General features: G+C 72.5%; 48 protein-coding genes and 1 pseudogene (2 of these 49 only partly in view). 22 read left to right on the forward strand and 27 right to left on the reverse strand.

Annotated elements, in window-relative coordinates:
* On the forward strand, window positions 1-394 hold the 3' portion of the coding sequence (locus ACWEEU_RS07150) for a hypothetical protein (protein ID WP_385748487.1). Its footprint begins 74 nt before the window's first position; 394 of the gene's 468 nt are visible here — the last part of the coding sequence; its start codon lies beyond the left edge, outside the window; its stop codon occupies window positions 392-394.
* Here ACWEEU_RS07150 and ACWEEU_RS07155 read toward each other — a convergent pair.
* Both ACWEEU_RS07155 and ACWEEU_RS07160 read right to left on the reverse strand, forming a co-directional pair.
* Complete coding sequence (locus tag ACWEEU_RS07155; protein ID WP_385748485.1) at window positions 389-1729, reverse strand: MFS transporter; 1341 nt, start codon at window positions 1727-1729, stop codon at window positions 389-391. The genes ACWEEU_RS07150 and ACWEEU_RS07155 overlap by 6 nt on opposite strands.
* Window positions 1730-1867: 138 nt before the next feature.
* Complete coding sequence (locus tag ACWEEU_RS07160) at window positions 1868-2140, reverse strand: DUF3761 domain-containing protein (RefSeq protein ID WP_385748482.1); 273 nt, start codon at window positions 2138-2140, stop codon at window positions 1868-1870.
* Between the two features lie 246 nt (window positions 2141-2386).
* Between ACWEEU_RS07160 and ACWEEU_RS07165 the strand changes: the two genes are divergently transcribed.
* Window positions 2387-3034: a helix-turn-helix transcriptional regulator gene (locus tag ACWEEU_RS07165; protein WP_385748479.1), complete on the forward strand. Its 648-nt coding sequence runs from the start codon at window positions 2387-2389 to the stop codon at window positions 3032-3034.
* A 50-nt stretch (window positions 3035-3084) separates the two neighbouring features.
* Window positions 3085-4050, forward strand: coding sequence for a threo-3-hydroxy-L-aspartate ammonia-lyase (locus tag ACWEEU_RS07170; RefSeq protein ID WP_451729435.1), 966 nt, complete (start codon window positions 3085-3087; stop codon window positions 4048-4050).
* Between the two features lie 52 nt (window positions 4051-4102).
* Here the strand turns inward: ACWEEU_RS07170 and ACWEEU_RS07175 are convergent, their stop codons facing one another.
* Window positions 4103-6013, reverse strand: coding sequence for an acyl-CoA dehydrogenase family protein (locus ACWEEU_RS07175; protein ID WP_451729438.1), 1911 nt, complete (start codon window positions 6011-6013; stop codon window positions 4103-4105).
* Between the two features lie 385 nt (window positions 6014-6398).
* Between ACWEEU_RS07175 and ACWEEU_RS07180 the strand changes: the two genes are divergently transcribed.
* The 4 genes from ACWEEU_RS07180 (at window position 6399) to ACWEEU_RS07195 (ending at window position 10246) form a co-directional block, all read left to right on the forward strand.
* A complete protein-coding gene (locus ACWEEU_RS07180; protein ID WP_385748472.1) occupies window positions 6399-7082 on the forward strand; it encodes a ScbR family autoregulator-binding transcription factor in 684 nt (227 codons plus the stop codon).
* A gap of 266 nt (window positions 7083-7348) precedes the next feature.
* A complete protein-coding gene (locus ACWEEU_RS07185; RefSeq protein ID WP_451729442.1) occupies window positions 7349-8584 on the forward strand; it encodes a cytochrome P450 family protein in 1236 nt (411 codons plus the stop codon).
* Window positions 8585-8637: 53 nt separating this feature from the next.
* Complete coding sequence (locus tag ACWEEU_RS07190; RefSeq protein ID WP_451729445.1) at window positions 8638-9240, forward strand: ScbR family autoregulator-binding transcription factor; 603 nt, start codon at window positions 8638-8640, stop codon at window positions 9238-9240.
* 172 nt (window positions 9241-9412) lie between these two features.
* The gene (locus ACWEEU_RS07195; protein WP_451729448.1) at window positions 9413-10246 is read left to right on the forward strand and encodes a class I SAM-dependent methyltransferase; all 834 of its coding nucleotides are present in this window, start codon (window positions 9413-9415) and stop codon (window positions 10244-10246) included.
* 59 nt (window positions 10247-10305) lie between these two features.
* Here the strand turns inward: ACWEEU_RS07195 and ACWEEU_RS07200 are convergent, their stop codons facing one another.
* From ACWEEU_RS07200 to ACWEEU_RS07230, 7 genes and pseudogenes are all read right to left on the reverse strand, one after another.
* The gene (locus tag ACWEEU_RS07200) at window positions 10306-10797 is read right to left on the reverse strand and encodes a peptidylprolyl isomerase (protein WP_385748462.1); all 492 of its coding nucleotides are present in this window, start codon (window positions 10795-10797) and stop codon (window positions 10306-10308) included.
* A 245-nt stretch (window positions 10798-11042) separates the two neighbouring features.
* Complete coding sequence (locus ACWEEU_RS07205; protein WP_451729452.1) at window positions 11043-12293, reverse strand: cytochrome P450; 1251 nt, start codon at window positions 12291-12293, stop codon at window positions 11043-11045.
* 107 nt (window positions 12294-12400) lie between these two features.
* Complete coding sequence (locus ACWEEU_RS07210) at window positions 12401-12556, reverse strand: DUF6131 family protein (protein ID WP_385748457.1); 156 nt, start codon at window positions 12554-12556, stop codon at window positions 12401-12403.
* Between the two features lie 106 nt (window positions 12557-12662).
* Complete coding sequence (locus ACWEEU_RS07215; RefSeq protein WP_451729455.1) at window positions 12663-13739, reverse strand: NAD(+)/NADH kinase; 1077 nt, start codon at window positions 13737-13739, stop codon at window positions 12663-12665.
* 99 nt (window positions 13740-13838) lie between these two features.
* Window positions 13839-14669 (reverse strand): serine hydrolase, encoded by an 831-nt coding sequence (locus ACWEEU_RS07220; RefSeq protein WP_451729458.1) that lies wholly within the window; start codon window positions 14667-14669, stop codon window positions 13839-13841.
* Between the two features lie 124 nt (window positions 14670-14793).
* Window positions 14794-15675, reverse strand: a complete 882-nt coding sequence (locus tag ACWEEU_RS07225) for a CAP domain-containing protein (RefSeq protein WP_451729461.1) — start codon at window positions 15673-15675, stop codon at window positions 14794-14796.
* Window positions 15676-16101: 426 nt separating this feature from the next.
* Window positions 16102-16943 (reverse strand): annotated as a pseudogene (locus ACWEEU_RS07230) (helix-turn-helix transcriptional regulator).
* 110 nt (window positions 16944-17053) lie between these two features.
* Here ACWEEU_RS07230 and ACWEEU_RS07235 point away from each other — a divergent pair.
* Together ACWEEU_RS07235 and ACWEEU_RS07240 are read left to right on the forward strand one after the other, a co-directional pair.
* The gene (locus ACWEEU_RS07235; RefSeq protein WP_451729464.1) at window positions 17054-17833 is read left to right on the forward strand and encodes an SDR family NAD(P)-dependent oxidoreductase; all 780 of its coding nucleotides are present in this window, start codon (window positions 17054-17056) and stop codon (window positions 17831-17833) included.
* 98 nt (window positions 17834-17931) lie between these two features.
* On the forward strand, window positions 17932-19137 hold the full coding sequence (locus ACWEEU_RS07240; protein ID WP_451729467.1) for an MFS transporter: 1206 nt from the start codon (window positions 17932-17934) through the stop codon (window positions 19135-19137).
* 7 nt (window positions 19138-19144) lie between these two features.
* On the opposite strand, the gene ACWEEU_RS07245 is transcribed toward ACWEEU_RS07240, so the two are convergent.
* The gene (locus ACWEEU_RS07245; protein WP_451729470.1) at window positions 19145-19588 is read right to left on the reverse strand and encodes a DUF1398 family protein; all 444 of its coding nucleotides are present in this window, start codon (window positions 19586-19588) and stop codon (window positions 19145-19147) included.
* Between the two features lie 108 nt (window positions 19589-19696).
* Between ACWEEU_RS07245 and ACWEEU_RS07250 the strand changes: the two genes are divergently transcribed.
* Window positions 19697-20173, forward strand: a complete 477-nt coding sequence (locus ACWEEU_RS07250) for a MarR family winged helix-turn-helix transcriptional regulator (RefSeq protein WP_451729473.1) — start codon at window positions 19697-19699, stop codon at window positions 20171-20173.
* Here the strand turns inward: ACWEEU_RS07250 and ACWEEU_RS07255 are convergent.
* Genes ACWEEU_RS07255 through ACWEEU_RS07265 form a run of 3 tightly spaced genes read right to left on the reverse strand, consistent with a single transcriptional unit; the run spans window position 20161 to window position 23046 of the window.
* On the reverse strand, window positions 20161-20841 hold the full coding sequence (locus ACWEEU_RS07255; RefSeq protein ID WP_385749142.1) for a hypothetical protein: 681 nt from the start codon (window positions 20839-20841) through the stop codon (window positions 20161-20163). The two genes, ACWEEU_RS07250 and ACWEEU_RS07255, sit on opposite strands and share 13 nt — an antisense overlap.
* Before the next feature lie 37 nt (window positions 20842-20878).
* The gene (locus tag ACWEEU_RS07260) at window positions 20879-22450 is read right to left on the reverse strand and encodes an FAD-dependent oxidoreductase (RefSeq protein WP_451729476.1); all 1572 of its coding nucleotides are present in this window, start codon (window positions 22448-22450) and stop codon (window positions 20879-20881) included.
* A complete protein-coding gene (locus ACWEEU_RS07265) occupies window positions 22447-23046 on the reverse strand; it encodes a TetR/AcrR family transcriptional regulator (RefSeq protein WP_451729479.1) in 600 nt (199 codons plus the stop codon). Before ACWEEU_RS07265 ends, ACWEEU_RS07260 begins: the two co-directional genes overlap by 4 nt.
* A gap of 104 nt (window positions 23047-23150) precedes the next feature.
* Here ACWEEU_RS07265 and ACWEEU_RS07270 point away from each other — a divergent pair, with 104 nt between their 5' ends.
* From ACWEEU_RS07270 to ACWEEU_RS07285, 4 genes are all read left to right on the forward strand, one after another.
* Window positions 23151-24734 (forward strand): FAD-binding oxidoreductase, encoded by a 1584-nt coding sequence (locus tag ACWEEU_RS07270; protein ID WP_451729482.1) that lies wholly within the window; start codon window positions 23151-23153, stop codon window positions 24732-24734.
* Window positions 24735-24774: 40 nt separating this feature from the next.
* Window positions 24775-25656 carry a diacylglycerol/lipid kinase family protein gene (locus ACWEEU_RS07275; protein ID WP_451729485.1) on the forward strand — a complete coding sequence of 294 codons (882 nt, stop codon included), beginning with the start codon at window positions 24775-24777 and terminating at the stop codon, window positions 25654-25656.
* Between the two features lie 131 nt (window positions 25657-25787).
* Window positions 25788-27059 carry a glycosyltransferase family 4 protein gene (locus tag ACWEEU_RS07280; protein WP_451729488.1) on the forward strand — a complete coding sequence of 424 codons (1272 nt, stop codon included), beginning with the start codon at window positions 25788-25790 and terminating at the stop codon, window positions 27057-27059.
* Window positions 27056-27883 (forward strand): transferase, encoded by an 828-nt coding sequence (locus ACWEEU_RS07285; protein ID WP_451729491.1) that lies wholly within the window; start codon window positions 27056-27058, stop codon window positions 27881-27883. The genes ACWEEU_RS07280 and ACWEEU_RS07285 overlap by 4 nt, the downstream gene beginning before the upstream one ends.
* Before the next feature lie 79 nt (window positions 27884-27962).
* Here the strand turns inward: ACWEEU_RS07285 and ACWEEU_RS07290 are convergent, their stop codons facing one another.
* Both ACWEEU_RS07290 and ACWEEU_RS07295 read right to left on the reverse strand, forming a co-directional pair.
* A complete protein-coding gene (locus tag ACWEEU_RS07290; protein WP_451729494.1) occupies window positions 27963-29897 on the reverse strand; it encodes a glycoside hydrolase family 5 protein in 1935 nt (644 codons plus the stop codon).
* A 218-nt stretch (window positions 29898-30115) separates the two neighbouring features.
* Complete coding sequence (locus ACWEEU_RS07295) at window positions 30116-32230, reverse strand: SpoIIE family protein phosphatase (protein ID WP_451729497.1); 2115 nt, start codon at window positions 32228-32230, stop codon at window positions 30116-30118.
* Between the two features lie 235 nt (window positions 32231-32465).
* Between ACWEEU_RS07295 and ACWEEU_RS07300 the strand changes: the two genes are divergently transcribed.
* A complete protein-coding gene (locus tag ACWEEU_RS07300; protein ID WP_451729500.1) occupies window positions 32466-33056 on the forward strand; it encodes a thioredoxin domain-containing protein in 591 nt (196 codons plus the stop codon).
* 99 nt (window positions 33057-33155) lie between these two features.
* Entirely contained in the window at window positions 33156-33518 is a 363-nt protein-coding gene (locus ACWEEU_RS07305) for an NUDIX domain-containing protein (protein WP_385749166.1), read from the forward strand.
* Between the two features lie 16 nt (window positions 33519-33534).
* On the opposite strand, the gene ACWEEU_RS07310 is transcribed toward ACWEEU_RS07305, so the two are convergent.
* From ACWEEU_RS07310 to ACWEEU_RS07320, 3 genes are all read right to left on the reverse strand, one after another.
* Window positions 33535-33891 (reverse strand): thioesterase family protein, encoded by a 357-nt coding sequence (locus tag ACWEEU_RS07310; RefSeq protein WP_451729504.1) that lies wholly within the window; start codon window positions 33889-33891, stop codon window positions 33535-33537.
* A 73-nt stretch (window positions 33892-33964) separates the two neighbouring features.
* Entirely contained in the window at window positions 33965-36511 is a 2547-nt protein-coding gene (locus ACWEEU_RS07315; protein WP_451729507.1) for an ATP-dependent Clp protease ATP-binding subunit, read from the reverse strand.
* A gap of 140 nt (window positions 36512-36651) precedes the next feature.
* Window positions 36652-38400: an FUSC family protein gene (locus ACWEEU_RS07320; RefSeq protein ID WP_451729510.1), complete on the reverse strand. Its 1749-nt coding sequence runs from the start codon at window positions 38398-38400 to the stop codon at window positions 36652-36654.
* Between the two features lie 188 nt (window positions 38401-38588).
* Between ACWEEU_RS07320 and ACWEEU_RS07325 the strand changes: the two genes are divergently transcribed.
* Window positions 38589-39227: a DUF1345 domain-containing protein gene (locus ACWEEU_RS07325; protein WP_385751511.1), complete on the forward strand. Its 639-nt coding sequence runs from the start codon at window positions 38589-38591 to the stop codon at window positions 39225-39227.
* Window positions 39228-39266: 39 nt separating this feature from the next.
* Here the strand turns inward: ACWEEU_RS07325 and ACWEEU_RS07330 are convergent, their stop codons facing one another.
* From ACWEEU_RS07330 to ACWEEU_RS07360, 7 genes are all read right to left on the reverse strand, one after another.
* Window positions 39267-39722, reverse strand: coding sequence for a molybdenum cofactor biosynthesis protein MoaE (locus ACWEEU_RS07330; protein WP_385751514.1), 456 nt, complete (start codon window positions 39720-39722; stop codon window positions 39267-39269).
* A 58-nt stretch (window positions 39723-39780) separates the two neighbouring features.
* Window positions 39781-40056 (reverse strand): MoaD/ThiS family protein, encoded by a 276-nt coding sequence (locus ACWEEU_RS07335; protein WP_451729515.1) that lies wholly within the window; start codon window positions 40054-40056, stop codon window positions 39781-39783.
* A gap of 71 nt (window positions 40057-40127) precedes the next feature.
* The gene (locus ACWEEU_RS07340; RefSeq protein ID WP_451729518.1) at window positions 40128-41375 is read right to left on the reverse strand and encodes a molybdopterin molybdotransferase MoeA; all 1248 of its coding nucleotides are present in this window, start codon (window positions 41373-41375) and stop codon (window positions 40128-40130) included.
* The gene (locus tag ACWEEU_RS07345) at window positions 41372-41641 is read right to left on the reverse strand and encodes a DUF6457 domain-containing protein (protein WP_451729782.1); all 270 of its coding nucleotides are present in this window, start codon (window positions 41639-41641) and stop codon (window positions 41372-41374) included. Before ACWEEU_RS07345 ends, ACWEEU_RS07340 begins: the two co-directional genes overlap by 4 nt.
* A gap of 134 nt (window positions 41642-41775) precedes the next feature.
* A complete protein-coding gene (gene moaA / locus ACWEEU_RS07350) occupies window positions 41776-42813 on the reverse strand; it encodes a GTP 3',8-cyclase MoaA (RefSeq protein WP_451729521.1) in 1038 nt (345 codons plus the stop codon).
* 410 nt (window positions 42814-43223) lie between these two features.
* Window positions 43224-44270, reverse strand: coding sequence for a cytochrome d ubiquinol oxidase subunit II (gene cydB / locus ACWEEU_RS07355; RefSeq protein ID WP_385747531.1), 1047 nt, complete (start codon window positions 44268-44270; stop codon window positions 43224-43226).
* Window positions 44271-44286: 16 nt separating this feature from the next.
* A complete protein-coding gene (locus ACWEEU_RS07360; protein WP_451729525.1) occupies window positions 44287-45852 on the reverse strand; it encodes a cytochrome ubiquinol oxidase subunit I in 1566 nt (521 codons plus the stop codon).
* A gap of 717 nt (window positions 45853-46569) precedes the next feature.
* Between ACWEEU_RS07360 and ACWEEU_RS07365 the strand changes: the two genes are divergently transcribed.
* Entirely contained in the window at window positions 46570-48876 is a 2307-nt protein-coding gene (locus ACWEEU_RS07365; RefSeq protein ID WP_385747527.1) for an FdhF/YdeP family oxidoreductase, read from the forward strand.
* A gap of 561 nt (window positions 48877-49437) precedes the next feature.
* On the forward strand, window positions 49438-50274 hold the full coding sequence (fdhD, locus tag ACWEEU_RS07370; protein WP_451729529.1) for a formate dehydrogenase accessory sulfurtransferase FdhD: 837 nt from the start codon (window positions 49438-49440) through the stop codon (window positions 50272-50274).
* 76 nt (window positions 50275-50350) lie between these two features.
* On the opposite strand, the gene ACWEEU_RS07375 is transcribed toward fdhD, so the two are convergent.
* Entirely contained in the window at window positions 50351-51274 is a 924-nt protein-coding gene (locus tag ACWEEU_RS07375; protein ID WP_385747523.1) for a LysR family transcriptional regulator, read from the reverse strand.
* Window positions 51275-51535: 261 nt separating this feature from the next.
* Here ACWEEU_RS07375 and ACWEEU_RS07380 point away from each other — a divergent pair, with 261 nt between their 5' ends.
* From ACWEEU_RS07380 to ACWEEU_RS07390, 3 genes are all read left to right on the forward strand, one after another.
* Window positions 51536-53353 (forward strand): FUSC family protein, encoded by a 1818-nt coding sequence (locus ACWEEU_RS07380; protein WP_451729533.1) that lies wholly within the window; start codon window positions 51536-51538, stop codon window positions 53351-53353.
* A 284-nt stretch (window positions 53354-53637) separates the two neighbouring features.
* Window positions 53638-54600: a Dyp-type peroxidase gene (locus ACWEEU_RS07385; protein ID WP_385747519.1), complete on the forward strand. Its 963-nt coding sequence runs from the start codon at window positions 53638-53640 to the stop codon at window positions 54598-54600.
* Between the two features lie 220 nt (window positions 54601-54820).
* On the forward strand, window positions 54821-56869 hold the 5' portion of the coding sequence (locus ACWEEU_RS07390; protein ID WP_451729537.1) for an FdhF/YdeP family oxidoreductase. The gene runs 258 nt beyond the window's last position; the window shows 2049 of its 2307 coding nt (coding positions 1-2049); it begins with the start codon at window positions 54821-54823; the stop codon falls past the right edge of the window.

The following is a 56869-nucleotide window of genomic DNA, read 5'->3' on the forward strand; positions in this document are numbered from 1 at the left end:
CACCACCGTGCTGACGGGCCCTGGCCACCAGCGCTTACGCCGACTGCTGCACGCCGGGTCGGGCATCGCGCTCGGCGCCGTCTCGCTCGTCCTGGTCGGCACGGAAGTGCTGGTCATCGCGCGCGGCGCGCTGTACGGGCTGGTCGACCAGGGACCGTACGACCACTCGTGGGGCGGGCCGACGCGCGCCGGGGCCTGGCTGGCGCACTTCCTGATCAGCCTGCCCGTCGTGGCCGGGGGCCTGGGCCTGCTGTGGTTCGTCGCGTATCTGCACGACCGCCTGGGCGCCCGGTTCGTCCGGGGTGAGCGGACCGGCGCCTGGGCGCTGCCCGTCGCCCTGCTGCTGTCGGCCGGGGCGGTCGTGTTCGTGGTCGCCTGGACGCATCAGCTATAGCGCGGGGACCTTCCCGCCGGGCTGCGCCTCCGCCTTGCTCAGCGCCGCGTCCCGGGTGTCCGGCATGAGGACGTACGTCACCAGCGAGATCAGCGCGCAGCCGGAGACGTACCAGAAGAAGAGGCGCTCGTGGCCCGCGTCCTTGAACCACAGGGCTACGTATTCCGCCGTGCCGCCGAAGAGGGCGTTGGCGACGGCGTAGGGGAGGGCGACGCCGAGGGCGCGGACGCGGGTGGGGAACAGCTCGGCCTTCACCGCCGCGTTGATCGAGGTGTAGCCGGTGACGATCACCAGGGCCAGCAGGGACAGACCCAGCGCGGGCCAGAAGGAGGACGCCGAGCCGAGCGCCGTCATGATGGGATAGGTGCCCACCGTGCAGCCCACCGCGAAGGTGATCAGCAGCGGCCTGCGGCCGATCCGGTCGGAGAGCGCCCCGGCCAGCGGCTGGAGCAGCGCGAAGACGGTGAGCGCGGTGAAACTCACCAATGTGGCGGTCGACTTGGCCATGCCCGCGCTGCCGATCAGATACTTCGTGAGATACGTGGTGTACGTGTAGTACGCCACCGTGCCGCCCAGGGTGAGCGCCATGACCAGGCCCGCCTCGCGGCGGTGCTCCCACAGCGCGGTGAGCGTGCCGCGCGCGGTCTGCGCGCTCTCGCCGGCCGCCTCCTCGGTGAACGCCGCCGTCTCCGTCAGCCGTCGCCGCAGCCAGAACACCACCAGCGCGAACACCGCGCCGAGCAGGAACGGAAGACGCCAGCCCCAGCTCTTCAACTGGTCCTCGGTCAGGGTGTGCTGCAACGTGATCAGGATGGCGAGGCCAAGGAGCTGGCCGCAGGTCATCGACACGTACTGGAAGGAGGAGCCGAGCCCGCGCCGGTTCCGGGCGGACGCCTCGGTGAGATAGGTGGCGCTGGCCGCGTACTCGCCGCCGATGCTGAGCCCCTGGAGCAGCCGGGCGAGCAGGAGGACGAGAGCCCCGAAGTAGCCGACCTGGCCGTAGGTGGGGGCCACGGCGATGAGCAGCGCGGCCACCGACATCATCGTGACGGTCAGGGTGAGCGCGCTCTTGCGGCCGTGCCGGTCGGCGGCCCGCCCGAGAATCCATCCGCCCACCGGGCGCATCAGGAAGCCGACGGCGAAGATGCCCGCGGTGTTGAGCAGTTGGGTCGTCGGGTTGTCGCCCGGGAAGAAGGAGTCGGCGAAGTAGATCGCGAAACTGGCGTAGACGAACCAGTCGTACCACTCGACGAGATTGCCGAGCGATCCGCCGACGAGGGCGAGACGGCGGCTGCCGGGGGAGTCCGTGGACGGTACGGCCGTGGGGGGTGTCATGGCGGCTCCAGGAGACGGCGAAGTCCCGGAGGCACGGCACAACTGCCGTTCCGCCGGGACACGGGTCCGCCCGATCATGAGTCACCGGACCCACCCGCACAAGGGGCCGTCACCCCCGTGACGGCCGCCGGGGCCGGCCTACTTGAACCAGTACTTCACACCACGGTGGTGCGAGCAGGTGCCCTGCGAGTGCTTCGAGTACGACACCGAGGCGTCCTTGCACTTCGCCGTCTCGTACTTGTCCTTCGGCTTCTGGTGGTGCGTCCAGCCGCAGACCCCGGTGGTGTGGTGCACACAGTGGTGGGCCGTGTTCGTGGACGGCAGCGACGTCGCCGCGGACGCGGACGGAGCGCTGAAGAAGGCACCGGCGAGAGCGACGGCGACGGCCGTGGCGGCCAGGCGTGCGCGCAAAGGAATCCCCCCTAGAGATCAATTGTGTTGCTCGCGTGAAGATCGTATACCACGTTCTTCACATGTTTTGCGGGTTGGGCGAAGAGCGAGGGGGTGGGAGGCGCGGGCGCGCGTGGAGCGGCAGAGGGGGTGCGCGCAAAGCCGTGGTGCGGATCGGTGCTTGGATGTATTGTCCAGAACTGGACATCCGGTCCAGACGCGCTGTTCATGCGGGTCGTCAACTCCCCTGCGAGCGGAGGACCGTTCATGGAGCACCCCGATGCCGACGGGCGCGACGCGGACGAGCATCTGATCCGGGAGACCGAGAAGATCGCCGTCGCGCTCGGGCGGATGTTTCCCGGGCTGTGCGAAGTGGTGCTGCACGACCTGCGCGACCCCGAGCACGCGATCCGCGCGATAGAGAACAACCTCTCCGGACGCCACGTGGGCGACCCCGCAACCGAGTTGGGGCTCGCCCGCATCGCCGACCCGCGCTACCCGGGCGTCGTCCAGAACTACCCCAACCGCTTCCCCGACGGCCGCCCCGCCAAGAGCACCTCCATCGGCATCAGGAACTCCGCCGGCGACTACGTCGCCGCCCTCTGCCTCAACCTCGACGTCTCCGTGCTCTCGCCGGTCGCCCTCACCCTCGGCCGTCTCGTCGCCACCGGCACCGAACACCCCGACGAGCCACCGGAGTCGCTCGGCGACCGCACCGCCCGCGAACTGCGCACCGCCGTCGAGTCGTACGCCGCCCGCAGCGGGGGCACTCCGAGGTCCCTGAGCCGCGATGCCAAGCGGGAACTGGTGCGCCGCCTCCACCGTGACGGCTACTTCGCCTCCCGGGACGCCGCCCGGACCATCGCGGACCTGCTCGGGATCTCCCGGGCGACCGTCTACAACTACGCCGGATGACCTGGCCGTTCACGTCCACTTGTACCGCCGATCACCCCAGGGAGCCCACCATGGCCGCCGTACCCTCCCTCACCCTCGACGACGTCCGGGCCGCCGCCGCGCGTCTGGAAGGCATCGCCCACCGCACCCCCGTCATCACCTCGCGCACCCTCGACGCCCGGGTCGGCGCCGAGGTGTTCGTCAAGTGCGAGAACTTCCAGCGGGTCGGCGCCTTCAAGTTCCGGGGCGCCTACAACGCCGCCGCCCGGTTCACCCCGGACCAACTGGCCAAGGGCATCGCCGCGTTCTCCTCCGGCAACCACGCGCAGGCCGTCGCGCTGGCCGCCCGCGAACTGGGCACCACCGCCGTCATCCTGATGCCCGAGGACGCGCCCCGCTCCAAGATGGAGGCGACCCTGGGCTACGGCGCCGAGGTCGTCACCTACGACCGCTACACCCAGGAACGCAACGCGCTCGGCACCGAACTCGCCGAGGAGCGCGGTCTCGCCCTGATCCCGCCCTACGACCACCCCGACGTCATCGCCGGACAGGGCACCGCCGCACTCGAACTCCTGGAGGAGACCGGGGAACTCGACGCGCTCGTGGTCCCCGTGGGCGGCGGCGGACTCATCGCGGGCAGTGCCACCGCGGCCAAGTCCCTCCACCCGGCCGTCCGGATCATCGGCGTCGAGCCGGAGGAGGGCGACGACACCAAGCGCTCCCTCGACAGCGGCGAACGCGTCACCATCCCGGTGCCCCGCTCCATCGCCGACGGCCAGGTCGTGCCCTCCCCCGGCGAGATCACCTTCGCGCTCAACCAGCGGCTGGTGGACGCCATCGCGCTGGTCAGCGACGAGGAGATCGTGGAGGCGATGCGGTTCGCCTTCGAGCGGCTGAAGATCGTCCTGGAGCCGAGCGGCGCCACCGGCCTGGCCGCCCTGCTCTCCGGACGCGTCGACGACCTCCCGCGCCGCGTCGGCGTCATCGCCTCGGGCGGCAACATCGACACCCGCCGGTTCACCGAACTCGTCGGCTGACGACGGCGTCTCCGGGCGCGGTCACCAGGGGCCGCGCCCGAAGACGCCGCCGCTACTCGGGCGGCAGAGCGTAGTCCGCGAGCGACACCGCGCCCGAGTTGGCCAGCGGCACCCCGTCCAGGAAGGCGTCCGGCAGATCGAACGCCTCCACCAGGGCGCTCATGTGCGGGGCCAGCTCGCGCAGCACGTCGTCCACCAGCTCGGGCAGACCGCAGACCTGTTCCGCGGACAGGTGCCCGTGCGCCAGCAGGTCGCCGCTGTGGGCGCTCGTCTCCTGGAGCAGGAACAGCAGGCACAGCCGCCCGAGCAGCGCCCGCGCCCCCGGCTCCGCCGCCCGGTCCACCGCGTCCAGGAAGGCGTCGGCCGCGCGCAGCCGGGCGTGCGCCGAGACCATCTCCAGGGCCGCCGAGGAGGCGCCGTTCCAGCGAGCCACCGGATCACCGGACGGCCCCCGCCGCAGCCGGGTCCGCGCCCGGTCCCGCCAGATCGACTCGGCCCGCGCCAGCAGTTCGCGCAGGTGCCCGGGATCGGTCAACTGGGCCGTGCCGGCGGGGGAGTGGAGCGCACCCGCGGGCGGCTGCTCGGCGAACAGCATCTCGGCGGCCGCCTTCACCCAGATCACCGTGTTGTCGCCCTCGGCGGTGACGGTGCCCTCGATGTACTGCGGGAACTCGGAGAGCCCGTTGGCCGCGAACAGCGCCTGGGCGCCACAGCGTTCACGGCACTCGACGGTGACCTCCCGCGCCTTCCAGGTGATCCAGCTCTTGGCCACGGCCACCAACCGCTCGGCCTCCGCCTGCCGTTCGGTGTCCGGGTCCGTGCGGTGCGCGGTCCAGCCCTGAAGTGCCCGGCGGTGCAGGAAGGTCATGGCATAGGAGGTCGCCAGGCCCTTCAACAGCGGACCGTGGTGGGAGCGGTGAGCGTTCACGGGGATGCGCTCTCCCGCGCGCGGCCCGCTGACCTGCCGGAGACCGCCGTAGCGCACGGCTATGGCGAGCGCGGCCCGGGTGGCGCCGATCGCCGCGCCGCTCATGCAGAGCTTGCCCATGGTGACCCGGCCGATGGAGCGCAGGAACCGCTTGCGCCGGTTGCCGAGTTCGCTGTGCAGCCGGCCCTCGGCGTCCAGACGGCCGTGCGCGGACTCCAGCAGGGCCGAGCGGGGCAGCGGTACGCGGTCGAAGGAGGTCATGCAGTGGTCCACGGGCGCGCCGGTGCGCATCGGCAGCCTGCGCACCTGGACGCCGGGGAGCAGACCGTTCTCGTCGCTCAGCGGGGTCAGGAAGAGGAAGACCCCCTCGTCCCGGCCGGCCACCAGCAGCCGGGCGGCGACCACCGCGCACTTGGGTCCGCCCGTCAGGCTCGTGTTGGGCATGAACTTCTGGGCACCCGGATGCGGGGTGTGCAGAACGAACCCGCCGGTCTCCGGATCGAGTTCGGCGATGGTCTCCAGGGCCGAGGCGTCGTTGCCGTGCTCCAGCTCGGTGCACAGGAACGTGCCGACGCGGCGGAGCGAGGTGAAGTCGGACAGATCGCGGCCACCGTCGTGGTCGAGCAGGCTGCCGAGGAAGAGGTTGTAGTGGATGCTCGCCACCGTGCACAGGCCGCCGCCACCGTCCACGATGGCCGCCCACTCGTGCAGGGCCGCGAGTTCCACCGGGTCGTCGGCGAGCCGCTCCGGCGCTCCGGCAGTGTCGTTCACCAGGCGCAGCCAGGCGTAGGAGAGTGCGGCGCGCTCGGCGGCCTCGAGGCCCGGGCGGTGCCGGAAGGTGTCCTGGGCGATCAGCTCGCGCCAGCGTCCGTGCCCGCGCTCGCGGGCTCCGCCGTCGAAGAGGAGCCGGGTCAGCTCCGCCACCGCGGTCGCCGAGGACGGACTCGAACGGGGCGAAGGGAGAGGGACTTTGTGGTGCTCGTCGTCGCTCCCGGGTGCCGAGGGGAGTTCTGCCTGAGGTGTCAGAAGAGTCATGAGCCCGCTCCCGTGGTCGCAGATCCGGCAGGAAGGGATGCGCAGTGTCAGAAGATACGGACCTTCCGGTTTGCTTATCAAGCAAAGACTCTGTCAATCGGTCACCGCACGGTTGCGTAATGTGGGCGCTTCAGAGTGGACAACTGACCGAAACTGAACGGGTTTTACGGGGATGCGACACCCCCCGCACGGCACGCCGGGTCGCCCCGAAGGCGTTGTGATACCGGGCGGCACGTCTTATCGTGACCGGCGGTGAGGGTCCCCGGCGCTCGTACGTGAGGGCGAGCGCACGCTTGAAAGGGCGAGTTGCCGGGTGGCAGGATGCGTACCCGCCGGTCTCTTTCCGTCACCGACCGGGCCGTGAAGCCAGTGCGGAGGGTGTGCCGTGGCGCTGCAGGAACGTGCGATCAGGACAAGGCGCAACATCCTGGTGGCAGCCGCCGACGTGTTCGCCGACGTGGGGTACGAGGCCGCGACGATCTCCGAGATCCTCCAGCGCGCCAAGGTCACCAAGGGCGCCCTCTACTTCCACTTCGCCTCCAAGGAACAGCTCGCCCAGGCCGTCCTCACCGACCAGCTCACCTCCGTACCGGAGACTCCGCCGCGTGAACTGGTCCTCCAGGAAGGGCTGGACGCGGGTTTCCTCCTCGCCCATCTGCTCGGCCAGGGCGATCCGCTGGTGCGCGGCAGCGTCCGGCTCACCGTGGACCAGGGCTCGCCCCAGGACGGTTTGGACCGGCGGGTGCCCATGGCCTCCTGGATCGACCACAACGCCAAGCTCCTGGCCCGGGCGAAGGCGAGCGGCGAACTCCTGCCGCACGTCGACGTCGAGGCCGCCGCCAAGGCGTTCGTCGCCGCCTTCACCGGCGCCCAGGTGCTCTCCAAGATCATGAACGACCACTCGGACCTCATGGAACGCGTGGTCGACCTCTACCGGCATCTGATGACCAGCATCGCCGTCCCCGCCGTGCTCGTCCGCCTCGACATGGGCATGGACCGTGGCGAGCGCGTCCACGCCGAGGCCCTGGCCCTGCGCCGGGACGCCGAGGAGCCCGGCGTCACCGGCTGAGCGCCGGGGGCGGTGGGGAGGGCGGGGACCGGACCGCCACCCTGCCGATGCCCGGACCGCCCCGACCGGTAACGGGCCCCGGTCGACGGTCGCCGCCCGCCCGCCGCCACCGACCGGTGACCGGACGGCGGCCCGGCCGGGTCCGCACACCCCGGACGGCCCGCACACCCCTCGACCCACGGACCCGCCCGGAAGCCGGGAGCCTCCCGCCGACCGGCACCGCAGCACGACCACGTGAGCGCAGGACCGAACCAGGGAGGACACCGATGGAGACGACCGCCTGCCCCTACGTCTTGGACATCACCGGCCGCGACCACCAGGGCGAGGCCGCCCACCTGCGCGGACAGGGCCCCGCCGTCCCCGTCGAACTGCCCGGCGGCGTGATCGCCTGGGCGGTCGTGCGGCAGACGTACGTGGAACGGCTGCTGGCCGACCCGCGCGTCTCCCGCAGCGCCCGGCTGCACTGGCCCGCCTTCGTCGAGGGGAAGATCACCGAGGACTGGCCGCTGTACCCCTGGGTGGCCAACGAGAACATGCTCTTCGCCTACGGGGAGCACCACTCCCGGCTGCGCAGGCTCGTCGCGGGCGCCTTCACCCTGCGCCGCTCCGAGGCGCTGCGCCCCCGCGTCGAGGAACTCTCCGCCGAACTCCTCGGCTCCCTCGCCGCCGTGGCCCCCGGCACCCCGGTCGACCTGCGCACCGACTACGCCGAGGTGCTGCCGCTGCGCGTCATCTGCGAGCTGTTCGGTGTGCCGCGCGGCGCCGAGACCGACGCGCTCTCGGACGCGCTCAGCACCGTGTTCAGCTCCACGACCCCGGCCGCCGAGATGGAGGCCGCCCGGCTCCAGGCGTTCGGGCTCCTCGCCAGGCTCGTGGCGGTCAAGCGGGAGCAGCCCGGGGACGACCTCACCAGCTCGCTGATCGCCGCCCGTGACAACGGCGACCGGCTCACCGAGGAGGAACTGCTCGGCTCCCTCTTCATGTTCATCGCCGCGGGCCAGGACACCACCGCCACCCTCATCACCAACGCGGCCGGCGCGCTGCTCACCCACCCCGAGCAGCTGGAGCACGTCCGGGAGGGGCGGGCGACCTGGGCCGACGTCGTCTCCGAGGCGATGCGGGTGCACACGCCCGGCGCGTACTCGCCGCTGAGGTTCGCCGTCGAGGACATCGACCTGGACGGCGTGACCATCCGCAAGGGCGACTGCATCCTCGTCGACTTCGCGGCGGGCGGGCACGAGACCGACCGGCACGGGCCGGACGCGAGCCGCTTCGACGTGCTGCGCACCCGGCGCGACATCCTCGGCTTCGGGCACGGGCCGCACCGCTGCCTCGGTGCCCCGCTCGGCGAGATCGAGGCGGCCTCCGCGCTCGGCAGGCTCTTCGGGCTCTTCCCGGACGTACGACTGGCCTGCGCGCCCGAGGAGTTGCAGCCGCTGCCGACCTTCATGCTCAACGGATACCGTTCGCTGCCCGTGCTGCTGCGGCCCTCGGACGCCTGACCGGCGTGGGGCGCGGGCTCGTTCCCGCAGCGGGGCTCTGAAGGGGGAGCGCCATGGTCAAGCAGGAGCGGGCCGTCCGTACCCGGCAGGCCCTCGTCCGCGCGGCGGCGGAGCTCTTCGCCGCCGACGGATACGCCCGTGCCTCGTTACCCGCGATCAGCGCGCGGGCCGGGGTGAGCACGGGCGCCCTGCACTTCCACTTCCCGGACAAGGACGCGCTGGCCGGCGAGGTCGAGCGGGTCGCGGCCCGCACGGTGCGGGAACTGGCCGGGCGCTGCGGGCGCGCCGAGGGCAGCGCGCTCGGGGCGCTCGTCAGCGCCACGCGGCAGCTCGCGGTCACGCTCGCCGCCGACCCCGTGACCTCGGCGGGCTTCCGGCTCAGCGGCGACCCCGCCCGGCGGCACCGGGCCGGTCTGCTCGACTGGTGGCAGGCGTGGGTGCGCGAGACGGTCGGCCGGGCCGAGGCGGCGGGCGAACTGGCGGACGGGGTCTCGTCCGAGGGCGCCGTGGTCGCGGTCGTCGCGGCGACCGCCGGGTTCGAGGTGCTGGGCAGCCGGGACCGGGACTGGCTCTCCCGCGAGCGGATGGACCGCTTCTGGACCCTGCTCCTGCCCTGTCTGACCTCCCGCCCGCCCACGAAAGAACCCCGCCCCTGACTTCCGGGGACGGGGTTCTCGATGGAGCGCCGGGCAGGCCTTGCACCTGCATCTCCCCGCAGGAAGCGGGACGTCTTTCCTTGGACCACCAACGCACGGCGTGTCACCCGCACTTGCGTTTGGGTGCCTCGCTCAGGATCAAGCTTAGCCTACGATCACGGTGAGGTGAGCCATGGCCGACGACTGGACGTGGGACGAGACGCTGTTCGAGGGAACGGCCGCGCACTACAAGCGCGGACGGCTGCCCTACGCCCCCGATCTGGCACCCGTCCTGGCCCGCGCGCTGCGCCTGGACGGCACCGGCCGCCTGCTGGACGTGGGATGCGGCCCCGGCACGCTGACCCTGCGCTTTGCGCACCTGTTCGCGGAGGCGGTCGGTGTGGACCCCGACCCGGGGATGATCGCGGAGGCGCGGCGTCTGTCCCTCGCGGCGGGCACGGCCGACAGGACGGTGTGGGTGCGGGCGCGGGCCGAGGAACTCCCGGGCGGGCTCGGCGCCTTCGACGTGGCGGCCTTCGGGCAGTCGTTCCACTGGTTGGACCGGCCCCGGGTCGCGGCGACGGTCAGGGACCTGCTCCGGGCCGGCGGCGCGCTGGTGCACGTCGCGGAGGTCAAGGGCGGCGGTGGCGGCGGGGAGACGGGGTGGCCGCGTGTCCCGTACGAGGGCATCGCCCGGCTGGTGAAGGAGTACCTCGGGCCTGTACGGCGCGCGGGGCGTGGGGTGTTGCCGCGTGGAACGCCCGGCGGGGAGAGCGCGGTCCTCCGGTGGGCCGGGTTTCAGGGGCCCGAGCGGTATGTCGTCCAAGGCGCCGGGGAGTTGACGCGGGGCGAGGACGACGTCGTCGCCTGGGTGTTCTCGTTGTCCTCGTCGGCGCCGCGTCTGTTCGGGCGCCGAGTGGCCGCGTTCGAGGCGGAGTTGCGGGGCGTCCTGCGGGGGCGGTCGCCGCAGGGCTGGTTCTCGGACTGGGGGCCGGACACCGACGTGATGGTGTGGCGTGCTCCGTGAACCCGGCGTCGCCGTGCCCCCGGAGCGGGGGCACGGCGCGGGTGGGTCGGCGGGTGCCGTCAGACCGTGCCGCTCTCGGCGACGGTGATCTTGCCCCGGGTGGCACCGCTGTCGCTGCCGAAGGACTCGATCTTGTCCACGATGTCCTGGCCCTCGACGACCTCGCCGAAGACGACGTGCTTGCCGTCGAGCCACGGGGTGACGACCGTGGTGATGAAGAACTGCGAGCCGTTGGTGTTCGGGCCGGCGTTCGCCATGCTCAGCAGGTACGGGCGGTCGTGCTTGCGGGAGAAGTTCTCGTCCGCGAACTTCTCGCCGTAGATGCTCTTGCCGCCGGTGCCGTTGCCGTTGGTGAAGTCGCCGCCCTGCAGCATGAACTGCGGGATGACGCGGTGGAACGGCGAACCGGCGTAACCGAAGCCGTGCTCCCCGGTGGCCAGCTCGCGGAAGTTCTTGGCGGTCTTGGGGACCACGTCGTCGTAGAGACGGAAGACGATCCGGCCGGCCGGCTTGTCGTCGATGTTGATGTCGAAGTAAACGTTGTCGCTCATGGAGATCAACCTACCGTCGTGCGGCGTCCGGCGTTCACCGACGCCCGGTTCGGGGTGCTCGCGGGAGTGTGATCCTCGGCGCACAATTCCCTGACAATTCTCGACTGCAATCACTTGTGTGGGCGGTCGTGAGCCTGAATGGCCTTACAGCAGAGCATCGTTGCCCGGCTCGGATGCCTGGTATGTGCGCATCTGCGAACTCAGTCACCCATTGCGCCCCGTTCGCGGTCCGGCGAACAACTGACCTACCAAGCGACCGGCAGCGTCCTCGGCCCACGGATCAGACCGTCGCGCTGGAACTCGACCTCCCCGGGCGGGACCGCCAGTCGCAGCCGGGGAAAGCGTTCCATCACGGAGGCGATCAGCACCTCCGCCTCCATGCGGGCCATCAGCGCGGCCAGACAGAAGTGCGGCCCGTGGCCGAAGGCGACGTGCGCGGGGCCGGTGCGGTCGAAGTCGAGCGCGTCCGGGTCGGGAAACACCTCGGGGTCCCGGTTGGCCGCGACATAGGCGTTGTAGACGGCCTCGCCCTTGCGGATCACATGGCCGCCGATCTCCACGTCCTCGGTCGCGACGCGGGGGATGCCCACGCCGTTGCGGTGCGGGACGAAGCGGAAGAGTTCCTCGACCGCCCTCGGCAGCAGCTCCGGCTCGCGCCGCAGCCGCGCGAACTGCTCCGGATGGGTGAGCAGCGCGTACATCATCGAGCCGCTGTTGTTGCGCACCGCGTGACCGCCGCTGACGTACACCGCCATGGCGAGCGAGATCGCCTCGTCGTCGGTGATCTCACCGGACGCGGCGGCGGCCGCCAGCACCCCGGCGAGGTCCTCGCGCGGCTCCTCGCGGCGGCGGCTCAGCAGGTCCGCCACTCGGCCGCGGGTCGTCGCCCGGGCCTGCTTGTTGCGGTCCTCTCCGGCGGCCGCCGTGGACAGCAGCGCCTCCGAGTGGCCCGCCCAGGCGCGCCAGTCGTCCTCGTCGGCGCCCAGGAACGCGCAGACCACGGCGATGGGGAAGGGCGTGTACAGATGCTCCATGAGGTCGCCGGGCGGACCGGCCTGCTCCATGCCGTCCAGCGCGCGGTGGGCGATGCGCTCCGCCACGGGGCGCAGCCGCACCATGCTCCGCGCGGTGAACGCACGCGCGACGACCCGCCGCAGCACCGTGTGCCGCGGCGGGTCGACGTACTGGAGCCCGGCCGTCTGGGAGGCGACCGCCTGGGGCGTCATGCTGGTCACCCTGCGTCCCACCAGCTCCGCTCGGGAGAAGCGGGGGTCGGAGGTGACCGCGCGGACGTCCTCGTACCGGGTCACCAGCCAGGCGTACCCGTCGCCGTACGGCAGGCTGATGCGGGTGATCGGTTCGTCCCGCAGCAGCTGGTCGAAGAACGGGTCGGGGTCCAGTGCGGGGAGATCCTCGACGGTCCACGGCCGTACCGGCGGCGGGGGCGGGGGAGAGGCGGGCGCGGCATCCGGCGCGGACGTGGAGTCGAAGGGCATGGCGCGTCACTCCCGAAGTTTCCGGTCGGTCCGGGCGGTGCGAACTCTGACCCGTAGCCTGCCTCAGCCCCTCGGATCGCGCACGCCGGATGCGCCCGGCCCGGGAGTCACCAGTAGTGACGGCGGCCGGCGATCGCGTGACCGGTGGCACCCAGGATCCACAGCACGGCACCGATCACCGCCAGGATGATGCCGATGGTCCACAGGATCGAGATCCCGGTGAGAAAGCCGATGATGAGCAAGATGACGCCGATGAGGATCATGGCCCGCCTCCTGCGGTGAGGGAGTTCCTGTCTTTGCGGGTGCCCCCGAACCGCGCACATTCTCCCGCCCGGCAGGAAATTCTCCCGCCGGGCACGCGACCGGCTGTCAGGACTCCCGCGACATGCGGTCCTCGGGACCGGAGGGCAGGGCGAGGTGGGCGAGATCGCCCGGCGGCGGCGTGCGCACGGGCCACAGCGGAGCGGCGGCGCCGTCGGCCACCGCGGCGGGCGCGTCGGTGAGGTTCATGCGCTCACGCAGCCGCCCGTAGAAGTCCATCGGCCCGAGCCGCACCACCCGCAGTCTGCGGGAAGCGGCGTACACCCCGATCCAGTCGCCGGGGTTGAGCACCCCGCGCACCTGGCCGTCGATGCTCACGGCCGCCGGACCCGAGCGGTCCAGGATCCGCAGCGCGATCGGCTCGTCGGGGGCGGCCAGCACCGAGCGGTTGAACGCCATGTGCGGTGCGACCGGTGTGAACAGCAGCCCCTCCGCGCGCGGCGAGACGACCGGACCCCCGGCCGCGAAGCTGTACGCCGTCGAGCCCGTGGGCGTGGCCACCATGAGCGCGTCGGCGGAGTACGACGCGAGGAGCTGTCCGGCGATGTACACGCCCACCGACACCTGGCGGTCCCTGGTCAGCCGCTCCACGACCACGTCGTTCAGCGCGGTGACGTTCAGCGCGACACCCCAGTCGTCGCCTCGCTCGCACTCACCGCGCACCCTCGGCGGCGGGAGCAGCGGACCGCGCCCGTGGCCCACCAGCTCCTCCATGTGCTTGGGGACCTCCAGGCGGCAGGAGGCGCGCAGGGTGAGCAGCATCCTGCTCTCCAGGTCGAACCGGTCCTCCCGGACGGCGTCCAGGGCGGCGCGTACCGCCGGTGCGGGCACCTCGGTCAGGAACCCGACGCGCCCGAGGTCGACCCCGAGGATCAGCGCGTCGTCCTCCGCCGCCAGACGGGCACCGCGCAGGAAAGTGCCGTCGCCACCCAGGGTGACGATCAGGTCCGGGTCGTGCGCGGCGGCGACCTCCTCGCGGGCGCTGTGCCGCGCGCCCTCGTTCCACACGTCGATGTCGGCGCATCCCACCGCGTGCTCGGCGCACCACTCGCGCACGGCATCCGCCGCGGCCAGCGCCGCCGGGCGTCCGGCATGGACGACCAGCCCGATCCGGTTCACCGTCATGTCCGTCGCCTCCCGGCCGCTCGCCCAGAGGGCCATCCTCGCCGGGAATCGCCACGGCTGCGCGGCGCGCCACGCCGCGTCCGGCGGTCGCGGGGAAGCTCAGCCCGCGACCGCGGCGCGGGCCGCGCGCTCCACCAGGGCGACGCCGTCCTTCATGGACGTGTTGCCGTCCGAGAGGACCGCGACGAGGTAGCGGTGTCCGCCGCTGTCGATCCGCCCGACGCTGTTGACGTCCCACAGGCCGGTGGTGCTCCGCTGGAGCCAGCCGTTCTTCAGCGCCTCGTGCGCGCCTGCCGCCGACACGCCCCAGGACTGCTCGTCGGCGACGTTCCCCATCAGCGAGCGGATGTAGGCGCGGGACGGCGGGTCGAGCGGGGTGGCGCGACCGAGCTCGAACACCGCGCGCAGCAGCCTGATCTGGTCCGTCGGCGTGGTGCGGGTCAGTCCCCAGCGGGGTCCGGAACCGCCGTTCGTCTCGGTCAGCCCGAGCCGCCTGTTGGCCGCCTCCAGACCGGGGGCGAGCCCGATGCTCCGCCACAGGGCGTTCGCGGCCGCGTTGTCGCTGTGCTCGATCATCGCCTTCGCCTGGTCACGCTCCGCCGCGCTCAGCCCGTGACCGGCGTCCCTGGCGCGCAGGAGGGCGGCCGCGAGGATGTCCACCTTGACGATGCTGGCCGTGTCGAACGGGCCGGCGTCGCCGTGGACCTCGGGCTCGTGACCGGGGTTGTCGAGATCGAGGACGGCGGCGGCGACCCGGGCCCTGCCCTCGGCGTGCACCGCCTTGGCGAAGTCCGAGCCGTGTCCTGGCGCGGCGGCGGCCGGGAGCGTGCCGGCCGTCACCAGCGCGGCCGTCAGCGCGGCGAGCGCGCCCGCGGCCGTGGTACGCCGCGCCCTTCCGGCGCGGTACAGGTGCGTGAGCGGGTGGAGCATGGGCAGCGGCCTTCGTGGTGGGGGGCACGGTGCTGCGAACCCAATCAGAAACGCCCGGGCCCCGACGTGACGGCTGCCACCCCGGGGCCCGGTTCGCGTGAAATGTGACCAGGGCGACACCGCCCTACCGGGCGGTGCCGAAGTCCTGGGTCCAGTAGCTGCCGGGCTGCGCGAGGCCGACGCCGATCTCCTTGTAGGAGCAGTTGAGGATGTTCTCGCGGTGCCCGGGGCTGGCCATCCAGCCCGCCATGACCTCGGCCGGGGTGGAGTAGCCGTACGCGACGTTCTCGCCGTACGCGCTCCACTGGTATCCGGCGGCGGTGATCCGGGAGCCCGGGTCGGAGCCGTCGGAGCCGGTGTGCGACATGTTCTGGTGGGCCGCCATGTCGTCGCTGTGCGCCTGCGCGGCCTTGTTCAGCTCGGCGTTTACGGTCAGGGCGCTGCAACCGACCTTCGCGCGCTCGGCGTTGACCAACTGCACGATCTGGGCGACGGCACCGGAGGCGGTGGCGGCCGGGGCGGGGGTGGCGGCGGCGGTCGTCTTCGCCGGCTTCGGGGCGGGCCTGGGCGCGCTCGGGGACGCGGTACCGGCGGCCGACTCCACGGCGGTCGGAGTGGCCTTCGGGGCGGCGGACTTCACCGGCGCCGAGGTGGTCGCCTTCGGGCGGGGCGTCGTGGCGTGGGTGCGGGCGGGAGCGGTGCGACGGTGCTCGCGGTGCTCCCGGGCGGAGGGCGTCGCGGCCGGGGTCCCGGGCGTCGTCGAGGAGGGGGCCGAACCGCTCTCGTGGCCCTGCGGGCGGGCGTGGTCCCAGCTCCGGGTGACGTGGTCCGCGGCGTCCTGCTGACGGTCCCAAGCCGTGCGGTACGGCGCCGAGCCGGCCCGCGACCCGCTGTCGTCGCCCCACTTGACGCAGGCCATGGCAGCGGAGGGCACACCCACCGCGCCGACGGCGACGGCGGCTATCGCCATCCGCCGGTACTGCTGCTGCTTGCGGTGCTTTGCCATGTACGACCTCACTGCCATTGCGCGGACTTCGCCTTCTCAACTGCGAAGACGCTCTGCGAGACGCCATTCTTAGGAGGCGTTCACAGGGTGCGCAAAGAGCGGCTCGTACTACCCCGCCTCGTAGGACGGAAGGGGTCGGCGCGTACGGACAGGGGTGGGTCGACCCGTCGTCAGCGGGTCGACCCACCCCTGCCGTGTCGTCAGAAACCCTGTGCGTTCGCGAAAACGGAGAGTGGCACCGAGTGAAGATCACCCCATGCGGTCAGGAATGATCCACATCTACACCAAGACGGACAAATCCCATTTGTCGTCGAGGTGTCGTCTACTAAGCGACCCGCGTAGGTCAGCAGAAGGCTGTGACCGACGTCACGGAACCATGTCCGATTTCACCCGGGTCCTGACGACCGCCGCTCCGTGCGGCGCGCCTCACCCGGACACCTCCAGGCGCCCTGCCGCCAGCAGCCGCAGCGCCTCCTCGGACGGTGAGCCCGGCTCGGCGGTGTAGATGACGACGTTCTGGTCCCGGTCGGGCAGGTGCAGGGTGTCGCAGTTGACGGTCACCGGGCCGATCGCCGGGTGGTGGAAGGTCTTGCGCAGGGTCTGCCCGGCCGCCACGTCGTGCGCGGCCCACAGACGGGCGAAATCCGGGCTCGCGCCGAGGAGTTCCTCGACCAGCGCGGTCACCTCGGGGGAATCGGGGTAGCGCGCGGCGGCGGAGCGCAGGCCCGGACGGCGGACCGCGCGAACTCGTTCACGTCGGACACGCCGTACAACCGCCCGTCCCGCGGGGCCGGCCCGAGGAAGGCGCGCCGTAGGAGATTGCGCTCGCGCGGAGGCACGGCGGAGAAGTCCTCCATCAGAGCCGCCGTCAACGCGTTCCAGGCGAGGACCTCGTACGTCGCCGAGGTCACGAACGCGGCCGAGCCGGGCAGCCGGTGGATCAGGTCGAGGACGCCCCGCGGCACCTCGCGCGACGGTCCGGGCGGCGGGCCCGGGGGCGTGCCCGCGAGGTGGTGGAGGTGGTCGCGCTCGGCGTCGGACAGGCGCAGCGCCCGCGCGAGCCCCGCCAGCACCTCCCGCGAGGGTCGCGGGGCCCGGGCCTGCTCCAGTCGCGTGTAGTACTCCGTCGAGATGAACGCCAGCTCGGCGACCTCCTCGCGCCGCAGCCCCGGCGTCCGCCGCCGCGCCCCGGCGGGCAGCCCCACCTCGGCGGGCCCGATCCGCTCCCGCCTGCCGCGCAGGAACCCGGCCAGTTCTCCTCTGTCCACGCCGTCCAGTATTCCGCCGTCCCGCCGCGCGCGGTGGGGCACCGGCCGAGATCCAGCCAGGTACCGGTGATACCTGGCTGGGTTCCGCGAGACGGCGCAGGCTCGGAGACATGACCGACACCACCACTTCCCTCGGCCTGCTGGCCGGCAAGGTCGCCTTCGTCACCGGGGCCGGACGCGGCATCGGCGCCGCCGCGGCGCGGCTGTTCGCCCGTGAGGGCGCCCGGGTGCTGCTCGCCGCGCGTACCGAGGACCAGTTGAAGGCGGTGACCGAGGAGATCACGGCCGACGGCGGCACCGCCGCCTACACCGTGTGCGACCTCGCCGACGCCGACTCGGTGCGCGCCGCCGTCCAGCACGCCGTCGACACCTACGGCCGCCTGGACGTCGCCTTCAACAACGGCGCGTCCGGCCAGCAGCCCGGCCCGCTGGACCGGGCACCCGAGGACGACTTCGACCGCCTCTACGCCGTCAACCTCAAGGGCCAGTGGCTCGCCATGGCCGCCGAGGTGGCGGCGATCCGGGCCACCGCCGGGAGCGGCGCCATCGTCAACACCTCCTCCGTCGGCAGCCACGGCGCCAACCCCGAACTGCCGGTCTACGGCGCGATGAAGCGCGCCCTGAACAGCCTCACCGAGTCGGCCGCCGTCACCTACGGACCCGAGGGCATCCGCGTCAACGCCATCGCCCCGGGCGGCACCCTCACCGAGATGATCCGGGAGTGGGAGGCGGAGTCGCCGGGTCTGCTGGAGCGGCTCGCGGCGCACACCCCGCTGGGCCGCATGGCCGCACCCGAGGAGATCGCCGAGGCCGCGGCCTGGCTGCTCAGCGACCGGGCGTCGTACGTCAGCGGCACGATCCTGCGGGTCGACGGGGGCGCGCGGCTCTGAGCCCGGCGCGTCCGGAGCACTGAGCACGCCCCGCGCATGCCGCACGTCCGGCGTATTCGCGCCGGTCCCGCGCGGGGCGCCCGTGCCTATGGTGGAGCGTGATCGACTCCGACACCGAGCCCGCCCGCCGGCGCCGGCGGCCGGGCTACGCGGCCGCCGCGGGCGTCTTCGCCGTGGGCATGATGGGCACCACGCTCCCCACGCCGCTGTACGGGCTCTACCGGCAGCAGATCGGGTTCTCCGAGCTGATCGTCACGGTGGTGTTCGCCGTCTACGCCGTCGGCGTCATCGCCGCGCTGCTCGTCGCGGGCGGCGCCTCCGACGTCCTGGGCCGCCGCCCGGTGCTGGGCGGCGCCCTGGGGCTCTCGGCGCTCAGCGCGGTCTGTTTCCTCCTCGAACAGGGGCTGCCGTTGCTCTACGTCGGCCGGGTGCTGTCCGGCTTCTCGGCGGGGCTGCTCAGCGGCACGGGCACGGCGGCCGTCCTCGACCTGGCACCGGCCGGGCGGCGGGGGCGCGCCGCACTCGCGGCCACCGCCGCCAACATGGGCGGACTGGGCCTCGGCCCGCTGCTCTCCGGCTTCCTCGCGCAGTACGCGCCCCGCCCGCTGAGCCTGCCCTTCCTCGTGCACCTCGGACTGCTGACCGTCGCGGCCGCCGTCACCGCCCTGCTGCCCGAGACGGTCCACCACGAGGGGCGGCGCCGTCCGCCGCGCCCCCAGGGCATGACGATCCCGCCGCAGGTGCGCGGGGTGTTCGGGCCGAGCGCGCTGGCCGCGTTCGCCGGGTTCTCCCTGCTCGGCCTCTTCACGGCGGTCGCCCCCGCCTTCCTCGCCGAAACCCTGGGCGAGCACAATCTCGCCGTGACCGGCGCCGTCGTGTTCTGCGTGTTCTGCGCCTCGACCCTCGGCCAGGTCCTCATGGGACGCCTCGGCCCGCGCGCCGCGCTCCCGACCGGCTGCGCGGTGCTCGCCGCGGGCCTCGTGCTGGTCGGCGTCTCGCTGCTGACCGAGTCGCTGCCGGTCCTGCTCGCCGGGGCGGTGGCGGGCGGGATCGGACAGGGGATGGCGTTCCGCGCGGGCCTCGCGGCGGTCGGCGCGGCGGCACCCCCGGACCACCGGGGCGCCACCATCTCGGCCTTCTTCGTGATCGCCTACCTGGGCATCTCCCTGCCCGTCGTCGGCGTGGGCGCCCTCGCCGTGGCACTCGGCGTGCGCGAGGCGGGCATCGTGTTCACCGCGTGCGCGATCGTGCTGGTCGCGGCGGTGGGCATCCGGGTGGGGCGCCGGCCGCGAGAGGCGCTGTGACGGTCCCTCAAGGGACGTGGGCGTCAGGCTCCTGGAGGGCGACCGCCGGGTACGTCTCGGTGTACGTCTCGCCCCCGGCCCCCTGGTAGACGCAGGTGCGTGCCGTGAGGTCCACGTCGTACCGGACGACCCCCGCCTCCCAGCAGCCGCGCACGAACTCGGGGAACGACGTCTCGCCCGCCTGGTCGGCGCGGAGCGCGCCGAGCAGGGCCGCCCGGTCGAACGGCGGCACGTCGGTCATGCCGGTGATCAGCGGCTCGCCCTGGAGGGCGACGGGTCCGGCGTCCGTGAGGTAGAGCATCGACCCGGACGGGACGGTCATCGTGCAGCGGGTGGTCCCCGCCCGGCGCAGGGCCTCGGCGAGGTACGGGAATCCCCCTGCCCGGGGACGGACGGAGGCGCCGTGTTCGAGGGCTGCCTCGAGGGTCGGGACCGCGGTGTGTGGGGTCATGGGTGTCACGTTGCCACCATGGCAACATGTTGTCAAAATGGCCCGGTGCTGCGGATGTGGCAGTCTGTTGCGGTACGGAGAGCGGACGGGCGGGCCGGGAGGCTGGGCATGAGTGACGAGGCGGCGCTGCTGGTCGCGGACCTGTACGAGGCGGCGGGGGCGCTGCGGCGGCTGGGGGAGCGGACCGCGGCAGCCGAGGGGCTCACCCAGGCCAGGTGGCAGGTGATGAGCGTGGTGGCGGAGAGCCCGCTGACCGTTCCGCAGGCGGCGCGACGGCTCGGGGTGAGCCGCCAGAACGTCCAGCGGGTCGCGGGCGACCTGGTGGAGCGGGACCTCGCGGCCTTCGAGCCCAACCCGGACCACCGGGGTTCGCCGCTCCTGGTCCTCACCGGCGCGGGCGCCGAGGCGCTGGGCCGGGTCACCGTGCGCGCCGCCACCGCGCACCGTGCGGTGTTCGGCGAGATCCCGGGCGAGGACGTGCACGCGGCCAGGGAGTTCCTGCGGGGGCTGCTGACCGGGCTGGACCGGTACGAGGCGGAGGCCGGCGGAGCGGCCGGGAGCACCGCGGAGGCTCAGAACCGCTGACCCGCCGGCACCCGTACCGTCGTCGTCACCCGCGCCTGGCTCGGCCCGCGCGGCGTCGAGCCGAAGCCGAACAGCACCGGCGGCACGACCGGGCCCACGGCACCGAGGTCACGCCCCTCGTACACGGCCGTCCCCGCGGTGACCCGGCGCAGATCCCGGGCGCCGTACCACTCGTAGCGGCCGTGGCCCGCCGAACCGCGGGTGCGCAGGCCCAGCAGCCGGGCGAACGGGTCGAACACCGTGGCGCACGCCGTACTGGCCGCCACCCGTCCCGGCACGGCCCGCAGCAGCAGCCCCAGCGGACCGCGTCGGCCCACCGTGAAACGCAGGGCGAGCAGCGGACCGGCGTCCACGCTCCAGTGGGCGCCGTCGGTCCGCACCCCCACGGGGACGACCCTGACCTCGTCGAAGCCGTACGTCCCGGCGATGAAGTCCGCCGTCCGGCGGGTCGGGGCCAGCAGTACCCGGTGGCCCTCGGCGGTCTCCACCATCACGTCGCTGAACGGCCCGAACGGCGAGCGCGGCCAGTGGCCGAGGACCAGCCGGGTGCCCAAGGCCGTGCCGATGCCGGTGATCCAGCCGTCGAAGCGCAGCAGAGCGGGCCGCCCGGGGGTGCCGGGGGCCTCGTGCGGGGCGGGACGTGCCTGTTTCGGTCCGGGAGACACCATCCGCCCCGACTCCCCCCGGACCGCTGCGGCGAAACCCCTACCCCCGCGCCAGCATCTCCCGCGCCGCCTCCAGCGCCTCGGCCCGGTCGTGCGGGACGACACCGATCCGGGTGCGCCGGTCGAGGAGGTCGGAGGGCACGAGGGCGGCCTCGTGGCGCACCGCCCACAGGAGTTCGGCGCGGGTGACCGGGTGGCCGGGTATCACCGGCTCGGCCAGGCCAGGGTCCCGCTCGGCCAGCGCGTGCACCGCCACCGCCTCGGTGCCGTAGCGGCGGACCAGGCGGCCGGGGGCGGGCAGACGGCGCAGCGCGGCCGGTCCGGCGGCGCCGACCAGGGGGAGCGCGGCGGTGGGGGAGGGCCCGGCCGGGAGCCGGTGGGCGGCGACGGCGGCGTCCACGGCGTCCTCGGCCATGCGCCGGTACGTCGTCAGCTTGCCGCCCACCACGGTGACCACACCCTCGCCCGAGGTGAGCACGGCGTGCCTGCGCGAGATGTCGGAGGTCCGCTCCCCGGCCGACCCGGGCGCCGAGGTGTCGAGGAGCGGGCGCAGTCCGGCGAAGGCGCCGTCCACCTCGTCCCGGCGCACCGGTGTGTCGAGGACCGAGCCAAGCACGTCGAGGAGGAAGCCGATGTCGGTCTCCGGCACCTCGGGCTCGTCGGGGATCTCGCCCTCCACCGGCTCGTCGGTCAGCCCGACGTAGGTACGGCCGTCGCCCTGCGGGAGGACCAGGACGAACCGGTTGGTCTCGCCGGGGACCGGAATGTGCAGCCCGGCCGGGAGGGCGCCCAGCCGCCGTGAGCGCAGGACCAGATGGGTGCCCCGGGACGGCCGTACGCGCAGGCCCTCGACCAGCCCGCCCGCCCACACGCCGGTCGCGTTGACGACGGCCCGCGCCCTGATCTCCCCTTCCTCACCGGTGAGTTCGTCGCGGAACCGGGCACCCCCGGACTCCAGGCGCAGCGCGCGGACGCGGGTGAGGATCCGGGCGCCGTGCGCCGCTGCGGTGCGGGCGAGCGCGGTGACCAGACGGGCGTCGTCGGTCACCTTGCCGTCCCAGGAGAGCAGCCCGCCGCGCAGCCCCTCGGTGCGCACCGCCGGGGCCAGCAGCCGGGCCTCGGCGGCGGCGAGCCGGCGCGGCACGGGCAGTACCTGACGCGGGGTGCGGGCGGCGAGGCGCAGCATGTCACCGGCGCGGAACCCGGCCCACGCCAGCGACGCCTGGCCGCGCGAGACCAGCGGGGTCAGCGGCAGCACGAAGGGCTGGGCCGCCACCAGATGCGGTGCCGTGCGGGTCATCAGCACCCCGCGCTCCACCGCGCTCTCGTGCGCCACGTCGAACTGCCCGGCGGCCAGATAGCGCAGCCCGCCGTGGATCAGCTTGGAGCTCCAGCGGGAGGTGCCGAAGGCCAGGTCGTGCGCGTCGATCGCGACCACGCTCAGACCGCGCGCGGCGGCGTCCAGGGCGACCCCGGCGCCCGTGGCGCCGAGCCCGACCACCAGCACGTCGGCCGTCGATCCGTCGGTGGCCGAGGCGAGTTCACGGGTGCGCCGGGCGGCGTCGAGGGACGATCCGGGCGTGGCCCCGGCGGAGGCGTCCGTACGGCTCATGGCGTGAGGGTCCTCTCCAGAAGGATGCGCAGTTCGCCGAGCAGGGCCGCGGAGTCCAGCTCGGGGTCGTCCTCGTCGGTCATGGTGCGCAACGACAGGGCGAAGGACTGCACGGTCAACAGCAGTGCGCGCGCCTGCCGTTCGGGATGGCCCACGCGCACCGAGCCGTCCATGTGGCCCGCGCGCAGCGCCTCCGCGAGCAGGGCGAGCAGCGCCTGCTGGCTCGCGCCGCGCCGGTCCAGCACATAGGGGAGCAGCAGCTCGGGATCGACGTCGACGATCTTGCGGAAGAGGGGATGGGCACGGAACTCGGCCACCCCGGTGACCAGTCCGTCCACGATCCGCTCCCGCGCGGCGGTGCCCGCCCGCTCCTCGGGGAGAACGCGAGTGGCGACCGCGAGCCATTCGCGGGTCATCAAGTCGCCCACCAGGGAACGCAGATCGGGCCAGCGCCGGTAGAGCGTCATCCGGGAGACCCCGGCGCGGCGGGCCACGTCGGCGAGGGTGGTGCGGCGCACGCCGACGGCCAGGACGCAGTCGCGCACCGCGTCGAGCACGGGGTCGGCGTCCGTATGGTTGTGACGGATGGACGTCATGTGTCACAGTGTAACGCCCCGAGGGGCCCGGCGGACCCGGAGCCGGCCGAACCACCGGGTGAACCGCCTTCCGTGTGAACCGAGTTGGTGAGGACGACCGTTCGATGGACATGCTGTGGAACGGCTGGGGCGACCCGGCCAAGGCGGCACCGCTGCCCGAGAACGTGACCGGTCTGCTGCGCGACCTGCTCGGCGTCCGGCCGCGCACCACCGCCCCGCTCACCCTCACCGACCTCGACCTGCCAGGCACCCCGGCCGACCCGGCCGCGCTGCGCGCCCTCGCCGACGTCGTCGGCGGCTCCGAACACGTGCGCACCGACGCCGAGTCCCGCATCCGGCACACCCGCGGCAAGTCCACCCCCGACCTGCTGCGCCTGCGCGCGGGCGACCTCGCGGACGTACCGCACGCCGTCGTCCTGCCCGGCTCCCACGAGCAGGTCCTCGCCGTGCTGCGGGTCTGCGCCGCGCACCGGCTCGCCGTCGTGCCGTTCGGCGGCGGCACCAGCGTCGTCGGCGGACTCGCCCCGCGGCAGAGGGAGTTCGTCGCCCTCGACCTGCGCCGCATGGCCGGTCTGCTCGACCTCGACCCCGTCTCCCGTACCGCCGTCCTCCAGCCGGGACTGCGCGGTCCCGAGGCCGAAGCCCTGCTCGCCGAGCGCGGTTTCACCCTCGGCCACTTCCCGCAGTCCTACGAGTGGGCCACCGTCGGCGGGTTCGCCGCCGCCCGCTCCAGCGGCCAGGCGTCCGCCGGATACGGGCGCTTCGACGAGATGGTCCTCGGCCTCACCCTCGCCACCCCCGAGGGTACGATCGAGACGGGCCGCGCGCCGCGCTCGGCCGCCGGACCCGACCTGCGCCAGCTCGTCCTCGGCTCCGAGGGCGCCTTCGGCGTCATCACCTCCGTGACGGTGCGGATCCGCCCGCTGCCCGAGCGACGCGTGTACGAGGCATGGCGGTTCGCGTCCTTTGAGGAGGGCACCGTCGCACTGCGCCGCCTCGCCCAGGACGGACCCCGGCCCACCGTGCTGCGCCTGTCCGACGAGACCGAGACCCTGATCGGTCTCGCCCAGCCCGACCGCATCGGCGCCGCCTCGGACCAGGGGTGTCTCGCCGTCACCGGGTACGAGGGCACCGAGGAGGACGTCGCGTTCCGCCGCGAGCGCGCCGCCGCCGTCCTGCGCGACTCCGGCGGCACCTTCGCGGGCGCCGAACCCGGCGAACGCTGGGCCCACGGCCGCTACTCGGCGCCCTATCTGCGCGATGCCCTCCTCGACGCCGGAGCCTTCGCCGAGACCCTGGAGACCGCCGCGTTCTGGTCCCGCGTCCCCGAGCTGTACGCCGCCGTGCGCACCGCGCTCACCGACACCCTCACCGGCGCGGGCACCCCGCCCCTGGTCATGTGCCACGTCTCGCACGTCTACGAGAACGGCGCCTCCCTCTACTTCACCGTCGTCAGCGCCCAGGGCGAGGACCCGGTGGCCCACTGGACCCCCGCCAAGCACGCCGCCAACGAGGCGATCCTCGCCGCCGGGGGCACCATCTCCCACCACCACGGGGTCGGCACCGACCACCGCGACTGGTACGTGCGCGAGGCAGGCCCGCTCGCCGTCGACGCCCTGCGCGCCGTCAAGCACCGCCTCGACCCGGACGGCCTGCTCAACCCCGGCGTCCTGCTCCCCGCCGACTGACCGGCCCCGCCGACACCCACCCCGCCCCGGAGGCACACCGATGCGCCAGTTCACCGCCGTGGTCAACCCGACCGCGGGCGGCTCCACCGGGGCCGCCACCCTCCTCGCGGTCGGCCGCCTGCTCCGCGACGCGGGCGCCGCACTGGAGACCGAGTACAGCCACGACCTCGACCATGCCCGCGAACTCGCCCGCGAGGCGGGGGAGTCGGGCCGTGTCGTCCTCGCCGTCGGCGGCGACGGCATGGCGGGCGCGATAGGCGGCGCCCTCAGCGGCACCGGCGCCCTCCTCGGCCTCATCCCCTCCGGACGCGGCAACGACTTCGTCCGCGCCCTCGGCCAGCCCGCCGACCCCGCCGCCCTCGCGGAGGTCCTGCTGCACGCCGAGCCCCGGAACGTCGACACCATCGAGGTCGAGTCGGCCGTCCACCCCCGCACCGTCGTCCTCGGCAGCGTGTACGCCGGAGTGGACGCCCTCGCCAACCGGTACGCCAACCACGCCCGGCTGCTGCGGGGTCCGGCCTCGTACTACGCGGGCGGCCTGCGTGCCGTGGCCGGATGGCGTCCGGCCGACTTCCGCGTCACCGTCGACGAAGTGCCCCACGAATACCGGGGCTTCACCGTCGTCGCCGCCAACTCCCGCTACTACGGCTCCGGCCGGGTCATCGCGCCCGGCGCCGAGATCGACGACGGCCTCCTCGACGTCGTGTTCGTCCGCGAGGCACCCCGCACCCTCTTCTTCGCCCTCATGAACGACCTCAAGACCGGCACCCATGTGCGCCGCCCCGAGGTGAGCGTCGTACGCGGCCGGGAAGTGCGCATCGAGGCCGGCCGGCCCCTGCCCTACGGCGCCGACGGCGAGGTGGAGGCCACCCTGCCCGTCACCGTGCGCGTCCGCCCCCGCGACCTCGCCGTGCTCTGCTGACCGCACCGAAACGCGCCGCCGTTTCGCGCCCGCCGCCCGGCGCGGCACCCGCCCCGGCAGCGCCGACGCCCGCAAGCGGCGAACTGGTAACGTCGCGCAACCAACGGCGCGTCACCGAGGTCTGAACCAATATGAAGATCTCTTTCCTTCTGCACAACGCGTACGGAATCGGAGGGACGATCACCACGACCTTCAATCTGGCCGGGGCCCTCGCCGAGCGGCACGACGTGGAGATCGTCTCCGTGCTGCGCAACCGTGACAACCCACCCCTCACCCTGGACCCCCGGGTCCGGGTGCGGCCCCTGGTGGACCTGCGCACCGAACGCGACGACCCGCTGCACAAGGAACCGGCCCGGGTCTTCCCCGCCGCCGAGCAGCGCCACGGCCAGTACAGCCGGCTCACCGACGAACGCATCGCCAGGTGCCTCGCGTACACCGACGCCGACGTGGTGATCGGCACCCGCCCCGGACTCAACGTCCACCTCGCCCTCCAGGCCCCCGACCGCGTCCTGCGCGTCGGACAGGAGCACCTCACCTGGGACCACCACTCGCCCCATCTGCGCACCGTGCTGCGCCGCGCCTACCGCCGTCTGGACCTGCTCACCACCGTCACCGAGGCCGACGCCCGCGTCTACCGCCGCCAGGCCCGCCTCGACCGTGTCCCCGTGCAGGCGCTGCCCAACAGCGTGCCCGACCCCGTACTGCCGCCCGCCGACGGCAGCGCCAAGCTGATCGTCGCCGCCGGACGGCTCGTCCCGGTCAAGGGCTACGACCTCCTCGTGCGCGCCTTCGCCAAGGTCGCAGCCGAACACCCCGACTGGCGCCTGCGCGTCTACGGCATGGGTGAGGAACGGGACCGGCTGCGCGACCTCGTCCACGAACTCGGCCTCAGCAACAACGTCCATCTGATGGGCGCCGCCGCCCCCATGGAGGGCGAGTGGGTCAAGGCGTCCATAGGGGCGGCCAGTTCGGTCTTCGAACCGTTCGGCATGACCATCGTCGAGGCGATGCGCTGCGGACTCCCCGTCGTCAGCACCGACTGCCGCTACGGCCCCGGCGAGATCATCAAGGACGGCGTGGACGGCCGGCTCGTCCCGCCCGGCGACCCCGACGCCTTCGGCACCGCCCTGCTCGACCTCGTCCGCGACGACGAGCGCCGCCGCGCCATGGGCCGCGCCGCCGCCGAGAACGCCCGGCGCTACGCCCCCGCGTCCGTCGTCGCCGAGGCCGAACGGCTGCTCACCGACGCGCTCGCCACCCGCGCCGCCGGACACCGCCCCGAGGCGGGCCCGGACGCCCTGAGCCACACCCTCACGGGCACCGCCCACGCCGCCCGCGACCTCGCCCACGTCACCGCCGCGCGCGTCCTGCGGACTCTGCGCCTGCGAGGAGTACGCCGATGACGACAACGAACGGCACCGCACCCCGGGCGCTCTGCCGCGCCGACGCCGACGGCCGGATCACCTTCGAACTCCCCGGGTCCGCCGGCGCGGACCCCGGGGCCCGCGTCCTGCTGCGCGGCAGACCCGCCAAGGGCGAAGCGGTACCCGATGAGCACGCCCTCTCCCTCGAACCGGCGGGCGACGGACGCCTCCGTGCCGTACTGGAGCCCAAGCCTCTTCTCACCGAGGGTCGTTGGGACGTCCTCCTGGTCCGCGCACCCGGCGCCGAACCCGAGCGGCTGCGCTCCGGCCCCCGCGATCTGCGTGCGCTCCTCGACGGCCATCTGCGCGAGTGGCCCGCGCCGGTCGCGGTGCGCGTCCCCTACGCCACCAAGGACGGCCACCTCGCGCTGCGGACCTGGCTGCGCCCCGCGCACGCCGAGACCGACCGCGTCGACGTGGGGGAGCGGACCACGACGGTGACCGCGCGTCTGCACGGCACCGAGTTCACCGACGACGGTCTCGTGCGGGTGCGGCTGCGCGGCGGCCGGGGCCGCGAGGTGAGCGTGACGCCCGCCGTGGACGCCGACCACCGGGGCTTCGCCTTCACCGTGGACCACGGCGAACTGGTGGGCGCCGAGGCACCGGACGCGCCGGGCTACTGGGACGTGTACGTCCTAACCGAAGCCGGTGCCGCGCCGGTTCGGGCCGGACGCCTCCTGGACGACGTGGCCGACCGCAAGCACTCGTTCGTCCACCCGACGGCGCGGGTCGGGGGTGCCACCGTGCGGCCGTACTACACGGTCGACAACGACCTGTCCTTCGACGTCGGACCGGCGCGCTGACCGGTCGACCAGGTGACCGGCCGACCGGGGGCCCCGCCCGCGCCGTCGTGCGGCGCGGGCCGGGACTGCGAGCCGTCGGTCAGGGCAGGGTGCGGCACAGCAGCGCCGCGGGCCCCGGGCGGCTGCCCAGGCGGGTGGTGAAGGCGATGCCCGCCGCGTACTCGTTCACCGCGCACTGCCCCTTGTAGCTGCCCTCGGCGAAGTCGCCGCCCGCGCCGTCGGAGGGACGGTTGTCGGAGCGGTCGAACCACACCGTGCGACCGCTGCCGCCGAGCGCCCCCTTGCCCGGAGCGCACACCGCCGCCGAGACCCGCTCGCCGCGCAGGCTGTACCCGATGAGGAACGCCCCCGACGGGCACTGGAACTTGGTGTAGCCCGACGCCCAGTCGCCGCCCGAGGGGACGTACCGCTCGTCGTTCACCACCGTCTGGCCGCCGTCGGCGGCGCGCAGGTCAAAGGCGCCCGCGTCCGTGCACAGCCCGCGCCCGTTCGTGTGGCTCAGCCCGATCAGCCGCAGCCCGTCGGGGCAGGCCGCCTTGTAGGCGCCCGAGTCCCAGTCGCCGGCCGCCTTCGCCTGCAGGGACTCCACCGCGTCGCCGTGGTCGGTGCTCAGCATCCGCCACACCGGCACCGGAGCCACCGCGCCGGTCTTGCCCGAGTCGGCCATCAGCCGCTGCCAGCCCGCCGCCCGCCAGTCGCCGGAGTCGAGGAGGCCCGAGCGGTGCCCTGCGGTGTCGTAGCGCAGCAGCGCCCAGTCGTCGTGGCCCTCGAAGCCGACCAGCGGCCAGTACGCGAAGTCGGCGTCGTGGTCGGCGAAGTAGTCGGTGGCGTTGGTGAACCAGGTCCGCGTCTTCGCGTTGGTGTCACCCGACCCGGCGCCGAACTCGCTGATCCACACGGGCGCGGTGTAGTGCTTGCCGTTCTCCTCCACGAAGAACGCCTCGTCGTACAGGGCCTGCCCCAACTCGTCGCGGGACATGTCCTGGTAGCGGGCGTCGTGGGTCTCGCCCACCCCGGTCGCGCCGCTGTGGTGCGGACCGGTGTAGCCGTAGAAGTGCGCGGAGTAGACCAGCTTGTGCGCGTTCACCAGGGTGTGGGACAGGGTGCGCACCGGGGTGAGCATCGGGCGGCCGTGCGGCAGACCGTCCACGGGCAGACCCGTCCAGTTGATGCCCTCGATCACGATGAGCAGGTTCGGATTGCCCTCGGTCAGGATGCGGTCACCGGCCAACTGGGCGGCGGCATACCAGTCGTGGTCGTCGCCCAGCCCCCAGTTGGGGTCGTCGAGGATGTTGCGGCGGACCTCGTTGTAGAGGTCGGCACCGACCACGCCGGGCACCGAGGCGTAGCGGCGGGCCATGAACACCCAGTCGTCCGCCCACTTCTGCGTGGTCTGGCTGGTGTTCCACCGCTCGTTGCCGTCGACCCCGCAGCACCAACGGGCGGTGTTGGTGTGGTTGTTGAGGATGACCGCGAACCCGCTGTCGCTGAGCGCGTTCACCACCGCGTCGTAGACCTGGAGCGGGGTCTTGCCGCGCAGTTGGGGGTTGGCGGCGACGGCGGCGTCGGGGACCGTCGCCGTGGAGTGGATCATCTCGTTGGAGAACGGCAGCCGGATGCTGTTGATGCCCAACTGATGGAAGTCGGACATCAGTTGGGCCAACGGCACCCGGTCGAGGCCGAGCGGGATGTTGTGCGAGTCCTGGCCCGCGTGGTGGTTCGCCGGGTCGTCGGTGCTGCCACTGCCGTTCCACGAGCCCTGCGCGCCGTCCCAGTTGGCCGACTTCAGCCGGAAGCGCTCGCCTTGGCTGTCGACGATGTAGCGGCCCTGGGTGGAGAGCGGTCCGTGCCAGGTGGCCGCGGCGTCGGCCGCCCGGGCGCCGTGCGCGTCGGCGGCCGGGGCGGCGGTGGCGTTCGGCGCCGCGTGCGCGGCCGTGGCCGTGGCCGCGGTGGAGACGAGAAGCAGCCCTGCGGCCGTGGCGGCCAGACGCAGGGACGGCGAAGCTGTCGGCATGGGGGAGCCCTTGGTCTTCCGGGGGTGATGGCGCATGAACACGCCTGAAAAGTAAGGGAGTTGCACGAGCGGGCCGCAGTGACGGCCGCATCGGCTGGGCGGCAGTCTCCACCACCACGCACCCCGAGCGGAAGGGATTCCCCGGCGGTACGGACCACACTCGCGCAACGGTGTGGGCGGCGCGGCGGACAGACGGGGGCAGGTCCGGACGGACGCGCTCAGGCCGCCTCGTGCTGCGCCAGTTCCGCCCAGATGGTCTTGCCCCGGTGCTCGCGCCGGGTGCCCCAGTGCTCCGTGAGCTGCGAGGTGATGGACAGCCCCCGCCCGTGCTCGTCGTCGTCCTCCGCGTGCCGCAACTGGGGCGCGGTGCTGCTGTCGTCGGTCACCTCGATGATCAGGGCCGCGTGGTCACGGACCAGCCGCAGCCGGATCGGCCCCTCCGAGTAGCGCACGGCGTTGGTGACCAGCTCGCTGACCACCAGCGTCGCCGTGAAGGCCAGCTCCGCCAGGCCCCAGTGCTCCAGCCGCTCCTCCGTGCGGCTGCGGGCCTCACCGACCGCCTCCGGCTTGTTCGGCAGGGACCAGGAGGCGACGCGGTCGCTGCCCAGGCCGAGCGTGCGGGCGAGCAGCAGCACCCCGTCGCCCGTGGGATGCGGGCGCGCCAGATCGCTCAGGATCGTCTTGACGATGTCCGGCAGCGGACGGTCCTCGGGGCGCATCGCCTCCCCGAGCCGGGCCAACTGCTCCTGGGAGTCGGGGCTCGCGTCACGCAGCAGCACCGGGTTGCACAGCATGACCAGCGTGCCCACGGGCAGCTCGACGCGCACCGACCGGTAACGCGGCGCCCCGCGTCCCAGCGGGGGCCCGATCGGCATGTCGGCGAAGGCCACCGGCTTGCCGGGCCGGACCACGGCGGGCGGCGGATGGCCCGCGCTGGCCAGGGTGCAGCGGTGCGAGACCGGGTCGTAGACCGCGTACAGACAGCGCGTCCCCGCCCGTCTGCTGTCCAGCGTCTCGTCCGGGTGCCGGGACTCCTCCGCGTCCAGCCGGGACACCAGGTCGTGCACCCGCTCCAGCAACTCCTCCGGCGGCAGGTCCAGGGTCGCCAGGGCGCCGATCGCCGCGCGCAGCCCGCCCATGGTCACCGCCGCCCGGATGCCCCGGGTCGGCGGCTCCCCGACGACGAGCCCGACACGCGCGCCGGACAGCGGGATGATGTCGAACCAGTCCCCGCTGGTGCTGCTCGGCAGATAGCTGTGCGCCGTCTCCACCGCGCCGTGCCCGGGGACCCGCACCGGGCGCAGGCTGAGCTGGAGGATGCGGGCCACCGAGCGCTCGCGCGTGTAGAGCCGGGCGTTGTCCAGGCACAGCGCGGTGTGCCGGGTCAGTTCGTCGGCGAGCCGGAGGTCGTCCTCGGTGAAGGGGACTGCGGTGCGCTGCCGGTAGAAGCGGGCGAGGCCCAGGATGCCGCCCCGGGCGGCGAGCGGCACCGCCATCCGCGAGTGCGCGTCCTGCTCCGGCACCAGCGCGTTGCTCTTGCCGTGCGTCTCCGCCTCCTCGTGACCGTCCGGACCGCCGAGCAGCACCGGGCGCCGCTCGGTGAGGACCTGCTTGTAGCGCGAGGACAGACCGGGCTCCAGCACGCTGCCGACCTCGATGGGACGATGCCCGTTCGCCGGCCGCACCGAGCTGTAGCCCGCGCAGCGCAGCAGCAGATCGTGGCCGAGCGACTTCAGCGGGGGCACGTCGCCGCGCAGCACCGCGTCCAGGACGTCGATCACCACCGTGTCCGCGAGATCGGGCACGCACACGTCCGCCAGCTCCTGCGCCGTGTGCACGATGTCGAGCGTGGTGCCGATCCGTGCGCTGGCGTGCCGCAGCACCTCCAGGCGCACCTGCGCCCGGTAGCGCTCGGTCGCGTCCATCACGCTCAGCGCCAGGCCCTTCACCCCGCGCACGGAATCGCGCAGGCGGAACGCGGCCAGGGACAGGACGGTGTGGGGGAGACCGGCGCCGGCGGCGGCGTCCGGTACGGGGCGGTGTTCCACCTCGAAGTCCGACCTCGGCTCGCCGGTGGTCAGGACCTCGCGGAGCATGGCCTCGACCTGTTCGTGGTGCAGGCCGGGGGCCCACTGGCGCAGGGGCATCCCCAGGGCGCCGGTGGGGGGCAGGTGGCGGAAGTGTCCTGCGGCGTCGTTGAAGCCGACCAGTCGGAGTTCGGTGTCCAGGACGTACACCGGGTGGGGGGAGTCGGCGAACAGGGCGTCCAGTACCGCGCCGTCGAGGTCCCGGCCTCTGCCCCGGTCCGCGGTCATGTCCTGCGATGCGTTCACTCTTCCAGACTGCGCCAGGGGTGGCCGGGTGTCGTGCGGGGTGCCGTCGGCGGCGTGGCGGGCATGGCCGTTCGCGGGTGCGGTCCGGTGCCGCCGTGCCCACCCTCCCCCGAGCTCCCGGCTTCGCTCGGCCAGGGGGACCCCCATCGCCCCTGCGGCACGACTGCCCGCAGCCGAGCACGGCAGCGCGGCCATGTCAGGACAGACCTGACCAGACTGTGCCAAGCTCACAAACATGACCACTCCCGCACACACGACCGGGCCCGACGGGAAGACGCTCTACTACGGTGATCTGTCGGCGCCGCATGAGCTGCAGGTGTTTCTGGAGATGCGTGACCGGGCGTCCGCCCGGATGGCCAAGGCGTTGCTCGGCACGATCAAGCAGCTCGCGGACGACGGCAAGGCCGTCGTGAAGTTCCATTTCGCCGGGGCCATCGACGACAGTGTGGGCGGGGACGGTGACCAGCAGGCCGTCGCCGCACTGGCGGCCGCGAGCGATGCGGGGCAGGAGCAGCTCATCGGGTATCTGGCGGCGCTCTTCGACAACCAGCCCTTCCCGCCCGGCGAGGACAAGTTCTCCGACGCCGCCGTGCTGCTGTCCGTGGCGAACGCAGTGGACGGGCTGCGCTCCTCCGACTTCGACCAGAAGGTGTCTGGGCACACCTACGTGACCTGGGCGGGCGAGTCCATCTCCACCTTCGAGACCTTCGGGCTGCCCGGTACCCCTGCGGTCTGGTACGACAAGGAGAACATCCCCGTCGTCACCGTCGAGGGCGAGGTCGACACGGACCCGCAGAAGTTCCTGTCCCAGATCACACAGTCCTGAACCGTTCGCGTGCGGGGCGCTCGGCCCCTGGGTAGGAGACGACCGTCCGGCCGCGCGGCCGGACGGCCGACCTGCGAACAGGGATGGGGTGCACGGGTCATGACGTGGGAGCAGACCGGGGGCGGGGTCCAGGCGGTGGTGCCGTACGACGGACGGCTGCTGCTGGTGACCGAGGGCGACGGATGGGTGCTGCCCTCGGGGTCCGCCGAGGAAGCGGAGTCGGCGGAGGCCGCCGCCGCCCGGATCGTGTACGAACTCACCGGCTATCTGGTCGACGGCTCCCAGCCGCTGGAGCCCGGACAGGAGCCCCCGGCCGTGCTGTGCAGTCTGCTGACCGACGACCCCTCGGGCGGCGCCCGGCTCTCGCGGGACGCCCTCAAGTGGCTGCCGTTCGAGGAGGCGGAGAGCGCCGGGCTGCCCCCGGCCGTGGTCGCCTACCTCCGGGGGCACAGCCCGGTCTGAGCAGGGAAGGCGAGGGTCAGTCGGGCGCCGTCGCGAGAAAGCCCGCGCGGTCCACGACCACCCGGTCGATCTCGCCTGTGGCCACCAACTCGCCCGCGCCGTCCACGGCTTGCACCGCGAACGTCAGCCGCCGTCCCGGCTCGCCGGACGGCGGCTCGGCGGTCGCCTCCACGTGCCCGCCCACCCGGGTGGCCCGCAGATGCCGCACCCGCACGGCGGTTCCCACGGTGGTCAGGCCGGGCCCGGTGAACGGCGCGGCGGCCCGTACAGTCGCCGCCTCCAGCCAGGCGATCAGGCGCGGGGTGGCGAGCACGGGTACGTCACCGCTGCCCACCGCCTCCGCCGTGTCGGCGTCGGTCACCTCATGGCGCATGGCCTCACGGTAGCGGGCGAACGGACGGGGCGTACGGAAAGCCTCCGCACGCCCCTCCGACCGGTGCCGACCGCTACGTCGCGGGCGCCCCGGACTTCGCCGGCTTCTCCGGCTCCTCGGCCACCTCGGACTTCTCGGGGTGACGCACGCTCAGGTGCAGCGAGTCGCCCACCACGTCCGCCACGATCGTGTCGCCCTTGTCCACCTCACCGGAGAGCACCAGCTCCGCGATCCGGTTGTCCAGCTCGGTCTGGATCGTGCGGCGCAGCGGACGCGCGCCGAACTCCGGCTTGTAGCCGTGCGCGACGAGCAGCTTCTTCGCCGCCTCCGTGACCTCCAGACGGATGCCCTGCGCCCGGACCCGCTTGGCGCTGCGCTCCAGGAGCAGGTCGATGATGTGCCCGAGGTTCTGCTCGGACAGCGCGTGGAAGACGATCGTCTCGTCGATGCGGTTCAGGAACTCCGGCGGGAAGTGTCCCTGGAGCACCGACTCCAACTCGCCCCTGATCTCGTCCACCTTGCCCTGGTGGGCGAGGATCAACTGCGAGCCGATGTTGCTGGTGAGGATCACCACCGTGTTGCGGAAGTCCACGGTGCGGCCCTGGGAGTCGGTCAGCCGGCCGTCGTCCAGCACCTGGAGCAGCGTGTGGAAGACGTCCGGGTGCGCCTTCTCCACCTCGTCGAAGAGCACGACGCTGTACGGCTGGCGGCGCACCTTCTCGGTGAGCTGACCGGCCTCGTCGTACCCGACGTACCCGGGCGGGGAGCCGACCAGGCGGGAGACGGTGTGCTTCTCCTGGAACTCGCTCATGTCGAACCGGATCAGCCGGTCCTCGTCGCCGAAGAGCAGCTCCGCGAGCGCCTTGGCCAGCTCCGTCTTGCCGACACCGGTCGGGCCGAGGAACAGGAAGGAGCCCACGGGACGGCCGGGGTCGCCCATGCCCGCGCGGTTGCGGCGTACCGCCTGGGCGATGGCGAGGACCGCCTCGTCCTGCCCGACGACACGGTCGTGCAGCGCGTCCTCCAGCTTGAGCAGGCGCTCCTTCTCGCTCTCGGTGAGCTGCGCGACCGGGATGCCGGTCTTGCGGGAGACGATCTCCGCGATGTCGTTCTCGGTGACCGCGACGACGCCCTCGCGGCGCTCCTCGATCTGCGCCAGCTCGTTCTGCACCTCGGCGATCTCGTGCTTGAGGTCCTTGGCGCGGTCGAACGCCTCGCCGGCGACCGCCTCGTCCTTCTCGCGGTTGAGCCGGGCGAGCCGGTCCTCGCGGTCCTGGACCTCCTTGGACTTGCCGCGCGAGCGCAGCCGGACCCGGGCACCGGCCTGGTCGAGCAGGTCGATGGCCTTGTCGGGCAGGAAGCGGTCCGCGATGTAGCGGTCGGACAGCTCGGCCGCCGCGACCAGCGCCGCGTCGCTGAAGCGCACCTGGTGGTGGGCCTCGTAGGCGTCGCGCAGGCCCTCCAGGATCTGCACGGTCTCCTCGACCGAGGGCTCGGGCACCTTGACCGGCTGGAAGCGCCGCTCCAGGGCGGCGTCCTTCTCCACGTACCTGCGGTACTCGTCGAGGGTGGTCGCGCCGACGACGTGCAGCTCGCCCCGGGCGAGGGCGGGCTTGAGGATGTTGCCCGCGTCCATGGAGCCCTCGCCGCCGCCACCGGCGCCGACGACCGTGTGCAGCTCGTCGATGAAGAGGACGACCTCCTCCGACGCCTCGGTCACCTCCTTGATGACCTTCTTCAGCCGCTCCTCGAACTCGCCCCGGTACTTGGCCCCGGCCACGAGCCCGGCCACGTCCAGCTCGACGACCCGGCGGCCCTCCAGCGTGCGCGGCACGTCACCGGAGACGATCCGCTGCGCCAGGCCCTCCACGATGGCGGTCTTGCCGACACCCGGCTCACCGATCAGCACCGGGTTGTTCTTCGAGCGGCGCGAGAGGATCTCGATCGTCTGCTCGATCTCCTCGCCCCGGCCGACCACCGGGTCGAGCTTCCCGGCCTTCGCGTCGGCGGTGAGGTCACGGCCGTACTCGTCCAGGGTCGGCGTGCTGCTCGGCTCCTGCGGGGCCTCCGCGCGCGCGGCCGTACCGGCGTCGCGCGCGACCCGGTCGGTGTCCACCCCGAGGTTGCGGGCCACCGTGGTGGCCTGGTCGTTTCCCGGGTCGAGCAGTGCCTGGAGGATGTGCTCGGGGCCGATGTAGGAGGCACCGCTCGCCTGCGAGCGGGCGTGGGCGCCGATCAGCACCCGCTTGGCGGCCGGGGTGAGACCAGGCTCGGCGGACGGAGTGCCGCTGCCCGCCGGCAGCGAGGACTCCAACTCCTTGGCCAGACTGTCGGGGTCCGCCCCGGCGCGGGCCAGCAGGGAACGGGACGGCTCGACCTGGGTCGCCGCCCACAGCAGATGCTCGGTGTCCAGGTCCTCGCTGCCGTCCTCGGCGGCACGGCGCGAGGCGCGCGCTATGAGTTCACGCGCGGACTCGGTGAGCAGACGGCCCACCGGCACCCGCTGCACGGCCGGCGGCGAGGACGTGGCCGACATCCCGAAGAAACGATTCAACAGATCGGAGAAAGGATCTGACGATCCAAAAGAGCCGAAGCCCATCGGTGGCACTGACACGTTCATCAGCCTCCTCATCTCCCCGTGCGGGAAACTCCCACCTAATCACAGGGGCGTTGAGGAAGTCCCGTACTCCCGGACAATCACAACGGGCTCTCACACAACCGCCGTCGGCGGCCCGGCGGCGCTCCCGCCGGGCCGTTCCGTCAGTGGTGCAGCAGCCGCGCGAGCAGCAGATAGGCGCGCTGTTCGGCCGCGGCGAGCGCCGCCGGGTCGATCCCGGCCGACCACAGCTCACCTGCCGCCGCGTCGTCGGCGTCCCGCAGCTCCACGACGGTCACCGCGAGGCGCACCGGGACGACCGGGTGCACCGGACGTCCGGCGGCGAGTGTCCGCTCCGCCCGCCGGGTCGCGTCGGAGCAGGCGGCCAGCGCGCGCTCCACGCGCACCGCCGCCTGGTCGTGCACCACGAGCAGTGAACAGGCCAGCCCGACGACGATCCCGAGCAGACTGCCGAGCCCTCGGTCGTACACCAGCCGCTCCGGCGAGGTGGGGTCGGCCAGATCGCTCAGCAGCAGCGCCAGCGGGGTCAGGAAGACCACGCCCAGACCGTAGTTGCGCACCACCATGTACTCGAGCAGGAACTCCAGGATCACGATCACCAGGGCGAGGAGCGCGGGCGCGGGATGCCCGGCCAGCACACCGAGGGCGATCAGCAGACCGAGGGCCGTGCCCAGGGTGCGCTGGACGGCGCGCTGCATCGTGGTGCGCACGTTGACGGCGTGGAGCACGGCGGCGGCCGAGATCGCGGCCCAGTAGCCGTGCCCGAGACCGAGACCCACGGCCACCCCGCCCGCCACCAGCGTGCCGAGGAACATCCGCACCGCGGGCACGACCAGCACCGCCATCGGCGTGTGCCCGCCGGCCCGGCCGCGCACCAGCACCCAGGCTCGCCGGGCCGCCGGATCGACCGGCGTCGTGCGCTGCCAGCGGTGCCCGCGGTGCGCCGAGGTCACCGGGGTGTGCGCCGACAGGTCGGGCAGCACCGGCGGATCGCCGATCCGCCGGTCGGCCAGCAGGCCGGCCTGGGCACGCAGCAGCCCCGCCAGTTCGGCGGGGTCGTGCGGGAGCCGTACGGAGGAGTCGATCAGTATCGTCCAGGACAGGTCGGCGAGCCGCACGGTGGTCACCTCGCGGTTCACCCGGTCGCCGTCCGTCGGCGGGGCGAGACCCAGGCTGTGGTACGCCTGCAGCACGGCGGCCGTGGCCCGCTGCCGCGAGCGTCCGGTGCCGCCCCGGGCCGCGTCCATCAGCTCCGCGAGCGAGCGCAGCGCGCCCGCCACCGCCAGCCGCTCCGGCCGGTCGGGGTGCACGAACCGGCCGAGGACCGCCAGCACCCAGGCGAGCGCGGCGCCCGCCGCGGCCAGCCCGGTGCGCGGCAGCACCTCCCCGAGCGTGGTGTGGGCGTTCGCGGACACCGCGAAGGAGAACAGCAGCAGAATCGCGCCGAGCCCGCCGAGCCGGGTGGCGTCGCAGCAGTACTTCGCCACTCCCGCGACCACCGCCGTCGCCGCCACCACCGCGATGGCGCCCGTGCTGCCCTCCCAGGGACGGGCCACCGCGGCGAGCAGCGAACCAAGCCCCACGCAGGCGGTCATGGCCACCGCGACCGCGGCGAGCGCCCTGGCGCGGCGCCGGTAGGGCAGATTGCGCCCGAACGTCGTCGTGAAGGCGCCCATCATCCCGTACACGCTCAGGTCCGGGCGTCCGGCCGCGACGACGGGCAGCGCGGCGAGCGCCATGGCGAGCGCGGCGCGCAGGGCGAAGGTGAACGCGCCGTCCACCTTCTGCAGCGCGAGGGCTCCCCGCGGGGAGAGCACCCGGGCGAGAGCGGCGGCCGCTCGCCGCCGGCCGTCACCGGTCACGGCGCGCTGGGGCGGGCGGGATAGGGACATGTTCGGTGTATATCACTTGCTCCGGTCGGATTCCTGATCACTTACGAAACCCCTTCTGACCAGGGGATCGACTGATATCTCCGGCAGATCGGCCGGGGCCTCGGCCGTGCCGTCGGCCCGGTGTCCGCCGGGCCAGGAGGCGGCGGACACCGGGCCGACGGCGGCCGGGCCGACTACTGTTGTGGCGCATGAGCATCTGGCTGCCGGTGTCCGCGGTTCCCAGGCTGGCCGGCGCGGTCGGCGTCGGCGCGGCGGTCGGCGTAGCGGTCGGACTGACCACCGCCCAGGCCGCGCTGGGCATCCTCTGCGGTATCGCGGCGGCGGGCATCCTCTTCGTGGTCGCGGGCTGGATCGTGCTGTGGCCCATGGACGCCAAGGCCACCCACACCAACGCCCGGCGCGAGGACTTCCGCCCGTGCGTCGAGGAACTCGTGGTCGTGGCGGCCTCGCTGCTCGGCCTGGTCGGCATCGTGCTGCTGCTGGTCGCGGACCGCTCCGGCACCGGCCCCGCGGCGGCCGCCGTCGCCGTGTGCGGGGTGTTCATGGCCTGGGCGGCGCTGCACCTGATGTACACCGCCCGCTACGCGTACCTCTACTACGGCCCCGCCGACGGCGGCATCGACTTCAACTCCTCGCGGCCGCCCGCCTACCGGGACTTCTTCTACTTCAGCTACAACCTGGGCATGACCTACCAGGTCTCCGACACCAGCGTCTCCAGCCCGGTGATCCGCTCGGTCGTGCTGCGGCACTGTCTGCTGTCGTACCTGTTCGGCATCAGCGTGCTGGCCACCACCATCAACCTGGTCACCGGGATCGTCACGGGCTGAGCGTTCCCACGGCGGCCGGCGGGGACCGCGGCGCGCCGCTCAGCAGGCGCCGACCCACTCCCGCGTGCCGTCCACGAAGAGCTGCCGCTTCCAGATCGGCACCTCGTGCTTGAGGGTGTCGGTCAGCAGCTTGCAGGCCGCGAACGCCTCGGCACGGTGCGGGCAGGAGACGGCGGTGATCACCGCGACGTCACCGATGGACAGCAGTCCCGTACGGTGCACGGCGGCCAGGGAGAGCACGGGGAAGTCGGCGGCGACCTTCTCGGCCACCCGCCGCAGCTCCGCCTCCGCGCTCGGGTGGGCGCTGTACTCCAGCGAGGTCACGGACTTGCCGCCGTCGTGGTCGCGCACGGTGCCGACGAAGAGGGCGGTGCCGCCGGCCGCGTCGTCACCGACCGCCGCGTACACCTCGTCGAGCGAGAGCGCGGTGTCGCGCACGGCGAGCAGCCGGATGGGGGAGGCGAGGGAGGAGAGGGTCTCGGGCAGGTGAAGCATGGCGCGGTCCAGGGTCCGGGTTCCGATGGGGGAGCGGTCGTACGGGGTGAGTGCGGGATCAGCCGCCCGCGAACGGGGGCAGCACCTCTACCGTGCCGCCCTCGGGCAGCGCGATCGCCGTGTGGTCGCGGTCGCCCACCGGGGTGCCGTCGACCAGGAACGAACAGATGCCCAGCACCTGTCCGAAGCGCGGCCGGTCGGCGTGGCGGGCCCGCGCCTGCTCCAGCGCCTCGGCGAGCGTCGTGGCGCGGTAGGGCTCCTCGGCCGTACCGGCCGCGCCCTTGGCCGCGGCCCAGTAGCGGATGATCCCGGCGGGTGCCGTCTGTGTCTCCATGTCCTGTGCCTTTCCGGTGGTTGTCGTCTGGCTCGTGGGGGCGGGGGGAGGAAGGGCGAGCGGCGCTGCCGTCACCGTGCGGGCAGGTCCAGGACCTCCACGGTCGCCCCGGCGGGCGCGCCGCCGGGCGGGACGACGGCGAGACCGTCGGCCAGCGCGAGGCCGCGCAGCATGGCCGGACCGTCGTACGGCAGCGGGGCCACCTCGGCGTCCGCCCGGCGCACCGGCAGCAGCCGGGTGTCGCGCGGGTGCCCGGGCAGCTCCCCGCCCGTGACCGACAGGCGTGGCTCCGGGTCGGCGTGGCCGCCGAGGGCGCGCAGCAGCGGGACGGCGAGTGTGAGCGTCCCGGCGACGGCGGCCAGCGGGTTGCCCGGCAGGCCGACCAGGCGGCGGGCGCGGCCGTCCTCGGCGGGCGGCAGCTCGGCGAGCAGCATGGGGTGCCCCGGCCGGACGGCCACCGAGTCGACCAGCAGCCGGGCCTCCAGCATCTCCAGCGTGTCGTGCAGGAAGTCCACGGGTCCGGCCGCCGTGCTGCCGGTGGTGATCACGACGTCGGCGGGGGAGCGGCGCACGGCCTCGTAGAGCATCCCGAGCCGGTCGGAGATCCGGTGCTGCCCGATCAGTTCGGCGCCCAGGCCGCGCAGCCACGAGGGCAGCATCGGACCGAGCGCGTCGCGGACCCGGCCGCCCCGGGGCACGCCGGAGCGCAGCAGTTCGTCGCCGAGCACGAGGAGTTCCACGCTCGGCCGGCGGTGCACGCAGAGCCGGTCGTACCCGGCGGCGGCCGCGAGGCCGAGCACCGCCGGGGTCACCGTGGTGCCGGAGGGAAGCAACGCCTCGCCGCTGCGGCACTCCTGACCGCGCGGCCGCACGTCCCGGCCGTCGGCCACCGGGCCGCCCGGGGTGCGGTCGTGGAGCAGACCGTCCCGCTCGCCGGTCTCCCCGTGCTCGCGGCGCAGTACGGCACGGGCGCCGGGGGGCAGCGGGGCGCCGGTGGCGATGGGCACGGCGGTGTCCGGTGCGAGCGGGCCGGGCTGCTCACCGGCCAGCACCCTGCGCCCTGCCGGCTGCCAGGGACCGGTGCCGGAGACCGCCCAGCCGTCCATCGCCGAGGTGGCGAACGACGGCAGGTCGGTGAGCGCGGTCAACGGCTCGGCCAGCGCGTGGCCGAGCGCGTCGTCCAGAGTGCGCGGCACGGCGGGCAGCGCGTGCCCCGCCGTGCGCGCGATCGACCGGGCGCGCTCCCAGGTGGGAGCGGCGCCCCGGCCGTGTGCGTGCGGGGCGGTCGCCCGGCCGCCGCTCAGCGGTGCGTCGTTCACGGGGTCGCCGGACCGTTCTCGCCTTCGGCCTCGTGCTCGGCGATCCAGCGTTCGGCCAGCGCGGTCACGCGGCGGTTGGCCTCGGCGACCGCCTCCGCGCCGCCGCCCTGGAGGGCCGCCGCGTAGCCGACCAGGAACGAGGTGATCGGCGCCGCCGGGCGGGCCACCCCGTGGGCGACGACCTTCGTCATGTCGAGCAGCTCACCGACGTTGACATCGAGGTCGATGCCCAGGTCGGTCTTGGCCCCGGCGATCCATTCGTGCATCCGGTTCACTTCGGTCGTCCTCGCGTTTCGTGTCCGTCGTCTTCGGGTCGGTCGTCTTCGTGGCGGTCGTGCGTCGTGGTGTCCGCCGTGCGTCTTCGTCGTGGCGTCCCGGGCCTCCCCGGGCCCGGCGCTCGTCAGCCGCCGATGGCGGACATCGGGCGGTCCGGCTGTCGGAAGTCGGCGCTGTTGATGGTGTGTCCGGGCCCCTTGCCCGCGATGCAGGAGCGCCACGCCGCCTCCAGGGCGTCGTCGTCGGAGCCGTCGCGCAGCAGGCTCCGCAGGTCCGACTCCTTCGTCGCGAACAGGCAGTTGCGCAACTGACCGTCGGCGGTCAGCCGCACCCGGTCGCAGTTGCCGCAGAACGGGCGGGTGACGCTCGCGATGACGCCGACCACGGAGTCCGTGCCCGCGATCCGCCACTCCTCGGCGGGGGCGTTGTCCTCCCTGGGGACCGGCACCAGCTCGAAGCGCTCCCCGACACGTTCCAGGATCTCGGCGGCGGGCACCATCTTCTCCCGTTCCCAGGCGCCCTGCGCGTCCAGCGGCATGGACTCGATGAACCGCATCCGGTAGCCGTTCTCCACGGCGAAGGCGGTCAGGTCCGCGATCTCGTCGTCGTTGACCCCGCGCACCGGCACCGCGTTGACCTTGACCGGCGCGAGCCCCGCGGACTTCGCGGCCGCGAGACCGGCCAGCACGTCGGAGAGACGGTCGCGCCGGGTGATGGCGGCGAAGCGCTCCGGACGCAGGGTGTCCAGACTGACGTTGACCCGCCGCAGCCCCGCCTCGCGCAGCGCCTCGGCACAGCGGGCCAGACCGATGCCGTTGGTGGTGATGGACAGCTCCGGCGCCGGGTCGAGCGCCGCGAGCCGGGCGACCAGGGCCGGCAGACCGCGCCGTACCAGCGGCTCGCCGCCGGTCAGCCGGACCTCCCTGATGCCGAGCCGCCCGGTCGCGATCGCCACCAGGCGCACGATCTCGTCGTCGCTCAGCAGCTCGTTCTTCGGCAGCCAGTCGAGCCCCTCGGCGGGCATGCAGTACGTGCACCGCAGATTGCAGCGGTCCGTCAGGGAGAGCCGCAGGTCGGTGTGGACCCGGCCGAAACGGTCCGTCAGCGGCCGCGCGACGGTCCCGGTGGTGCCGCTCGGCTGATCGGTGTGCGGTCGGGACACGGTCCTGCCTTCTTCCTCTGCTGCCCGGAGGCTGTCGTACGGTGCGAGATCTTCCCCTGCCGGAGGGCGATCCCCGGTTCGTATGGTGCGTGATCCGGGCCGGTGACGGCTCGTCGGCGCCCATGCCGGCGGGGCCGCCGTGCCGGGCGGCCGGCCCGCCGGCCGCCCCGCCGCACCGTGCCCCGGCTCCCCGGCCGACCGCTCTTCGGCCGGGAGTCCGCGGGTGTGGGCACGGCGCGGCCGGAGCGGCGCGCGCCCACGGGTCCGGGACACTTCCCGATGATCATCTCGGGTGGTGCCCCGGCCCGTGGACATCGCCACGCCGTCGCCTGCCTCCCCGCGCGCCGCGTACGGGACGCGGGCGCGGGTGAGGCGGCGCAGGGCGCGGGACGTCATCACGCGGTGGGTGTTCACCGGGCGACGGTGTACCGGGCGCGGGGGTCGCCGTGGCCGTGGGAGTGCGACACAGGGATGTGCTGCACACCGATGCGCTTGCGGAACACCCAGTACGTCCAGCCCTGGTAGAGCAGGATCAGCGGGGTGGCGAACACCGCGACCCAGGTGATGATCCCCAGGGTGTACGGACCCGCGGCCGCGTTGGTCTCGGTCAGGCTCCAGGCCGGGTTGAGGCTGGAGGGCATGACCTGCGGGAACAGCGCCAGGAAGAGCACCGCGCTGGAGGCGGCGACGCCCACGCCGGAGCTGATGAACGCCCGGCCCTCGCGCTGCCCGAAGTTGAAGCCGAGCGAGAGCAGCACGGCCAGGACGGCGACCGCCTCGGCGATCACGCTGCCCAGGTTGCCGGTCAGGAACTGGGTCCAGGTGAGGAAGGCGAGCAGCAGCACGACGGTCAGGATGCCGAGCTTCTGGGCCAGATGACGGGCCCGGGGCCGGATGGAGCCGACCGTCTTCAGCGAGGCGAACACCGCGCCGTGGAAGGTGAACAGCACGGTCGTGGTCACACCGCCGAGCAGCGAGTACGGCCGGATCAGCTCGGTGATGCCGCCGTGGTACTCGTGGTCGGCCGTGATCGGCAGGCCGTGGACCATCGCCGCGAAGAGCAGGCCCCACAGGAAGGACAGGATCAGGGAGGTGCCGAAGATGATCGCCTCCCAGTTGCGCTTCCAGACGGCGCCGTCGCGCTTGACGCGGTACTCGAAGGCCACGCCGCGCAGGATCAGGCACAGCAGGATCACGAACATCGGCAGGTAGAAGCCGCTGAACATGGTGGCGTACCAGTCGGGGAAGGCCGCGAAGGTCGCGCCGGCCGCGGTGACCAGCCACACCTCGTTGCCGTCCCAGACGGGACCGATGGTGTTGATCAGGACGCGGCGCTCGGTCTCACCGCGGGCAAGGACCCGGGTGAGGATGCCGATGCCGAAGTCGAAGCCCTCGAGGAAGAAGTAACCCGTCCACAGAAAGGCGATGACGAAGAACCAGAGGTCATGGAGATGCACGGTCCGGGACTCTTTCTCAGTAGGCGAAGGCCATGGGCTTGTCGGCGTCCTGGTCGGCGCCCTCGAGCGTCGACCCGCCGCCGAGCCGCACGTCCCGCAGCGGTGGCCGCTCGGTGGTGACGGGTCCCGCGCCGGCGTACTTGACCAGCAGCTTCAACTCGACCACGGCCAGCGCGATGTAGAGCAGGCTGAAGCCGATGAGCGTGATGAGCTGCTCGGTCAGCGAGACGTTGGGCGAGACCGCGTCGACGGTGCGCAGCAGGCCGGTGACGGCCCACGGCTGACGGCCCATCGCGGTGAAGATCCAGCCGAAGGAGTTGGCGATCACCGGGAAGGCGAGCGTCGCGATGGCGGCACGCCAGGCCAGACCGGTCATGACGGGTCCCAGTTCGCGCTTCCTGGTCAGCATCAGCCGCGGCACGTCGAAGGAACCGGTGCGGAACTCGGGGGCCACCCAGAACCTGCGCCGGGTGAGCCAGAGTCCGGCCGTGCCGAGGGCGAAGGACGTCATACCGAAGATGATCATCGCCCGGAAGCCCCAGTACGTCATGGGGATGTTGGGCAGGTACTGGTCGGGGCTGCCGCCGTACTCGGCGGCCTCCGCCCTGGCCGTGTCGTTGATGCCGGGGACCGCCGAGTGGAAGTCCTTGTGCGCGAGGAAGGACAGCAGGCCCGGGACCTCGACGCTGACGCTGTTGCGGTGGTTGGCGACGTCCGGCACGGAGAACGCGGAGAACGGGGCCGGGGACTCCTTGTCCCACAGGGCCTCGGCGGAGGCCATCTTCATCGGCTGCTGCTCGAACATGACCTCGCCGAGCTTGTCACCGGTGATCGCGGTGCCCAGACCGAAGATGACGGCGAGCGTCAGACCGAGCCGCAGCGAGGTGCGCATGGCCGCGACCTTCTTGAGGTCGTTGGGCCGGCCGCGGCGCTGGCGGCGGGCCGCCTTCCACAGGTGGATGGCGGAGATGCCCATGACGAAGGCGGCGCCGGTCAGGAACGCGGCGGTCAGGGTGTGCGCGACGACGACGAGGTTGAGCTTCTGGAAGAGCACCGCGCCGATGTCGGTCAGATGCGCCTTGCCGGCCGCCTTGTCGAGGCGGTAGCCGACCGGGTTCTGCATGAAGGAGTTGGCGGCGAGGATGAAGTACGTCGACAGGATCGTGCCGATCGAGACCATCCAGATGCACGCGCAGTGGATCTTCTTGGGGAGCTTGTCCCAGCCGAAGATCCACAGTCCGATGAAGGTGGACTCGAAGAAGAACGCCAGCAGCGCTTCCAGGGCGAGCGGCGCGCCGAAGACGTCGCCGACGAAGCGGGAGTAGGCGGACCAGTTCATGCCGAACTGGAACTCCTGCACCAGCCCGGTGACGACGCCCATGGCTATGTTGATCAGGAAGAGCTTGCCCCAGAACTTGGTGGCGTGGAAGTACTTGGTCTTCCCGGTGCGCACATACGCCGTCTCCAGTCCCGCTGTGATCGCCACCAGGCTGATGGTGAGGGGCACGAACAGGTAGTGGTAGACGGTGGTCATCCCGAACTGCCATCGCGCGATGGTGTCCGGGGCCAATGCCAGGTCCACGGCAGGTCTCTCCTCAACTCCCCGGTGTGGCTCGCGAAGCCGGGCCCGACCACCGGTGGAGGGTGAATGTGAATGTTTGGGTTATGTCGCCCATGTCGCCCGAATGGGACGCACGTCATGTCTTCCCGGGCGGCCGCCGGTCCGGTCGTCGATTTCCGTCCGGGGCGACAATTCTTCGATTACTGCTCGCCCGTCAGCGTCGGCCAATTTCCCCGACAAGTCAAAGAGGGGTGATTGATCGGATGATCGGCGACGCTTATCTCTGTTGCGAAAAGCCGGTCGAGAGGGTCACAGGTGCCATGTTTCAGCTGGTCAGAAGCGTGCATCGGGTGTCGGGACGAGTGCTCGTGGTCCCCCCGGAAAGGCGGACGTGTGTAGAGTGACCGCTCGTCTGAATCGCCGTTCACCGGGGATGAGTGGACGATAAGTGGCGCCTATGAGGTGATCGAAATGGCCTCTTTGACTTCCCCCGGTGAAAGGCAGAAAATGGCTTTGCAGCGGGATTCGGATAACGCGAATCGCGGACAGGGCAAGGGGGACGGCGCCCGAGGCTTTCCCTCCGGACCGCACGTCTGCCGCAGCGGCCGCCCGCCCGGACCCGAGGGGACCTCACACCACGCTCCCGGGACCGAGCCGGCCTCCGCACGGCGGCGCGTCATCTCCCCGCCGACCGGAACCCGCCTGTACAGGCGTATGTGAGAAAGAGGCAGAGCACAAATGAGCAGCAGCATCGAGGACCCGATCGACGACCTTTCGGTCACGCCTCCCAAGAAGTGGGCCACCGGTGTTCCCGCCGTGACGCACGCGCTCGAGTACTCCCTGAGCCAGACGTCCCCGCGGCGCACCATGCTGACGCTGCTGAACATCAACCAGATCGACGGCATCGACTGCCCGGGCTGTGCCTGGCCCGAGGACAAGAAGCGCCACTTCAACGAGTACTGCGAGAACGGCGCCAAGCACATCAACGACGAGGCCACCTCGCGCCGCGTCACCCGTGACTTCTTCAAGCAGTACTCGATCGCCGAACTGGACTCGAAGTCCGACTACTGGCTGAACCAGCAGGGCCGTCTCACCGAGCCCATGATCAAGCGCCCGGGCGCCACCCACTACGAGCCGGTGAGCTGGGACGAGGCCCTCTCCCTGCTCGCCCGCGAACTGCGCGCGCTGGCCTCCCCCGACGAGGCGATGTTCTACGTCTCGGGCCGCCTGAACAACGAGGCCGCCTTCCTCCTCCAGCTCTTCTCCCGCGCGTTCGGCACCAACAACCTGCCGGACTGCTCCAACATGTGCCACGAGTCCACCGGTTGGGGACTCGGCCAGTCGCTGGGCATCGGCAAGGGCAGCGTCTCGCTGGACGACATCCACCACTCGGACCTGATCTTCCTGGTCGGCCAGAACCCGGGCACCAACCACCCGCGTATGCTCGCCGCGCTGGAGGAGACCAAGCGCAACGGCGGCTCGGTCGTCGCCGTCAACACGCTGCCCGAGGCCGGTCTGATCCGCTTCAAGCACCCGCAGAAGGCGCGCGGTGTCATCGGCAACGGCACCGCGATCGCCGACCAGTTCGTGCACATCCGCGCCGGCGGCGACATGGCCCTCTTCCAGGGCCTCAACAAGCTCCTCCTCGACGCCGAGGACGCGGCCCCCGGCACCGTGCTCGACCACGCGTGGATCAAGAAGAACTCCATCAACTTCCAGGAGTTCGCCGAGCACGTCCGCAAGATCTCCTGGGACGACATCCTCACCGCGACCGGCCTGACCATGGCCGAGATCGAGGAGATCCACCAGCGCGTCATGAAGAGCAAGAGCGCCATCGTCTGCTGGGCGATGGGCGTGACGCAGCAGAAGCACGGCGTCGCCACGATCCGTGAGATCACCAACTTCCTGATGCTGCGCGGCAACATCGGCAAGCCGGGCGCCGGCGTCTGCCCCGTCCGCGGCCACTCCAACGTGCAGGGCGACCGCACCATGGGCGTCTGGGAGCAGATGTCCGACGAGTTCCTGGACGCGCTCGGCCGCGAGTTCCGCTTCGAGCCGCCGCGCCACCACGGCTACGACGCGGTGCAGGGCATCAAGGCGATGCACGACGGCAAGGCCAAGGTCTTCCTCGGCGTGGCCGGCAACTTCGTCCGGGCGACCCCCGACAGCGAGTACACCGAGCAGGCGATGCGCAACTGTCGCCTGACCGCGCACATCTCGACCAAGCTCAACCGCTCCCACACCGTCTGCGGCGAGTACGCGCTGATCCTGCCCACCCTGGGCCGCAGCGACCGCGACTTCCAGAACGGCGTCGAGCAGTGGATCACCGTCGAGGACTCGATGAGCGACGTCCACCGCTCGCACGGCAAGCTGCCCCCGGCCTCCAAGCACCTGCTCAGCGAGGTCTCGATCATCTCCCGTCTCGCCCGCAAGACCCTCGGTGACCAGCCGAACATCCCGTGGGAGGAGATGGAGGCGAACAACGACAACATCCGTGACCACATCTCCCGCGTCGTCCCCGGCTTCGAGAACTTCAACGAGCGGGTCCGCCAGCCGGGCGGCTTCAACCTGGGCAGCCCGGTCAACCGCGACGTGTTCCCGACCCCGAGCGGCAAGGCCGTCTTCTGGTCCAACGAGTTCTACGCGCCGCACGTCCCCGACGGCCACCTGCTGCTCCAGACCACGCGCTCGCACGACCAGTGGAACACCATCTGGTACGCGCCCAACGACCGCTACCGGGGCATCCACAACGCCCGCCGCGTCGTGATGGTCAACCCCGCCGACCTCAAGGAGCTGGGCTTCGAGGACGGCGACATGGTCGACCTGGTCAGCATCTGGCACGACAAGGAGCGCCGCGCGGAGAACTTCAAGGTCGTCTCCTACCCGGCCAGCCGCGGTTCCGCCGCTGCCTACTACCCGGAGACGAACGTCCTCGTGCCGCTCGACAGCACCGCGGACATCAGCAACTGCCCCACCTCCAAGGGCGTCGTGATCCGCCTCGAACCCGCCCGCGTCCCCGCGGGTGCGACCAGCGCCGCCGGCTGAGCCGACGCGCGCGATCCTTCCCCGCCGACGGTCCGGCGGGGAAGGAGTGCCACGGACGGCCCGGCCCCGCAGCCCCGGCGGGCCGGGACGTCCGTGCACGTCCCCGGACCACGCACGTCCTGCGGGGGAAACCCGCCTGACGACGAGTCACTCCCTTGAGCCCTCACATCTCCCGCCCCCGGCTCCGGCGACCACACCCCCGCCGCCCCGGCTCCGGCCGCCCGGCAGGACGCCCCGCCGGACCCGTACGGCCCCGGCCCCGCCCGCCCCGCTGAGCTGTGCCCCACGCTCCACGCGGGGCACACGCGCACCCCGACCACCCATCCGTCGCGCCACGGCACGCGCCGTCGGCCGTCTCCCCGTACCACGGTGTCACCTACAGTGGATTTCTCAGAGTTCTGCTGTTTGCCGTCACCGCAGGAACCGCCCCCTGACCACCGGGGACGCACGGACCCCGTCGCCCGGTGCGCCCCTCCCCACCGGCGGCCCGCCCCGGCCGCCCAGCGAACCAGCTCACCGGCGCGAGACCCCCGCCGCCGGGCCTAGGAGAGGAACAAGACCATGGGACGAGTGACCGTGCGGCGTCGAGTGCTCCGCATCCGCGACGGCGCGTCCACGCACCGCCCGGACACCCTCGCCGCCGAGGAGCCGATGGAGATCCGCGTCGGCGGACGCCCGCTCACCGTGACCATGCGCACCCCCGGCGACGACTTCGACCTCGCCGCCGGATTCCTGGTCAGCGAGGGTGTCGCTCACAAGGAGACCGACGTCGCGGGCATCCGCTACTGCCTGGGCGCCACCGACGACGGCAGCAACACCTACAACGTGGTGGACGTCGTCCTCGGCCCCGGGGTAGAGGCCCCCGACGCCTCCCTGGAGCGGAACTTCTACACCACGTCCTCCTGCGGACTGTGCGGCAAGGCCAGCCTGGACGCGGTCCGCACCGTCGCCGCCTGGTCCGTCGCCGACGACGAGCTGAGCATGAGCCCGGAGATGCTGGCGACCCTGCCCGAGAAGCTGCGCGCCGCGCAGAAGGTGTTCGACAGCACCGGCGGACTGCACGCGGCCGGGCTCTTCTCCTCCGACGGCGAGCTGCTGTGCCTGCGCGAGGACGTGGGCCGCCACAACGCCGTCGACAAGGTCGTCGGACACGCCCTGCGCTCCGGGATGCTCCCGCTGCGCGGCTGTGTGCTGATGGTCAGCGGCCGTGCCTCGTTCGAGCTGGTGCAGAAGGCCGTCATGGCCGGCATCCCGATGCTCGCCGCCGTCTCCGCGCCGTCCTCGCTCGCCGCCGACCTCGCCGCCGAGAGCGGTCTTACCCTGGTCGGCTTCCTGCGCGGCGACTCGATGAACGTCTACACCGGCGCCGAGCGCCTGGAGCCCCAGCCCGTCGCCTGACGCGTCCCTGCCGCAACCCTGTGGCCGGGCGGAACGCTGCCGTGTACGGCGCCTCCACGGGCGCCGTACAGGCGGATCAGACCGCGGTGCCGGGAAGGCGCTCCAGTTCGGCGGCCACGTCGGTGCTCCGGGCGATCTCCGTCAGCGCCCGCGCCATCACCGACCCCGGCGTCTGGGCCGTCGTCACCAGGCCGACCGGCACCTTCCAGTCCGGCTCCACCAGCGGCACCGCGCGCATTCCGTGCGGCACGCCGAACACATGGAGCCAGGCGTGCGGCACCACGCTGGCCCAGCGGCCCGTGCGCACGTGGGAGAAGAGCGCGGCCACCGAGTCGGTCTCGATGCGCGGCGAGGGGACGGCACCGGCCTTGGCGAAGACGCCGTCCAGGATCTGGCGGCCCTGCATCGACTCGTTCAGCAGGCACAGCGGAAGCCGTGCCGCCTCGGCCCACGTCGCCGTCGCCTGATGGGCCAGACCGTCGGCTGCCGTGAGCAGCAGGACGTAGCGCTCCTCGTAGAGCGGAAAGGCGTGGAAATGGCTCGAGAGTCCATCCGGAAGATAAGTGATTCCGGCATCGATCTCGAAATTCTGGAGCTGGCGGAGAATGTCCTCCGACTGCAGGTCCGCTATCACTTCCACCGTCACCAGCGGATGCGCGGTGCAGAAAGGCCCCGTCAGCAGCGACACGGCGGCGGACGCGGTCGGCACCGAGCCGATCCGCATCCGGCCGCTCAGACCGCTGCGCAGGGCGCCGACCTCGTCGCGCAGGGCGTCGCGGTCGGCGAGGATGCGCTGCGCCCACACGACGATGCGCTCGCCCTCCGGCGTCAGGCCCTCGTACTTGCGTCCACGCCTGACCAGCGGCACGTCAAGTTCGTCCTCCAGCTTGCGGATCGCCTCGGAGAGGGCGGGCTGGGAGACGGAGCAGGCTTGGGCGGCACGGGCGAAATGGCGCTCCCGCGAGAGCGAGACGAGGTACTCGAGTTGACGAAACAGCACGCAATGGGTGTACCGGAATGCTCCGCGAAATGCCAATCGGCGCTCGCGGCGCCGGTCGCGGCGGGCGCCCGTCCGGACCTGGCACCGGCCGTTCCCGGGGCGTGTGACCAGGACCGACGGGCCGTCACTCGGGCGGCGCGAGACGTAGGGGAATTCACACATCGCCGGACCGGGAGCGGTTTCCCGGACTTTCGGAAATTCAGCGGCCGTATCGAACCGGCGCGATCCGCCGGATCACCGATTTGCTAGAGTTATTGAGAGATGCGAAAGAATCGCGGCAACGCTTCTTCTCTGTTCGCCGGACTGGCCCGTGTCCTGTCACCACGGGGCTCGTTCGCCATGGCCAAGGTGAGCGGAGCGCTTCCTTTCGCACTGCGGGCCGCGCTGACCATGGCGCTGCCGACCCTGCCGCTGGTGCTCCTCGGCCACCCGCATCTCGCCATCTTCCCCGCCCTCGGCGCGTTCACGATCACCTTCGAGCGCAGCCTGCCGATGAGCAGGCGGCGCAGACTCTGGATGCTCGCGCTGGTCGGCGCGACCATGACGGTCGCCGTCGGACTCGGCTCGCTCCTCGCCGTCTGGGCCGGTCCCTCGGGCCCCTGGTTCCAGGGCGTGGCCGCCGTCGCCGGGATGGCGGCGGTCGCCGGACTCGCCAAATTCGGCTGCGACTACGCCGGACTGCGCGGGCTCGGCGCCGTCCTGATCCTGCTCTCCTTCGCGGTCACCGCCGAGGGCACGCCCGCACTCGCCGACGTGCTCCCGCACACCGCGCTGGCCGCGCTGGGCGCCGCCGTCGCCTGGCTGGTCTGCCTGCCGAACTCGCTCCAGCCCCAGCGGCTGCAGCGCCTGGCCCTCTCGGACGCGCTGAACGCCTTCGCACGCGCCCTCGACGCCGCCGGGCCCGCCGAGATCGCCACGGCGCGTCACCAGGCCGTCGCGGCGGCCCTGCGCGCCTATCACGCGCTGAACGAGTCCGGCGGGGGCGAGCCCGACCAGTCCGCCAGACCCGTGTACTCCGCCGACTTCGTGTGGTCGCTGCTGACCGACGACACCCGGCACTCCGCCGAGGACGCCGAGGTCGCCCGCCGACTGCGCGAACAGGCCCGCATCCTGGCCGACCGCCGCTGGCACACCCTGCTGCCCCTGCCCGAGGAACTGCTCGACGGCTCGCCCCACGCCCGCAGCGGAGACGCCGTCACACCTGCCGAGGGCGCGGCCGCCACCCTGCCGCCCCTCCCCCCGAGAACGGACGCCCCCCGCCCGGTCGACCGGCGCACCCGGGTCGAGACCAAGCGCGGCGGCCCCGGACGCCGCCGGGCCGCCGCCCTGCTGCCGACCGCCGTACGCACCGCGGTCGGCACCGCCGTGGCGGGCGGACTCGCCCTGTTCCTCGGTGTCGGACACGGCTACTGGGCCGCGATCTCCGCCGCCGCGGTGCTGCACTCCGTCAACGTCTGGAGCACCGTCCAGCGCTCCGTGCAGCGCACCATCGGCACGGCGGTCGGACTGCTCATCACCAGCGCCGTCCTGGTCACACACCCCGGCTCGCCGGCCATCATCTGCCTGATCATCGTCTTCGAGTTCCTGCTGGAGTACGTCGTCGCCCGCAACTACGGCCTCGGCGTCGTCTTCCTGACCCCGCTCGCGCTCCTGCTCAGCGAACTGTCCTCCCCGGTCTCCGCCGAGCGCCTGCTCCACGACCGCGTCATCGGAAGCGTCATCGGCATCAGCGTCGGCCTGGTCTGTGCCCTGCTCCTCGTCCACGGCCGCGCCGCCGAACGCCTCCGCGACGCCCTCGCCGCCACCGTCTACGCCGCCGACCGCGCCCAGCGCACCCTCTCCGGCACACCGGGCCAGCGCCGCTTCGCCCAGGTCCAACTGGCCGCCGCCTCGGTGGAACTGTACGAGGCGAAGGAGGCGGCGCGCGGCGAGCTGCGCCCCTCCCGAGTCGACCCCGCCGTCATCACCGCCGCCCAGCACCGCGCCTACGACCTCCTGGGCCGCCTGAGCCACTCGATGCTGCGCGGCGAGGGCGAGCGCCGCCGGAGCCTCCCGCCCCCGCCCCCTGCGGACCTCTGACCCGGGGCGCCCCGGCGCCCGCTTCGGGCTCACCTGGTGCTCGCGCCCGGCGTGCGACGCGGGTGTGCCGGGGTGCTCGACCTCGGCGTCGCCGTGCACGGAACCCCGGCGGGTCTCGGCGCCCGGCCCGCCTCCACCGGGCCCGTTTCGGTGCTCGGCCTAGTCCACCGCAGCCCGGAACCCCGCCCCGCAGCCGACCCCCGCGGTTCCCCGAACGTGTCCCCAACCCTCCGCCTGCGTCTATGTTCGTGCTGCGTACAAGCGATGAGAAGGCAGGTTTTTCCGTGATCGAGACGCAGCCGATAGTCGTCCCGCCGGCCAGGGCGGCGGTGTTTCTGGTGGCCACCGTGGACCGGGGCGGGGAGGAGCAGGTCAGGGAACTGCTCGGGGACGTGGCCTCCATGCGGCGCTCCACCGCCTACCGCGTGCCCGACGCGGAGCTGAGCTGTGTCGTGGGGATCGGGGCGGAGGTGTGGGGGCGGCTGTTCAGCGGGCCGCGCCCGGCCGAGCTGCATCCGTTCGTGGAGTTGACGGGGGAGCGGCATCACGCGCCGTCGACTCCGGGGGACCTGCTCTTCCATGTGCGCGGGCGTCGGATGGACGTGGTGTTCGAGCTGGCGCGGCAGTTCGGGGAGCGGCTCAAGGGCGCGGCCACGATCGTGGACGAGGTACACGGGTTCAAGTTCTTCGACGACCGTGACCTGCTGGGGTTCGTCGACGGCAGCGCCAACCCGGAGGGGCGGCTCGCCGCCGAGTCGGTGCACATCGGGGACGAGGACCCGGAATTCACCGGCGGCAGCTACGTCATCGTGCAGAAGTACCTGCACGACATGGACGCCTGGCAGGGCACCTCGCTGGAGGAGCAGGAGGCGACCATCGGCCGCTCCAAGCTGGAGAACATCGAGTTCCCGGACGACGTGAAGGCCCCGGACTCGCACGTCATGGTGAACACCATCACCGGCGAGGACGGCCGCGAGCTGAAGATCGTGCGCGAGAACATGCCGTTCGGCCGCATCGGCGACCGCGAGTACGGCACGTACTTCATCGGGTACGCGCGCACCCCCGAGGTCACCGAGCACATGCTGCGGAACATGTTCCTCGGCCGCGAACCCGGCCTGCACGACCGCATCCTGAACTACTCGACAGCCGTCACCGGAACCCTCTTCCACGTGCCCACGGCCGACTTCCTGGCGGACCCGCCGCCCGCGCCGAAGCCGGACGGGAGCGCGACCGTCTCCCCGTCGTAGCGCGAGCGCCCCCGCGCACCGCCGAGTCGGAGGAGCGGTGGTGCGCGGGACCGCACCTGACGAACCCAACAGCCTTTCTTTGCGCAGGCTTTTCCGTCGGGCGCGCCCATCTCGCCTGCGGCGCCCGGCGATCCGGTCACCCCCGCCGGACCGTGACCTAGGCTGGGCGCACTCGCGACCTGCACACGCTGCGAGTTGACCCGGAGCACAGGGAGTTGCCATGACCCAAGACACGTCGGGACGGTCCGCAAGCGGCGAAGAGACGCGCTCTCCGGAGTTCCACCCCTACCACCACCCCGCGGCCGGCTGGGGCGCCGCGAAGAGCGTGTCCCGGTTCGTGATACGCGAGGGCGAGTTCGTGGACGGCCCGCGGGCCATACGCAAGATGAACCACGAGGACAAGGGCTTCGACTGCCCCGGCTGCGCCTGGCCCGACGACCTCAAGGGCCTCAAGCTCGACATCTGCGAGAACGGTATCAAGCACGTCACGTGGGAGATGACCCGCAAGCGCGTGGACCCCGAGTTCTTCGCCGCGCACACCGTCTCCGAGCTCGCCACGTGGAGCGACGCCGCCCTGGAGGACCAGGGCCGCCTGACGCACCCGATGCGCTACGACGCGGACACCGACACCTATGTCCCCGTCTCCTGGCAGGAGGCGTTCGCGCTCGTCGGCAGCACTCTGCGCGGCCTCGACAGCCCGAACCAGGCCGCGTACTACACCTCCGGCCGCCTCGGCAACGAAGCCACCTTCCTCTACCAGTTGATGGCCCGTGAGCTGGGCACCAACAACCTGCCCGACTGCTCCAACATGTGCCACGAGGCCAGCGGCCGCGCCCTCCAGGCCGCCCTCGGCACCGGCAAGGGCACCGCCGACCTCAAGGACTGGGAGGTCACCGACGCCCTGTTCATCCTCGGCGTCAACGCGGCCTCCAACGCGCCCCGGATGCTCACCTCGCTGGCCGAGGCGTACAAGCGCGGTGCGCAGATCGTGCACATCAACCCGCTCGTCGAGGCCGCCGCCCGCCGCACGATCATCCCGCACGACTTCGTGGACATGGCGCTGTTCAAGTCCACCCCCACCAGCACGCTCAACCTCCAGCCGAGAATCGGCGGCGACATGGCGCTGCTGCGCGGCATGGCGAAGGCGATCATCGCCGAGTCGGAGACCGACCCCAAGGCGCTGGACCGGGAGTTCATCGAGCGGCACACCAGCGGCTTCGAGGCGTACCGGGCGCTGGTGGAGGCGACGACCTGGAAGGAGATCGAGGAGCAGAGCGGTCTCACCCAGGCCCAGGTCGAGGAGGCCGCGCGCGTCTACTGCGAGGCGGACCGCTCCATCTTCAGCTGGTGCCTCGGCGTCACCCAGCACGAGCACGGCGTGGACACCGTCCGCGAGATCGTCAACGTCCTGCTGCTGCGCGGCAACCTCGGCCGCGAGGGGGCGGGCCCCTCCCCGGTGCGCGGACACAGCAACGTCCAGGGCAACCGCACCTGCGGCATCGACCACCGGCCGTCCGAGGAGTTCCTGGACCGCCTCGCCGGGGCCTGCGGGATCGACCCGCCCCGCGAGCACGGTCTGGACACGGTGGGCACCATCGAGGCGATGCACACCGGCGACGTGAAGGTCTTCGTCGGCATGGGCGGCAACTTCGCGCTCGCCGCGCCGGACACCGCGTACACCTTCGACGCACTGCGCAAGTGCGAGCTGACCGTGCAGGTCAGCACCAAGCTCAACCGCAGCCACCTGGTCCACGGCAGGCAGGCGCTCATCCTGCCCTGCCTCGGCCGCACCGAGAAGGACAGCCAGGCGGCGGGCGAGCAGTCGACCTCGGTCGAGGACGCGATGAGCATGGTCCACCTCTCGCGCGGCATGAAGCGCCCCGCCTCCCCGCATCTGCTCTCCGAGCCCGCGATCATCGCCGGGATGGCCCGGGCCGCGCTCCCCGACAGCGCCACCCCCTGGGAGTCGTACGTCGAGGACTACGACCGCATCCGCGACACCATGGCGAAGGCGCTGGAGGGCTTCGAGGACTTCAACCGCCGGGTCCGTCTGCCGCTGGGCTTCCGGATCAAGCAGCCCGCCCGCGAGCTGGTCTTCCGCACCCCCTCCGAGCGCGCGGAGTTCTCGGCGGCCGAGCTGCCCGACGTGCTGCCCAAGCCCGGGATGCTCAAGCTGGGCACCATGCGGTCCCACGACCAGTGGAACACCACCATCTACTCCGACGACGACCGCTACCGGGGCGTCAAGAACCTGCGCACGCTCATCTTC

The organism is Streptomyces sp. NPDC005004 (assembly GCF_053600675.1).

What these genes read in the sequence shown, in the direction of transcription:
- ACWEEU_RS07155 (WP_385748485.1), bottom strand. Translation starts at nt 1,729, where the DNA reads ATGACACCCCCCACGGCCGTACCGTCCACGGACTCCCCCGGCAGCCGC.
- ACWEEU_RS07165 (WP_385748479.1), top strand. Translation starts at nt 2,387, where the DNA reads ATGGAGCACCCCGATGCCGACGGGCGCGACGCGGACGAGCATCTGATC.
- ACWEEU_RS07170 (WP_451729435.1), top strand. Translation starts at nt 3,085, where the DNA reads ATGGCCGCCGTACCCTCCCTCACCCTCGACGACGTCCGGGCCGCCGCC.
- ACWEEU_RS07175 (WP_451729438.1), bottom strand. Translation starts at nt 6,013, where the DNA reads ATGACTCTTCTGACACCTCAGGCAGAACTCCCCTCGGCACCCGGGAGC.
- ACWEEU_RS07185 (WP_451729442.1), top strand. Translation starts at nt 7,349, where the DNA reads ATGGAGACGACCGCCTGCCCCTACGTCTTGGACATCACCGGCCGCGAC.
- ACWEEU_RS07190 (WP_451729445.1), top strand. Translation starts at nt 8,638, where the DNA reads ATGGTCAAGCAGGAGCGGGCCGTCCGTACCCGGCAGGCCCTCGTCCGC.
- ACWEEU_RS07195 (WP_451729448.1), top strand. Translation starts at nt 9,413, where the DNA reads ATGGCCGACGACTGGACGTGGGACGAGACGCTGTTCGAGGGAACGGCC.
- ACWEEU_RS07200 (WP_385748462.1), bottom strand. Translation starts at nt 10,797, where the DNA reads ATGAGCGACAACGTTTACTTCGACATCAACATCGACGACAAGCCGGCC.
- ACWEEU_RS07205 (WP_451729452.1), bottom strand. Translation starts at nt 12,293, where the DNA reads ATGCCCTTCGACTCCACGTCCGCGCCGGATGCCGCGCCCGCCTCTCCC.
- ACWEEU_RS07210 (WP_385748457.1), bottom strand. Translation starts at nt 12,556, where the DNA reads ATGATCCTCATCGGCGTCATCTTGCTCATCATCGGCTTTCTCACCGGG.
- ACWEEU_RS07215 (WP_451729455.1), bottom strand. Translation starts at nt 13,739, where the DNA reads ATGACGGTGAACCGGATCGGGCTGGTCGTCCATGCCGGACGCCCGGCG.
- ACWEEU_RS07220 (WP_451729458.1), bottom strand. Translation starts at nt 14,669, where the DNA reads ATGCTCCACCCGCTCACGCACCTGTACCGCGCCGGAAGGGCGCGGCGT.
- ACWEEU_RS07225 (WP_451729461.1), bottom strand. Translation starts at nt 15,675, where the DNA reads ATGGCAAAGCACCGCAAGCAGCAGCAGTACCGGCGGATGGCGATAGCC.
- ACWEEU_RS07235 (WP_451729464.1), top strand. Translation starts at nt 17,054, where the DNA reads ATGACCGACACCACCACTTCCCTCGGCCTGCTGGCCGGCAAGGTCGCC.
- ACWEEU_RS07245 (WP_451729470.1), bottom strand. Translation starts at nt 19,588, where the DNA reads ATGACCCCACACACCGCGGTCCCGACCCTCGAGGCAGCCCTCGAACAC.
- ACWEEU_RS07250 (WP_451729473.1), top strand. Translation starts at nt 19,697, where the DNA reads ATGAGTGACGAGGCGGCGCTGCTGGTCGCGGACCTGTACGAGGCGGCG.
- ACWEEU_RS07255 (WP_385749142.1), bottom strand. Translation starts at nt 20,841, where the DNA reads ATGGTGTCTCCCGGACCGAAACAGGCACGTCCCGCCCCGCACGAGGCC.
- ACWEEU_RS07260 (WP_451729476.1), bottom strand. Translation starts at nt 22,450, where the DNA reads ATGAGCCGTACGGACGCCTCCGCCGGGGCCACGCCCGGATCGTCCCTC.
- ACWEEU_RS07265 (WP_451729479.1), bottom strand. Translation starts at nt 23,046, where the DNA reads ATGACGTCCATCCGTCACAACCATACGGACGCCGACCCCGTGCTCGAC.
- ACWEEU_RS07270 (WP_451729482.1), top strand. Translation starts at nt 23,151, where the DNA reads ATGGACATGCTGTGGAACGGCTGGGGCGACCCGGCCAAGGCGGCACCG.
- ACWEEU_RS07275 (WP_451729485.1), top strand. Translation starts at nt 24,775, where the DNA reads ATGCGCCAGTTCACCGCCGTGGTCAACCCGACCGCGGGCGGCTCCACC.
- ACWEEU_RS07280 (WP_451729488.1), top strand. Translation starts at nt 25,788, where the DNA reads ATGAAGATCTCTTTCCTTCTGCACAACGCGTACGGAATCGGAGGGACG.
- ACWEEU_RS07285 (WP_451729491.1), top strand. Translation starts at nt 27,056, where the DNA reads ATGACGACAACGAACGGCACCGCACCCCGGGCGCTCTGCCGCGCCGAC.
- ACWEEU_RS07290 (WP_451729494.1), bottom strand. Translation starts at nt 29,897, where the DNA reads ATGCCGACAGCTTCGCCGTCCCTGCGTCTGGCCGCCACGGCCGCAGGG.
- ACWEEU_RS07300 (WP_451729500.1), top strand. Translation starts at nt 32,466, where the DNA reads ATGACCACTCCCGCACACACGACCGGGCCCGACGGGAAGACGCTCTAC.
- ACWEEU_RS07305 (WP_385749166.1), top strand. Translation starts at nt 33,156, where the DNA reads ATGACGTGGGAGCAGACCGGGGGCGGGGTCCAGGCGGTGGTGCCGTAC.
- ACWEEU_RS07310 (WP_451729504.1), bottom strand. Translation starts at nt 33,891, where the DNA reads ATGCGCCATGAGGTGACCGACGCCGACACGGCGGAGGCGGTGGGCAGC.
- ACWEEU_RS07315 (WP_451729507.1), bottom strand. Translation starts at nt 36,511, where the DNA reads ATGAACGTGTCAGTGCCACCGATGGGCTTCGGCTCTTTTGGATCGTCA.
- ACWEEU_RS07320 (WP_451729510.1), bottom strand. Translation starts at nt 38,400, where the DNA reads ATGTCCCTATCCCGCCCGCCCCAGCGCGCCGTGACCGGTGACGGCCGG.
- ACWEEU_RS07325 (WP_385751511.1), top strand. Translation starts at nt 38,589, where the DNA reads ATGAGCATCTGGCTGCCGGTGTCCGCGGTTCCCAGGCTGGCCGGCGCG.
- ACWEEU_RS07330 (WP_385751514.1), bottom strand. Translation starts at nt 39,722, where the DNA reads ATGCTTCACCTGCCCGAGACCCTCTCCTCCCTCGCCTCCCCCATCCGG.
- ACWEEU_RS07335 (WP_451729515.1), bottom strand. Translation starts at nt 40,056, where the DNA reads ATGGAGACACAGACGGCACCCGCCGGGATCATCCGCTACTGGGCCGCG.
- ACWEEU_RS07345 (WP_451729782.1), bottom strand. Translation starts at nt 41,641, where the DNA reads ATGCACGAATGGATCGCCGGGGCCAAGACCGACCTGGGCATCGACCTC.
- ACWEEU_RS07365 (WP_385747527.1), top strand. Translation starts at nt 46,570, where the DNA reads ATGAGCAGCAGCATCGAGGACCCGATCGACGACCTTTCGGTCACGCCT.
- fdhD (WP_451729529.1), top strand. Translation starts at nt 49,438, where the DNA reads ATGGGACGAGTGACCGTGCGGCGTCGAGTGCTCCGCATCCGCGACGGC.
- ACWEEU_RS07380 (WP_451729533.1), top strand. Translation starts at nt 51,536, where the DNA reads ATGCGAAAGAATCGCGGCAACGCTTCTTCTCTGTTCGCCGGACTGGCC.